General features: G+C 69.0%; 52 protein-coding genes, 4 tRNA genes and 2 pseudogenes (2 of these 58 running past the window's edge). 32 read left to right on the top strand and 26 right to left on the bottom strand.

Going from position 1 to position 56,063, the window contains the following annotated elements:
* Both Ssi02_RS04830 and Ssi02_RS04825 read right to left on the bottom strand, forming a co-directional pair.
* Positions 1 to 401, bottom strand: the 5' portion of a protein-coding gene (locus tag Ssi02_RS04830) for a SigE family RNA polymerase sigma factor (protein WP_204021346.1). The gene continues 148 nt to the left of window position 1, outside the view; 401 of the gene's 549 nt are visible here — the first part of the coding sequence; its start codon is at positions 399 to 401; its stop codon lies beyond the left edge, outside the window.
* Between the two features lie 82 nt (positions 402 to 483).
* Positions 484 to 1,065 (bottom strand): TetR/AcrR family transcriptional regulator, encoded by a 582-nt coding sequence (locus Ssi02_RS04825; RefSeq protein WP_204021344.1) that lies wholly within the window; start codon positions 1,063 to 1,065, stop codon positions 484 to 486.
* A gap of 152 nt (positions 1,066 to 1,217) precedes the next feature.
* On the opposite strand from Ssi02_RS04825, the gene Ssi02_RS04820 reads away from it, so the two are divergent.
* Positions 1,218 to 2,744 carry an MFS transporter gene (locus tag Ssi02_RS04820; protein WP_204021341.1) on the top strand — a complete coding sequence of 509 codons (1,527 nt, stop codon included), beginning with the start codon at positions 1,218 to 1,220 and terminating at the stop codon, positions 2,742 to 2,744.
* Positions 2,741 to 3,553 carry an alpha/beta fold hydrolase gene (locus tag Ssi02_RS04815; RefSeq protein ID WP_204021339.1) on the top strand — a complete coding sequence of 271 codons (813 nt, stop codon included), beginning with the start codon at positions 2,741 to 2,743 and terminating at the stop codon, positions 3,551 to 3,553. The genes Ssi02_RS04820 and Ssi02_RS04815 overlap by 4 nt, the downstream gene beginning before the upstream one ends.
* A gap of 33 nt (positions 3,554 to 3,586) precedes the next feature.
* On the opposite strand, the gene Ssi02_RS04810 is transcribed toward Ssi02_RS04815, so the two are convergent.
* Together Ssi02_RS04810 and Ssi02_RS04805 are read right to left on the bottom strand one after the other, a co-directional pair.
* Complete coding sequence (locus Ssi02_RS04810; RefSeq protein ID WP_204021337.1) at positions 3,587 to 4,783, bottom strand: globin domain-containing protein; 1,197 nt, start codon at positions 4,781 to 4,783, stop codon at positions 3,587 to 3,589.
* Between the two features lie 259 nt (positions 4,784 to 5,042).
* Positions 5,043 to 7,379 (bottom strand): transketolase-like TK C-terminal-containing protein, encoded by a 2,337-nt coding sequence (locus Ssi02_RS04805; RefSeq protein WP_204021486.1) that lies wholly within the window; start codon positions 7,377 to 7,379, stop codon positions 5,043 to 5,045.
* A gap of 164 nt (positions 7,380 to 7,543) precedes the next feature.
* Here Ssi02_RS04805 and Ssi02_RS04800 point away from each other — a divergent pair, with 164 nt between their 5' ends.
* The gene (locus tag Ssi02_RS04800) at positions 7,544 to 8,059 is read left to right on the top strand and encodes an Lrp/AsnC family transcriptional regulator (protein ID WP_204021484.1); all 516 of its coding nucleotides are present in this window, start codon (positions 7,544 to 7,546) and stop codon (positions 8,057 to 8,059) included.
* A 54-nt stretch (positions 8,060 to 8,113) separates the two neighbouring features.
* On the opposite strand, the gene Ssi02_RS04795 is transcribed toward Ssi02_RS04800, so the two are convergent.
* Positions 8,114 to 8,896, bottom strand: coding sequence for an IclR family transcriptional regulator (locus Ssi02_RS04795; protein ID WP_204021335.1), 783 nt, complete (start codon positions 8,894 to 8,896; stop codon positions 8,114 to 8,116).
* Positions 8,897 to 9,162: 266 nt separating this feature from the next.
* Here Ssi02_RS04795 and Ssi02_RS04790 point away from each other — a divergent pair, with 266 nt between their 5' ends.
* From Ssi02_RS04790 to Ssi02_RS04730, 13 genes and pseudogenes are all read left to right on the top strand, one after another.
* Positions 9,163 to 10,563 carry an amidohydrolase family protein gene (locus tag Ssi02_RS04790; RefSeq protein ID WP_275410587.1) on the top strand — a complete coding sequence of 467 codons (1,401 nt, stop codon included), beginning with the start codon at positions 9,163 to 9,165 and terminating at the stop codon, positions 10,561 to 10,563.
* Between the two features lie 86 nt (positions 10,564 to 10,649).
* Complete coding sequence (locus Ssi02_RS04785) at positions 10,650 to 11,525, top strand: fumarylacetoacetate hydrolase family protein (RefSeq protein ID WP_204021331.1); 876 nt, start codon at positions 10,650 to 10,652, stop codon at positions 11,523 to 11,525.
* Between the two features lie 56 nt (positions 11,526 to 11,581).
* The gene (locus Ssi02_RS04780; RefSeq protein WP_204021329.1) at positions 11,582 to 12,667 is read left to right on the top strand and encodes a cupin domain-containing protein; all 1,086 of its coding nucleotides are present in this window, start codon (positions 11,582 to 11,584) and stop codon (positions 12,665 to 12,667) included.
* 31 nt (positions 12,668 to 12,698) lie between these two features.
* Positions 12,699 to 13,184 carry a nuclear transport factor 2 family protein gene (locus Ssi02_RS04775; RefSeq protein WP_204021327.1) on the top strand — a complete coding sequence of 162 codons (486 nt, stop codon included), beginning with the start codon at positions 12,699 to 12,701 and terminating at the stop codon, positions 13,182 to 13,184.
* On the top strand, positions 13,181 to 13,564 hold the full coding sequence (locus Ssi02_RS04770) for a YciI family protein (RefSeq protein WP_204021325.1): 384 nt from the start codon (positions 13,181 to 13,183) through the stop codon (positions 13,562 to 13,564). The genes Ssi02_RS04775 and Ssi02_RS04770 overlap by 4 nt, the downstream gene beginning before the upstream one ends.
* 52 nt (positions 13,565 to 13,616) lie before the next feature.
* Complete coding sequence (locus Ssi02_RS04765) at positions 13,617 to 14,543, top strand: NAD(P)-dependent oxidoreductase (protein WP_204021323.1); 927 nt, start codon at positions 13,617 to 13,619, stop codon at positions 14,541 to 14,543.
* 74 nt (positions 14,544 to 14,617) lie between these two features.
* A complete protein-coding gene (locus tag Ssi02_RS04760) occupies positions 14,618 to 15,574 on the top strand; it encodes a VOC family protein (RefSeq protein WP_204021321.1) in 957 nt (318 codons plus the stop codon).
* A 209-nt stretch (positions 15,575 to 15,783) separates the two neighbouring features.
* Complete coding sequence (locus Ssi02_RS04755; protein ID WP_204021319.1) at positions 15,784 to 16,725, top strand: fumarylacetoacetate hydrolase family protein; 942 nt, start codon at positions 15,784 to 15,786, stop codon at positions 16,723 to 16,725.
* Positions 16,726 to 16,792: 67 nt separating this feature from the next.
* Positions 16,793 to 17,461: pseudogene (locus Ssi02_RS04750) on the top strand (sulfotransferase family protein).
* Between the two features lie 397 nt (positions 17,462 to 17,858).
* On the top strand, positions 17,859 to 18,128 hold the full coding sequence (locus tag Ssi02_RS04745) for a hypothetical protein (protein WP_204021317.1): 270 nt from the start codon (positions 17,859 to 17,861) through the stop codon (positions 18,126 to 18,128).
* The gene (locus Ssi02_RS04740; RefSeq protein WP_204021315.1) at positions 18,121 to 18,741 is read left to right on the top strand and encodes a DUF6879 family protein; all 621 of its coding nucleotides are present in this window, start codon (positions 18,121 to 18,123) and stop codon (positions 18,739 to 18,741) included. Before Ssi02_RS04745 ends, Ssi02_RS04740 begins: the two co-directional genes overlap by 8 nt.
* Entirely contained in the window at positions 18,741 to 21,149 is a 2,409-nt protein-coding gene (locus tag Ssi02_RS04735; RefSeq protein WP_204021313.1) for an ATP-binding protein, read from the top strand. Before Ssi02_RS04740 ends, Ssi02_RS04735 begins: the two co-directional genes overlap by 1 nt.
* Before the next feature lie 432 nt (positions 21,150 to 21,581).
* Complete coding sequence (locus Ssi02_RS04730) at positions 21,582 to 22,148, top strand: DUF4291 domain-containing protein (protein WP_204021311.1); 567 nt, start codon at positions 21,582 to 21,584, stop codon at positions 22,146 to 22,148.
* 201 nt (positions 22,149 to 22,349) lie between these two features.
* Here the strand turns inward: Ssi02_RS04730 and Ssi02_RS04725 are convergent, their stop codons facing one another.
* Complete coding sequence (locus tag Ssi02_RS04725) at positions 22,350 to 22,517, bottom strand: GNAT family N-acetyltransferase (RefSeq protein WP_239128590.1); 168 nt, start codon at positions 22,515 to 22,517, stop codon at positions 22,350 to 22,352.
* Positions 22,518 to 22,716: 199 nt separating this feature from the next.
* Between Ssi02_RS04725 and Ssi02_RS04720 the strand changes: the two genes are divergently transcribed.
* A complete protein-coding gene (locus Ssi02_RS04720; RefSeq protein WP_204021309.1) occupies positions 22,717 to 24,201 on the top strand; it encodes a hypothetical protein in 1,485 nt (494 codons plus the stop codon).
* Complete coding sequence (locus tag Ssi02_RS04715; protein WP_204021307.1) at positions 24,192 to 24,839, top strand: hypothetical protein; 648 nt, start codon at positions 24,192 to 24,194, stop codon at positions 24,837 to 24,839. The genes Ssi02_RS04720 and Ssi02_RS04715 overlap by 10 nt, the downstream gene beginning before the upstream one ends.
* 2 nt (positions 24,840 to 24,841) lie before the next feature.
* Here Ssi02_RS04715 and Ssi02_RS04710 read toward each other — a convergent pair whose 3' ends face one another.
* Positions 24,842 to 25,732 carry an NAD(P)-dependent oxidoreductase gene (locus Ssi02_RS04710; protein WP_204021305.1) on the bottom strand — a complete coding sequence of 297 codons (891 nt, stop codon included), beginning with the start codon at positions 25,730 to 25,732 and terminating at the stop codon, positions 24,842 to 24,844.
* Between the two features lie 134 nt (positions 25,733 to 25,866).
* Between Ssi02_RS04710 and Ssi02_RS04705 the strand changes: the two genes are divergently transcribed.
* A complete protein-coding gene (locus Ssi02_RS04705) occupies positions 25,867 to 26,220 on the top strand; it encodes a winged helix-turn-helix transcriptional regulator (RefSeq protein WP_275410586.1) in 354 nt (117 codons plus the stop codon).
* Positions 26,221 to 26,607: 387 nt separating this feature from the next.
* On the opposite strand, the gene Ssi02_RS04700 is transcribed toward Ssi02_RS04705, so the two are convergent.
* Positions 26,608 to 26,679, bottom strand: a tRNA-Val gene (locus tag Ssi02_RS04700).
* A gap of 475 nt (positions 26,680 to 27,154) precedes the next feature.
* Here Ssi02_RS04700 and Ssi02_RS04695 point away from each other — a divergent pair.
* Positions 27,155 to 27,571, top strand: a complete 417-nt coding sequence (locus tag Ssi02_RS04695; protein ID WP_203895185.1) for an SsgA family sporulation/cell division regulator — start codon at positions 27,155 to 27,157, stop codon at positions 27,569 to 27,571.
* A 25-nt stretch (positions 27,572 to 27,596) separates the two neighbouring features.
* Here Ssi02_RS04695 and Ssi02_RS04690 read toward each other — a convergent pair whose 3' ends face one another.
* Positions 27,597 to 28,199 carry a DUF305 domain-containing protein gene (locus tag Ssi02_RS04690; protein WP_204021303.1) on the bottom strand — a complete coding sequence of 201 codons (603 nt, stop codon included), beginning with the start codon at positions 28,197 to 28,199 and terminating at the stop codon, positions 27,597 to 27,599.
* Positions 28,200 to 28,292: 93 nt separating this feature from the next.
* Here Ssi02_RS04690 and Ssi02_RS04685 point away from each other — a divergent pair, with 93 nt between their 5' ends.
* On the top strand, positions 28,293 to 29,711 hold the full coding sequence (locus tag Ssi02_RS04685; protein ID WP_239128589.1) for an LVIVD repeat-containing protein: 1,419 nt from the start codon (positions 28,293 to 28,295) through the stop codon (positions 29,709 to 29,711).
* On the opposite strand, the gene Ssi02_RS04680 is transcribed toward Ssi02_RS04685, so the two are convergent.
* From Ssi02_RS04680 to hutH, 3 genes are read right to left on the bottom strand one after another with little or no spacing between them, the layout of a single operon-like run.
* On the bottom strand, positions 29,705 to 30,532 hold the full coding sequence (locus tag Ssi02_RS04680; RefSeq protein WP_204021477.1) for an aminotransferase class IV: 828 nt from the start codon (positions 30,530 to 30,532) through the stop codon (positions 29,705 to 29,707). The genes Ssi02_RS04685 and Ssi02_RS04680 overlap by 7 nt on opposite strands.
* A 5-nt stretch (positions 30,533 to 30,537) precedes the next feature.
* Complete coding sequence (locus tag Ssi02_RS04675; protein ID WP_204021301.1) at positions 30,538 to 31,554, bottom strand: chorismate-binding protein; 1,017 nt, start codon at positions 31,552 to 31,554, stop codon at positions 30,538 to 30,540.
* A 38-nt stretch (positions 31,555 to 31,592) separates the two neighbouring features.
* Positions 31,593 to 33,146, bottom strand: a complete 1,554-nt coding sequence (hutH, locus tag Ssi02_RS04670) for a histidine ammonia-lyase (protein WP_204021300.1) — start codon at positions 33,144 to 33,146, stop codon at positions 31,593 to 31,595.
* A 146-nt stretch (positions 33,147 to 33,292) separates the two neighbouring features.
* Between hutH and Ssi02_RS04665 the strand changes: the two genes are divergently transcribed.
* The 3 genes from Ssi02_RS04665 (at position 33,293) to Ssi02_RS04655 (ending at position 33,578) form a co-directional block, all read left to right on the top strand.
* Positions 33,293 to 33,365, top strand: a tRNA-Gly gene (locus Ssi02_RS04665).
* A 32-nt stretch (positions 33,366 to 33,397) separates the two neighbouring features.
* Positions 33,398 to 33,468, top strand: a tRNA-Cys gene (locus tag Ssi02_RS04660).
* A 38-nt stretch (positions 33,469 to 33,506) separates the two neighbouring features.
* Positions 33,507 to 33,578 (top strand) — tRNA-Val (locus Ssi02_RS04655).
* Positions 33,579 to 34,246: 668 nt separating this feature from the next.
* Here Ssi02_RS04655 and Ssi02_RS04650 read toward each other — a convergent pair.
* The 4 genes from Ssi02_RS04650 to Ssi02_RS04635 all read right to left on the bottom strand — a co-directional run bounded on the left by Ssi02_RS04650 (position 34,247) and on the right by Ssi02_RS04635 (position 39,176).
* On the bottom strand, positions 34,247 to 36,451 hold the full coding sequence (locus Ssi02_RS04650) for a xanthine dehydrogenase family protein molybdopterin-binding subunit (RefSeq protein ID WP_204021299.1): 2,205 nt from the start codon (positions 36,449 to 36,451) through the stop codon (positions 34,247 to 34,249).
* The gene (locus Ssi02_RS04645) at positions 36,448 to 37,437 is read right to left on the bottom strand and encodes an FAD binding domain-containing protein (RefSeq protein ID WP_204021298.1); all 990 of its coding nucleotides are present in this window, start codon (positions 37,435 to 37,437) and stop codon (positions 36,448 to 36,450) included. The genes Ssi02_RS04650 and Ssi02_RS04645 overlap by 4 nt, the downstream gene beginning before the upstream one ends.
* Positions 37,430 to 37,957: a (2Fe-2S)-binding protein gene (locus Ssi02_RS04640; RefSeq protein ID WP_204021297.1), complete on the bottom strand. Its 528-nt coding sequence runs from the start codon at positions 37,955 to 37,957 to the stop codon at positions 37,430 to 37,432. The genes Ssi02_RS04645 and Ssi02_RS04640 overlap by 8 nt, the downstream gene beginning before the upstream one ends.
* A gap of 226 nt (positions 37,958 to 38,183) precedes the next feature.
* Entirely contained in the window at positions 38,184 to 39,176 is a 993-nt protein-coding gene (locus Ssi02_RS04635) for an MBL fold metallo-hydrolase (protein WP_204021296.1), read from the bottom strand.
* Between the two features lie 504 nt (positions 39,177 to 39,680).
* Between Ssi02_RS04635 and Ssi02_RS04630 the strand changes: the two genes are divergently transcribed.
* The 3 genes from Ssi02_RS04630 to Ssi02_RS04620 all read left to right on the top strand — a co-directional run bounded on the left by Ssi02_RS04630 (position 39,681) and on the right by Ssi02_RS04620 (position 42,038).
* On the top strand, positions 39,681 to 41,261 hold the full coding sequence (locus Ssi02_RS04630; protein ID WP_204021295.1) for an acyl-CoA carboxylase subunit beta: 1,581 nt from the start codon (positions 39,681 to 39,683) through the stop codon (positions 41,259 to 41,261).
* Complete coding sequence (locus Ssi02_RS04625; protein WP_204021293.1) at positions 41,258 to 41,473, top strand: acyl-CoA carboxylase epsilon subunit; 216 nt, start codon at positions 41,258 to 41,260, stop codon at positions 41,471 to 41,473. The genes Ssi02_RS04630 and Ssi02_RS04625 overlap by 4 nt, the downstream gene beginning before the upstream one ends.
* Positions 41,474 to 41,735: 262 nt before the next feature.
* Complete coding sequence (locus tag Ssi02_RS04620; RefSeq protein WP_204021291.1) at positions 41,736 to 42,038, top strand: hypothetical protein; 303 nt, start codon at positions 41,736 to 41,738, stop codon at positions 42,036 to 42,038.
* 162 nt (positions 42,039 to 42,200) lie between these two features.
* Here Ssi02_RS04620 and Ssi02_RS04615 read toward each other — a convergent pair whose 3' ends face one another.
* Entirely contained in the window at positions 42,201 to 43,190 is a 990-nt protein-coding gene (locus tag Ssi02_RS04615; RefSeq protein WP_239128588.1) for a polysaccharide deacetylase family protein, read from the bottom strand.
* A 233-nt stretch (positions 43,191 to 43,423) separates the two neighbouring features.
* On the opposite strand from Ssi02_RS04615, the gene Ssi02_RS04610 reads away from it, so the two are divergent.
* Positions 43,424 to 44,209 carry a nucleotidyltransferase domain-containing protein gene (locus Ssi02_RS04610; RefSeq protein WP_204021472.1) on the top strand — a complete coding sequence of 262 codons (786 nt, stop codon included), beginning with the start codon at positions 43,424 to 43,426 and terminating at the stop codon, positions 44,207 to 44,209.
* On the opposite strand, the gene Ssi02_RS04605 is transcribed toward Ssi02_RS04610, so the two are convergent.
* Positions 44,173 to 45,105 (bottom strand): universal stress protein, encoded by a 933-nt coding sequence (locus Ssi02_RS04605; protein WP_204021289.1) that lies wholly within the window; start codon positions 45,103 to 45,105, stop codon positions 44,173 to 44,175. The two genes, Ssi02_RS04610 and Ssi02_RS04605, sit on opposite strands and share 37 nt — an antisense overlap.
* Before the next feature lie 150 nt (positions 45,106 to 45,255).
* Here Ssi02_RS04605 and Ssi02_RS04600 point away from each other — a divergent pair, with 150 nt between their 5' ends.
* Positions 45,256 to 45,399 (top strand): hypothetical protein, encoded by a 144-nt coding sequence (locus Ssi02_RS04600; protein ID WP_204021287.1) that lies wholly within the window; start codon positions 45,256 to 45,258, stop codon positions 45,397 to 45,399.
* A gap of 180 nt (positions 45,400 to 45,579) precedes the next feature.
* Here Ssi02_RS04600 and Ssi02_RS04595 read toward each other — a convergent pair whose 3' ends face one another.
* The gene (locus Ssi02_RS04595; RefSeq protein ID WP_204021285.1) at positions 45,580 to 45,717 is read right to left on the bottom strand and encodes a hypothetical protein; all 138 of its coding nucleotides are present in this window, start codon (positions 45,715 to 45,717) and stop codon (positions 45,580 to 45,582) included.
* Between the two features lie 262 nt (positions 45,718 to 45,979).
* Between Ssi02_RS04595 and Ssi02_RS04590 the strand changes: the two genes are divergently transcribed.
* Positions 45,980 to 47,113 (top strand): LysR family transcriptional regulator, encoded by a 1,134-nt coding sequence (locus Ssi02_RS04590; protein ID WP_239128587.1) that lies wholly within the window; start codon positions 45,980 to 45,982, stop codon positions 47,111 to 47,113.
* A gap of 95 nt (positions 47,114 to 47,208) precedes the next feature.
* On the opposite strand, the gene Ssi02_RS04585 is transcribed toward Ssi02_RS04590, so the two are convergent.
* A complete protein-coding gene (locus Ssi02_RS04585; RefSeq protein ID WP_204021283.1) occupies positions 47,209 to 47,805 on the bottom strand; it encodes a TetR/AcrR family transcriptional regulator in 597 nt (198 codons plus the stop codon).
* Between the two features lie 95 nt (positions 47,806 to 47,900).
* Here Ssi02_RS04585 and Ssi02_RS04580 point away from each other — a divergent pair, with 95 nt between their 5' ends.
* On the top strand, positions 47,901 to 48,776 hold the full coding sequence (locus Ssi02_RS04580; protein ID WP_307825579.1) for an NAD(P)-dependent oxidoreductase: 876 nt from the start codon (positions 47,901 to 47,903) through the stop codon (positions 48,774 to 48,776).
* A gap of 262 nt (positions 48,777 to 49,038) precedes the next feature.
* Here Ssi02_RS04580 and Ssi02_RS04575 read toward each other — a convergent pair whose 3' ends face one another.
* From Ssi02_RS04575 to Ssi02_RS04555, 5 genes and pseudogenes are all read right to left on the bottom strand, one after another.
* Complete coding sequence (locus Ssi02_RS04575; RefSeq protein ID WP_239128586.1) at positions 49,039 to 49,812, bottom strand: serine hydrolase; 774 nt, start codon at positions 49,810 to 49,812, stop codon at positions 49,039 to 49,041.
* A gap of 135 nt (positions 49,813 to 49,947) precedes the next feature.
* On the bottom strand, positions 49,948 to 51,561 hold the full coding sequence (locus Ssi02_RS04570; protein ID WP_204021277.1) for an N-acyl-D-amino-acid deacylase family protein: 1,614 nt from the start codon (positions 51,559 to 51,561) through the stop codon (positions 49,948 to 49,950).
* Positions 51,561 to 52,320: pseudogene (locus Ssi02_RS04565) on the bottom strand (amino acid ABC transporter ATP-binding protein). The gene Ssi02_RS04570 and the pseudogene Ssi02_RS04565 overlap by 1 nt, the downstream one beginning before the upstream one ends.
* On the bottom strand, positions 52,317 to 53,270 hold the full coding sequence (locus Ssi02_RS04560; RefSeq protein ID WP_204021275.1) for an amino acid ABC transporter permease: 954 nt from the start codon (positions 53,268 to 53,270) through the stop codon (positions 52,317 to 52,319). The pseudogene Ssi02_RS04565 and the gene Ssi02_RS04560 overlap by 4 nt, the downstream one beginning before the upstream one ends.
* Positions 53,264 to 54,130 carry an ABC transporter substrate-binding protein gene (locus Ssi02_RS04555; RefSeq protein ID WP_204021273.1) on the bottom strand — a complete coding sequence of 289 codons (867 nt, stop codon included), beginning with the start codon at positions 54,128 to 54,130 and terminating at the stop codon, positions 53,264 to 53,266. The genes Ssi02_RS04560 and Ssi02_RS04555 overlap by 7 nt, the downstream gene beginning before the upstream one ends.
* Positions 54,131 to 54,272: 142 nt before the next feature.
* Here Ssi02_RS04555 and lysA point away from each other — a divergent pair, with 142 nt between their 5' ends.
* Complete coding sequence (gene lysA, locus Ssi02_RS04550; protein ID WP_239128585.1) at positions 54,273 to 55,565, top strand: diaminopimelate decarboxylase; 1,293 nt, start codon at positions 54,273 to 54,275, stop codon at positions 55,563 to 55,565.
* Positions 55,566 to 55,883: 318 nt separating this feature from the next.
* Here the strand turns inward: lysA and Ssi02_RS04545 are convergent, their stop codons facing one another.
* Positions 55,884 to 56,063, bottom strand: the 3' portion of a protein-coding gene (locus Ssi02_RS04545; protein WP_204021269.1) for a nitroreductase/quinone reductase family protein. It continues 390 nt past the right edge of the window; only the last 180 of its 570 coding nucleotides appear in the window; its start codon lies beyond the right edge, outside the window; it ends in the stop codon at positions 55,884 to 55,886.

The following is a 56,063-nucleotide window of genomic DNA, read 5'->3' as shown; positions in this document are numbered from 1 at the left end:
GCGATCTGGGCGTCGCTGAGCTGATCCACGTACCGCAGCGCCAGGACCGCCCGCATCCGGTACGGCAGGCCCGCCAGGAGCGAGGCCACACCCGCGTCCTGAACCACCCGCTCGACCCCGTGGTCGGTCCCGGCCCGGTCGGGCACCTCGGCGACCGGCAACTCCCGCCGCGGACGCCGCCATCTGTTCGTCGCGATGCGCACCATCGCGGCCCGCACGTACCCCTCGGGGTCGTCCTTGCGCCGCACCCGCCACCAAGCCGCACCGGTGCGGGTCAACGCCTCCTGCACCAACTCCTCGGCATCGTGGGGGCTGTCGGTCAGCACCAGCGCGAACCGATAAAGGGCAGGAAGCCGCTTTTCGAGGAACTCCTCGAACCCGCCAAGATCACCCCGTGTCATCGGCGCCTCCTCGCCCACCAAGGACACCTCAGGCCCCCGAAACGCTGCATCCCCCCACAAAGAAGCGCTGGGCGGGTTTGGACTAGCCGCGGTTGGAGGTCCAGGTGTCGGCGAGCTCGGCGAGCTCGGCGAGGGCGGCCTCGACCCGCTCCTTGTCCCCGGTGGTCAGGTAGTCGATCTGCAGGCCCGAGTAGGCGGCGTTGAGCAGGGTGGCGTTGCGGAGGGCCACGCCGGAGGGCACACCGCGGGCGCGCAGGACATCGGCGACGAACTCGGCCCGGCCGCCGAGCATGCGCGGGACGTAAGGCCCCCGGAGGCGGCCCGCCGCCGACAGGCCCTCGATCTCGACGAGCAGCCGGACCATCGGCAGGTCCTCCCCCATGTGCCACGCCCAGGAGGCGCGCACGATGTCGCCGAGGCCGCGCCCCTCCTCCCCGCCGGGCAGCGCCCGCAGCCGACCCTTCTGCCGCTGGTCGAGGTGGGCCAGGATCGCGCTGATGAGCTCGTCCTTGTCGGTGAAGTGGTGGGTGAGCACGTAGGTGCTGTGGCCGAGCGCCTTGGCGAGCGGACGCAGGGAGAGCTGCGCGATGCCGTGCTCGGCGAGGTAGCCGACGATCTGGTCGAGCAGCTCGATGCGGCGCTGCGGGTCGCGGGGTCTGGGCACGCCGCCATCGTATTCACATAACAACTGTTTTGCCTAATGGGCATAACACCCGTTATGTTAACGACCCTGCCCAGGAAGACGGCCGCTCGTGGTCGCGATGAGCGCGGCATCGCCGATGGCGGCGTCCCTGGGGCTCACCTGGAGGTTCGTTCATGCCACAAACCGAGCCGGCGGCGGGGCATCCTCACCGCCGGCGGATCCTGGCCGCCCTCTGCGCCGCCCTGCTCGTCATGAGCGTCAGCGTCATGGCGGTCACCATCGCCCTGCCGCCCATAGCCCTGGAGTTGCGGGCCACCACCACGCAACTCCAGTGGATCACCGAGGCCATGGTCTTGGCCCTGGCCGCGCTGCTGATCCCCATGGGCGCCGCCGCCGACCGTTATGGACGGCGGCGGGTCCTGCTGGCCGGCCTGGCGGTGTTCGCGACCGCCTCGCTCCTCGCCGCGATCACGCGCACACCCGGCGAGCTCATCGCCGCCCGCGCGCTGATGGGCGTGGGCAACGCGATGATCACACCGTCGACCCTGTCGATCGTGCGCGGCGTCTTCCCCCGCTCCGGCCTGCCCAAGGCACTGGCCGTGTGGGGAGCGGTCGCGAGTCTCGGCGTGGTGCTCGGGCCGCTGACCGGCGGGCTGCTGGTGGAGCATTTCGGCTGGCGTTCCATCTTCCTGGTCAACGCGGCGGCCCTGCTCCCCGCGGCGGTCGGCGTCTCGCTCGTCGTGCCCGCCTCCCGCGGGCGCGGGCGCACCACGCCGGACCTGCTGGGGATCGTCCTGATCTCACTCGGTTTCGTGGCTCTGATCCACACGATCGTCGAAGCCCCCCGCCGGAGCGGGCTCACCACCCTGGGCACGGCCATCGTGGCACTCGCCCTGCTCGCGGGCTTCGCCGTACACCAGCGCCGGGCCGCGCACCCGCTCCTCGACCTGCGCATGGTGGCCGCCCGCACCTTCTGGCCCGCCGCAGTGGCCGCGGCGACCGGGTTCTTCACCCTGATGGGCGTGCTGTTCCTGATCACGCAGCATTACCAGGACGTCCGCGGCCACTCCCCCGCCGCGGCGGCGCTGCTGATGCTGCCCGTCGCCGCCGGCCAGCTCGGCGTGGCGCCGCTGATCCCGAGGCTGATCGCCCGGTACGGAGTACGGACGACGGCCGCGGCCGGGCTCCTCGGCCTCACCCTCGGGCTCGCGGTGATCCACGCCGGCCTGCCCGCCGAGGGGGACTGGCCGCCGGTGATCGGCCTCGCCCTGGTGGCCGCGGGCAATGGCGCCACGGTCAACGCGGCGAGCACCGCGATGATGGCGTCGGCCGCGCCGGACCGGGCGGGCTCGGCCGCCGCGGTCAACGAGACCGCGTTCAAACTGGGCGGGAGCATTGGCGTCGCCGTACTCGGCAGCGTCGTCACCGCCCACCTCATCGCGGGCCTCGCCCCGCACCGCGACCTCATCCCGCCCGGCGTGCGGGCCTTCGCCGCCGAATCCGTCACCGGCGCCCTGCACACCGCCCACCGCCTGGGAGAAGCCGACGGCGCCCGGCTCGCCGGTGCGGCCCGAGACGCCTTCGCCGGCGGGTTCGCCCAGGCCACCCTCCTCGCCGCGGGTCTGGCGGTCGCCACCGCGGCACTGATCACGCTCGCCTTGCGCGAGCCGTACCCCATCACGGGAAAGGACAAATCATGACAACAGCCCTCGAAACCCGGACACGGGTGCGCGGCCTCGATCTTGCCTGGATCGACTTCGGCGGCGACGGCACGCCGGTGCTGGCACTTCACGGACACTTCGGCCGCGCCAGGCAGTTCGCCCGGCTGGCCGCCGACCTGGCCCCCGAGTATCGGCTGATCGCACTCGACCAGCGCGGCCACGGCCACAGCGACAGGGGCGACGGCGACTTCGGCCAGGACGCGTCTGTGGCCGACGCCGCCGCCTTCGTGCGCACGCTGGGGCTCGGACCGTCGATCGTCTACGGCCACTCGATGGGCGGCGTCACCGCCTTCCACCTGGCCGCCCGCCACCCCGACCTGGTGCGGGCCCTGATCGTGGAGGAGGGCGGCGCCCTCAACCGCCGGCCGGAGATCCCCCACCCGGTCCTCGACGTGCGCGACTGGCCGCACCGCACACCCACCCTGGCGGAGCTGCGGCGGCAGATCGAGGCCCGCGGCATCCCCGACGCGAGCTACTTCCTGGAGAGCGCCGTGGAACATGCGGACGGCTGGGGCCTGCTGTTCGACTACACCGACATGATGAGGTCGCAGGAGGTCCTGATCGGCGACTGGTGGCCCCAGTGGCTGGGCTCCACCTGCCCCGCCCTCCTCGTGCACGGCCTGGCCAGTGCCATCCTGCCCACCTCGATGGCCAGGGACATGGCCAACCGGCGCCCGAACACCGTCCTGCGCGAACTCCCCGGCTGCGGCCACTGGGTCCACAGCGACGACCCCGCAGGGTTCACTCAGGTAGTGCGGGAATTTCTCGCGGAGGCCGGAATCCCGTAGGGATCGTCACGTCCACAGAGGAAGGGACGGAGGTCAGTCGTCGGCGCCCAGCCACAGGTCGGGGCCGAACACCTCGTAGTGGATGTCGCGTGCCGCCACGCCCGCGCGGATGAGCTGGCCGCGCACGTCGCGCATGAACGGCAGCGGACCGCACAGGTAGGTCACGGCCCCCTCTGGGATCGCCACGCCGGTGAGAACCATCCGGCCCGTGCGGTCCTCCTCGCCCGCGCCGTCCTCGTACCAGAAGAGCCGCTCGGCGCCCGGAAGCGCGTCGGCGAACCGCCTCATCTCCTCCCAGTGCGCGTGCTCACCGGGAGAGCGGTCGGCGTGCAGCACCAGGAGGCGGCGGGTGGAACCGGTGGCGGCCAGGTGCTCCAGCATCGCGACAATAGGCGTGCAGCCGATACCGGCGCTGACGAGCACGAGCGGCGCGTCACCGTCCTCCAGGGCCACGTCGCCGAACGGCGCCGACAGGGTCAAATCGTCGCCCGGCCTGATGGTGGCGTGCAGCAGGCTGGACACCTCTCCGTCGGGGGCGCCGCCCTCGCCGAGCACCCGCTTCACGGTGATCCGGCGAAGCCCCTCCACATCTGCACCGGACAGCGAGTATTGCCGGACCTGGTGCACGCCGTCGGGCGTGAGCATCTTGACGCTGACGAACTGCCCCGGGCGTGCGGGCGGAGGCGGCCCGCCGTCGGCTGGGGACAGCAGGAAGGAGGCCACGTCGGGCGTCTCGTCGTAGCGGACTTCGACACGCCACTGTCGCCAGGTGTCCCCGTTCCGGGCCCCCGCGTCCGCGTAAATGCGGGACTCCAGGGCGATCAGCGCACCGGCCATCAGCCAGTACACCTCGTCCCAGGCCGCGGCGATCTGCGGAGTGAGCGCGTCGCCCAGCACCTCGGCGATGGCACCGAAGAGGTACTTGTGCACGATGACGTATTGGTCGTTGGTGACCCCCACGGCGGTGTGCTTGTGCGCGATGCGCGCGAGCAGCCGGTCGGGGCGCTCATCGGGCCGCTCCAGCAGCGCGGTGGCGAAGGCGGCGATGGAGCCCGCCAAGGCCCTGCGCTGGTCGCCGCTGGCCTGGTTCCCGCGGTTGAACAGGCCGTCGAGCAACTCCGGGTGCTCGGTGAACATCCGGTCGTAGAACTTCGCGGTGATGGTGTCGAGCGACGCACCGACGACGGGCAGCGTAGCCCGGATGAGCCCGGCGGATTCCGCGGACAGCATGAGGTCTCCTGACACAAGATGGATCGCGGCCCGTCGGGCGGATACGGGCCTGCAACGCAGGTTAGGGTGCGCGATCCGGCCGTCCACGGGGTCGAACGTCAGTCTCCGCAGGGTCGAAAGTCCTTGATCGGAAGTTCGCCCCAGCTAGGGGCCCGGCGCAAGATTCCGGCGGTGTGACATCGGCGGAGGAGCGCGCACCTCCGGTGCGCTCCGCATCGGGAAACCGGCCACGGCGTCTCAGACGCCGGGCGGTGGGCGGTCAGTCGGTGAGGTCGAGGGTGGCCGCGACGATGCTGTCGGTGTCGATGCCGTGGTAGCGGTAGACGTCTTGGATCGTTCCCGACTGGCCGAAGCGGGTGACGCCGAGTGTGGTGACGGGCACGTTGTTGATCGTGGCCAGGAAGGCCAGGGTGTGGGGATGGCCGTCAAGGACGGTGACCAGGGGGGCGGCCCGCTCGGCTGGGAAGACCTGGTCGAGGATCCAGTGCGCGTCCTCCGAAAGGCCGCGGCGGGCTTGGAGGGCACGGAAGAGCAGGTCGGGGCTGGTGACGCAGACGACGTCCACGCCGATGCCGAGCGCGGCCAACCGGTCGGCGGCGGCCAGGGCCTCGGTGACGAGGGCGCCCATGGCGGCGATGGTCGCCGCCGGCGCCTCGTGCCGCCGCAGCGTATACGCGCCGGCCACCACCTGGCGGCGGCGGCGCTCGCGAGCGGCCGGGTCGGCGGGCACGGCGGCCAGGGACTGGTCCACCGGGCGGGTGGACAAGCGTAGGTAGGCCGAACCGCCGTCCGGCCGGCCAAGCCGGCCAAGGGCCGCGAGCAGGCACCACTCGGTGTCGAGGACGAATGCCGGCTCGTAGCTCGTGCATCCCGGCTGTTCGATGCCCAGCGAGGGGGTGGTGATCGACTGGTGGGCCCCGCCCTCAGGGGCGAGGGTGACGCCTGACGGTGTGCCGACCAGGATGGACTGGCCCCCGGCGTAGATGCCGAACGACCAGGGCTCCAGGGCACGGTTGACGAAGGGGTCGTACACGACGCCGATGGGCAGCAGCGGTTGTCCCCAGCGGCTCCAGGTGGCGCCGAGTTCGCCGAGGAGTCCCACCAGGTTGGTCTCGGCGATGCCCAGTTCGACGTGCCGGCCGGTGGGGCGCTCCCGCCAGTGCAGGATCGTCTCGGCGTCGTCGGCGAACCAGTCGACGCGCTCGGCCGCCGACCAGATTCCGGCCTTGTTGATCCAGCCGCCCAGGTTAGTCGAGGAGCTGACGTCCGGGCTGACGGTCACGATGCGGGCGGCAGCCTCGGGGGCCTGCCGGTTGAGGTCGAGCAGTGCCCGGCCGAGGGCCTGCTGGGTGCTGCCGGTGCCGGACGGGGTGCGCCCGATGTCGGCGGGCACGGCAGGCGGCTCCTGCGCGGGCGGTTCCGTACGGCGAAGCCGTTCGGCGGCGCGGGCGCACAGCGTGGCCTCGGCGCTGCCGTCGGGGAAGCGGCCCCAGGGAGCGTCCAGACTGGCCCCCGTGCGAGCGGCCAGTTCCCGCATCTGGCCCTCCGTCAGCAGGGAGGAGTGGTTCTGCGGGTGGCCCTCGCTGGCGAGCCCGTAGCCCTTGACCGTGTAGGCGAAGATGACGGTGGGGCGGGAGTCGTCGATGTCCGCGTAGGCGTCCAGCAGGGTGCCGAGGTCGTGCCCGCCGAGGTTGCGCAGCGCGTCGCACAGTGCGTCGTCGTCCAGGCCGGCGATCAACCGGGCGATCGGCTCGCGGGCCGGGCCGCTGCCGGGCAGGCGGTCGCGCAGTTCCCCGGGGCTGCAGCGCAGCAGCCGCTGATACTCGGGGTTGCCCATGGCGTCCAGACGCGCCCGCAGCGCGTCGCCGCCGGGACGGGTGAACAACTCCTGGAGCAACCGCCCGTACTTGAGGGTGAGCACCTGCCAGCCGGCGGCGCCGAACATGCCCTGCAGCCGGTCGGCGGCGATACCCGGGACCACGCGGTCCAGGGACTGCCGGTTGAGGTCGACGATCCACACGATCTCGCCGAGATCGGCGACCATGGGGTCCTGGACCGCCTCCCAGATCGCGCCTTCGTCGAGTTCGGCGTCGCCGAGCAGTGAGAACTGGCGTCCCTGGCCTATCCGGCCGAAGCGGCCGTCCACGTAGCGGCGGGCTATCGCACCCCAGATCGGGGCCGTGGCGCCGATCCCCACCGACCCGGTGGAGTAGTCCACTGGATCGGGGTCCTTGGACCGGCTGGGATAGCTCTGCAGGCCGCCGAAGGAGCGCAGTGTGCTCAGGTAGGACTCGTCCAGCTCGCCGAGTAGGTAGTTGATCGCGTGCAGCACGGGCGAGGCGTGCGGCTTGACGGAGACCCGGTCATCGGCGCCGAGGTGGTGGAACCACAGCGTCGTCATGATGGACACGATGGAGGCGCTGGACGCCTGGTGGCCGCCGACCTTGAGTCCGCCGGGGTTGGGGCGCCCCCGGTTCGCCTGGTCGGTGATCGCCGTCGAGAGCCACAGCACCCGGCGCTCGACCGCCCGAAGCGTCTCCAGCGCGTCCCGCTGAGTGCTGCCTGTGTCCCTTGGACCAGCCGCCGCGACACTCATGACCACGACCGACCACCTCCGATGCCGTATCTGGGCGCGAGTTGCGCGATGTCATCTTTATGCTCTGGAAGTAGACAGAGGATGGAGCAACTAGACAAGATGTCCCTAAATTCTTAAGCATTCTGCTTAATCGCAGATGGGACAGAGGTACTCGCTTGAACATTGTGAACAGCGACCCGGCCGTGGACGCGACAGATGCCCGGATCCTGCTGGCCCTGGCCGATGAGCCCCGCGCCACCGTCCTCGCCCTGGCCCAGCGCCTGGAGCTGTCCCGCAATACCGTCCAGGCGCGACTGGCCAAGCTGGACCACGGCGGCTCCCGGGAGCGCTGGATCGAGCCTCGCGCACTGGGCTACCCGCTCACCGCGTTCGTGACGATACGGGTGGACCAGCACCGCTTGACCGAGGTATCCGACGCCCTGGCGGCGATTCCCGAGGTGGTCGAGGTGTTCGGCCTCAGCGGCGAACCCGACCTGCTCGCTCGTGTGGTCGCCGTGGACGCCGAGGACCTCTACCGGGTCGCCGGGCAGATCCTCGCCGGCCCCGGCGTCGAACGCACCAGCACCGCGCTGGCGATGCGTGAGCTCGTACCGCACCGGCTCACGCCACTGCTGCAGCGGATCGCCGGGGCCGGCCAGTCCCGCCGCTCCGCGGCAAGGAGCCGGCCCTCGTCACGGTGACCACCCGTCGCGCCTGCGCCGGCGAGCCGCCGATCGACCGCACGCGCTCGCTCTTCACGCCCCCTCCGCGCAGCGGCGCGCGGCCAGCACCGCCGCCTGTCCCAGCCGGGCGAGCTCGTCGTCGGAGGCGCGGAAGCGGGGCATCGAGATGGTGATCGCCGCCGGGGTGAGACGGTCGCCGTTCGGGATGACCGCGGCCACGGTGGCCACATCGGGTTCCACTCCGGCCACACATACGGCGAAGCCGCACTCGCGCACCCTCCCCAGCGTGCGGATCAGTTCGCCGCGGCTCGTCAGAGTCTCCGGCGTGATCGCCTCCAGTTCCTCCGAAGGGAACAACGCCATCACCCGGTCGTCGGGCATCTCCGCCAGCAGCGCCCAGCCGCCCGCGCCGGCGTAGGCCGGCGCCCTGCCCCCGACTCGGGAGCCGACGCGCAGCGCTCGCGTGCTCTCGACCGCGTCGATGATCAGCATCTCGGCGCCGGAGAGGATCACCAGGTGGGCCGATTCCTGGACTTCGTCCACCAGCTCCTCCATCACGGGCCGGGTGACCTCCCGGATGTCGAGGTTGCGCAGTGCGGCCAACCCGATCTCCAGTAACGCGGGACCGGGCGCGTAGGCACGGGTCAGCGGATCCTGCTGGGCGAACCCGTGCAGCTGCAACATCTCAAGCAGACGGTGCGCCGTCGAGCGTGCGACCCCGATCTCACGGCCGGCTTCGCTGACCCGTATCTCTCGGTCCTTGGCGAGGACGCGTAGCAGCCGGAGCGCTTTGTCCACCGAGCCGATTGGGTAGTTGGGGGTGAGAGTGTCCGTTTTCTTGGCCGCGACGGTCATTCAGCGCTCCTCGTCGGTGCGTGTCGGTGATCGAGGCATTGTGCCCGGGTCTGGAGGTGGACATGCGCCGCTCAAGGCGAAGTAGTCACGTGACGCGGCGTCTGGACCACGGTATTTAACCGCCCCGAAACCTTGACAGCCCAAAAGTGCACACATAGTGTTCCGCATCACAGGCACTTGTTCTGCAATACAGAACACTATCAGACCGACCTCCAGAGGAGGCTTTTCGGGATGAACTTCGCTCAGCACTGCACGGCCGCAGCGATATGACGACGGCGCGCACACTCCTCCTAGGTGGCCGGATCGTGTCGATGGACCCGGCCGTGGGCGACCTGACCGGCGACGTCCTCATCGAAGACGGCACGATCGTCGCGATCGGCCCCGACCTGAAGGTCGCCGACGGCAGCGCCGACATCGTCGACGCCTCGCGGCATATCGTGATCCCCGGTTTCGTCGACTCCCACCGCCACCTGTTCCAGGCGCTCATGCGCGGACTGGCCGCGGATTGGTCGCTGTTTCAATACTTCACGACGATGTTCGGCGTTCTCGGCCCGCACCTGTCGCCGGAGCACATGTCACTGGGCACGGCTCTCGGCGCCTACGACGCCCTCGACTCCGGGGTCACCGCCGTCTTCGACTACTCGCACAACCAGTCCACTCCCGACCACACCGACGAGGCCGTACACGCGTTGCGGGGCAGCGGCATCCGCGCGATGTTCGGCTACGGCGGGTCGATGGCCGAGCAGCTGGAAATTCTGTCGCCGCCGTTCAAGAGCACCACCCCCAGCAACGAGGCCGAGATCCGCAGGGTTCGCAGCCAATACTTCTCCGCCGGCTCAGGACTTCTCACCATGGGCCTCGCCGTGCGCGGGCCGGATTCCTCGACGATGGACGTCGTACGGGCCGACTTCAAGCTCGCCCGCGAACTCGGTCTGCGGATCAACACCCACATCGGCATGGGCGCGCTCGATCTGAACGGCCGGCCCAACGTGACCAGGCTGCACAAGGAGGGCCTGCTCGGCGACGACCTGATCTTCGGGCACTGCAACCTGCTCACAGACGAGGAGTTCCGGATGATGGCCGACGCCGGCGTGTCGGCGTCGGTGACCCCCGAGGACGAGGCCGCGATGGGGCACGGCTGGCCGCCGATCGCCGAACTGCTCAAGGCAGGCATCAGACCGAACATCGGCATCGACACGTGCATGGCCGTCGGCGGCGACCCGTTCACCGCGATGCGCTTCGCACTGGCGGTGCCGCGCGGCCTCGCCAACCAGCGTTCGCTGGCGGACTCGGTCAACCCGTGGACACTCGACCTCTCCGCCCGCGACGTACTCGAATTCGCGACCATCGAAGGCGCGCGCGCCCTGGGTTTGGAACGTGCCATTGGCAGCCTGACACTGGGCAAACAGGCCGACATCATCATGATCCGCACCGATCACATCTCGATGTCCCCGGTGCTCGACCCGGTCGCCTCGATCGTGCACCACGCGAGCCGGCAGACCGTCGACACCGTCTTCGTCGGCGGTGAAGCCGTCAAACGCGACGGCGAACTGGTCGGGGTGAACGTGGCGGAGCTCAGCCGGCGGGCCTCCGCCGCGGCCGCCGAGCTACTCGACGCGGCCGGCGTCTTACCCGGCTGGGCGCCACCGCCGCCCGGCGGCCACTGATCGCCCGGCAGGTCCCCCCTCGCCGGTCCCGGCGCCCGCCGCCGCACTCGACGCCTCGACTTCGCGACAAAGGACTCACCTACTTCATGCGCATCGCACTCTTCGATCACTACCGCATCGGCGTCGTCGACGGCGCGTCGATCCGCGACGTCACCGATGTCGTCGACAGCCGATGGCACGGCACTCCGTACGTGATCAACGAACTGATAGAGCACTTCGACGAGCTGAGGGCGCCGCTGCGGGTGGCGCTGGCCTCGGCGGAGGAGCGCCCGCTGGCCGGCGTCGCGCTGCTACCGCCGATCCCGCGCCCGGGGCAGGTGCTCGCGGCACCGGCGAACTACCACGCGCACGTCGCCGAGATGAGCGACTCCAAGTATCTGCCGGCCAACCGGCAGACGCTGCACTCCGCGCGCCGGGCAGGCTTCTTCATCAAGAGCTCCGGGTCGATCTGCGGGCCGGCCGACGCCGTCGAACTGCCCCCCATGCCCGACCGGGCCTTTCACCACGAGGTGGAGCTGGGCGTCGTCATCGGCAAGTCCGCCCGCGGCGTGCCGGCCGATCGGGCGGCCGACCACATCTTCGGCTATCTCATTCTGCTCGACCTCACCCTGCGCACCGAGGGTGAGCATCAGGAGGAGCGGACGATGCGCAAGTCGTTCGAGACCTTCACTCCTATCGGTCCGTTCATCGTCACCGCCGACGAGGTGGCCGACCCGGGCGACCTCGGCCTGAGGCTGTGGGTCAACGGCGAACTGCGCCAGCAGGCCAACACCCGCGACTTGATCGTCGGCGTCGGCGAGCTGATCGAGCAGGCGAGCGGCGTCGTGACGCTGCGCCCCGGCGATATCTACGCGACGGGAACTCCGGAGGGCGTCGGCCCGATCGAGGTCGGCGACGTCGTGCGAGCCGAGATCGACGGGCTGGGCGAGATGAGCCTGCCCGTCGTGAAGCGCGATTGGTGAACTCACCCGGCCGTGGCATCAAACAGGACATAGCAAGCAGTCGGCAGGAGAAACGCGTGACCCAGTCCATCGAAGCAACGAGCGCACCCGGCGGCGCGGCAGAAGGCGGCGAAGAGCAGTACTACCGCGGCCTCGGCTCGCTCAACGTCGAGCCGCTGTGGCGCAACACCGACCCGCGACTGCTGCCGACCGAGCCTAGGAGCCAGGCTGTGCCGTACGTCTGGCGCTACGCCGACGTCCGCCGGGAGTTGATGACCGCGGGCCGGCTGATCAGCGCGGAGGAGGCGGAGCGGCGCGTCCTGATGCTGATCAATCCGGGCCTGGCGCCCGAAGTGGAAACCGCGAACAACCTCTACGCCGGGATCCAACTGGTGCTGCCGGGCGAGATCGCGCCGATGCACAAGCACGCCGCCGCCGCCTTCCGGTTCGTCATCGAAGGGACGGGCGCCTACACCGCGGTGAACGGCGAGCGAGCGCACATGCACCCCGGCGACATCGTGCTCACCCCGTCCTGGGCCTGGCACGACCACGGCAACTTCACCGACGAGCCGGTGGTGTGGATGGACGGGCTCGACCTGCCGCTGATCAACAAGCTGGAGTCGAACTTCTTCGTCGACGGACCTGAACAGGCCCAGGAGCAACTGCGCTCCGCCGACTCGACCGAGCGTCTGTACGCCGCGAGCCGGCTGAACCCGGCCTGGAAGACGTGGGACAAGCCGTACTCGCCTCTTATCAACTACCCGTGGAGCGTGACGGAGCAATTGCTCAAGTCCGCACTCGACGAGTGGGTGGGCTCGCCGACAGACGGCGTCATCTTCGAGTTCACCAACCCGGAAAGCGGCGGCCCCATCATGCCGACCATGGGTGCCTACATCCAGGCGCTGCCGGCCAAGATGCACACCGAGGCGCACCAGCACACCAGCAGCGCGATCTACCACGTGGTGCGCGGCCGGGGGCAGACGATCGTCGACGGGGAGGTGCTCGACTGGTCTCAGCACGACACCTTCACGGTGCCGGGATGGTCGGTGCACGAGCACATCAACACCGAGAACGAGCCGGCCGTCCTCTTCTCACACACCGACATCCCCGTTCTCAAGGCACTCGGGTTCTACCAGGAGCGGGCATGCGTGCGCCAGGCGTGATCACTGTGGACGGACACGTGCGGAGGACGGAGTGACGGAACTCGAATCGCTGGCCGGCTATGCGCTGGACCGTGCCAAAATCGAGGACACGGTCGCGGCCTTCGTCCTCGCGCTGGACGCCCGGGACATCCAAGGCGCCGTCGGCCGCCTGGCCGAGCGGGTCACCTGGAACTACGAGTCGGTCACCGGCCGCCCCTCCGCCGAGGTCAGCCCCGGCGAGCTCGCCGCCCGGTGGCACGCCACCATCGTGCACACCGACGCCTCCCAGCATTTCCTGTCACTGCCGCACATCCGCGTCGACGGTGACCGTGCGAGGTGCGTCGTGCACGCCCGGGTCGAGGTGCGGCTGTCCAACCCCGGAGGAAGCCCGTCCACGTCGACCAACGGGACCTACACCTTCGGCCTCGTCCGCGCCGGGCACGGCTGGCGGATCGACTCCGTGACCATGGTGCTGCTGTGGAACGACGGCAACTCGCGCATCATGGAGCTGGCCGCCGAGAAGGGCGCTCGGGAATGACCGCGCGGGGCGCCACACCGGAACCGGCCCCGACCGCGGGTTCGCTGAACAAACAGCTCTTCGTGATCTTCTCCGAGCCCGGCCCCCGGCAGGATGCGCTCGCCGCTCAGATCCCGGCGCATCTGCACTACCTCATCGGGCTGGAGAAGCGGGGAACGCTGTTCATGTCCGGGCCGTTCCTCGACGCCTCGGGCAACCCCGGCCCCAGCGGCATGCTGATCGTCCGGGCGGGGAGCACGGACGAGGCCACCGCCATCGCCGCCGCCGATCCGTTCCACATCAGCGGCGCCCGGTCGTTCCGAGTCCAGGAGTGGCAGGTGCACCAAGGACGGATCGACATCGCCGTCGACCTCTCAGACCGCACCTACCACCTGCGCTGATGGCAAACCCACCCCATCGTGCGAACGGCACGCACCGCAAGGAGGCACTACCGTGACGACACCAGGCTCCGCGCTCACCGTCGGTCTCATCGCACCCGGCAAGATCGGCCTGCCGTTCGCAGCGAATCTCATCGCCGACGGCTACACCGTGTTGGGTTACCGGCGCGGCTCGATGGCGGACTTCGAGGCGATCGGCGGCAAGCCGGCCGCCTCGGCGCGAGAGGTGGCCGAACGCGTCGATGTGATCTACACGTGTGTCACCTCCGCGGACGCGCTCGACGTGGTGATCGGCGGCGATCGGGGAATTCTCGCCGCCGGCCGATCCGATCTGCTCGTGGTAGACGTCGGGGCGATGGCCCTCAGCCGCAAGGAAGCCGCCCGCGAAGCCCTCCTGACCGGCGGCATCACCATGCTCGACGCCCCGGTCAGCGGCACCCCGCCGATGGTGGCCGAGCGCCGCGCGGTGGTGTTCGCCAGCGGCGACGAGACCGCGTTCGAACGCGTCCGCCCGGCGCTGGGCGCCATGGGCTCGATCGTCTACACCGGCGAGTTCGGCTCGGGGTCGAAGATGAAGTTCGTCGCCAACACCCTGGTCGCCGTGCACACGGCGGTTGCCGCCGAGGCGATCACCCTGGCCAAGGCCATGGGCCTGGACCTGCGGTCGGTCATCGAAAGGATCAATCCGTCGGCCGCGGCGTCGACGATGTTCAAAGTACGCGCCCCCATGATGGCCGAAGGCCTGTCCCGTCCGGTCAAGGGAACCGTCGCCGGCATGGTCGACGTGATGGACGCCATCAAGGCCACGGCGATCGAAGCGGGCGCGACGATGCCGCTGCTGAGCGTGACCCAGAAGATCTGCGAAGAGGCCTGCGCGCAGGGTTACGGCGAGGAGGACATCGCCGTCATCGCCTCGGTCCTCGGATCCGAGTCGATCAAGGCCGTCACCAAAGGCATAGAAACCGTGGGAGCGGCGGGCTGAGCCGGGCCGTACCCTCATCGACCTCACACAACCACATGCCAGACATCGCAGCCGTCACCGATTGGAGCACCACGATGTCCGTCCACGCCCAATCCACATTCCTGCAGATCCCGCAGACGAGCGAGCCGGTCAAGAAGCCGAAGGGGCTGGGCATCCACCGCACCGGCCACGTCACACTGTTCAGCCCCGACCCGGCGGCCTCCGCCGACTTCGCGGTCCGGCATCTGGGCTTTGTTCACGCCGGCCACGACGACGACGGCCGCCACTACCTGGCCGGGCACGGACCGGACGCCTACTCGCTCGTCTACGCGCCGGGTGAGAAGGGCCTGCAGGCCATTTCCTACATCGTCACCGACGCGGAGGCGCTTGAGGAGGCCGCGGCGGCACTCGCCAAGGCCGGCGTCGCCGTCACCCGCGACGACAGAACCTCGCGGTTCCGCCAGGGACCGTCCATCAGGTTCCAGACCCCGGCCGGTCACCCGATCGAACTCATCACCGGTCTCGCCCCGGACGTACCGGTGGCCGCCTCCACTCGGCGCCCCACCGCGGTGCCGGCACCGATCGCGTCGGACCACGTGGTGATGCGCACCGTCGACATGGACGCGGAAATCGCGTACGCGTCGACGACGCTGGGCCTGATGGAGAGCTCGCGGATCCAGTTGCCCGACAACTCCCCGCTGATGGCGTTCTTCCGGGCCAACAAGCTCTACCACTGCCTCGCGCTGGCTCGCGCCGACGTCAACGGGTTGCATCACGTGCAGTTCACGGTCAAGGACGGCCCCGCCGTACTTGAGGCCCACGAGGCGATGACCAGGAATGACGAAGTGGAGATCCTCTGGGGGCCGGTGCGCCACGGTCCCGGCCACAACGTCGCGATCTACTTCCGTGACCACGTCGGGCACATCATGGAGTTCTCCTCGGAGGAGGAGACCATCCTCGACGACGAGAACTACTCGCCGCAGCGCTGGTCGGGCGGCGACCACCGATCGATGGACGAGTGGGGCACCTTCCCGCCCGAGAGCTTCATGTAGCGGCCGGCGCGGCCCCGCCGTACCGCTCGCGCCGGCCCCGCACCGATGCGGGTGGGGCTCGCAGCGGTACGGCGGAGCCTCGCGCCTCGGCCTTCGGCCTTCGGCCGAGATCGCGTCCAACCGCCACCGGAGAGGCCGGCCCGCACTGCTGCGGCCGGCTGTTCGTTCACGACGGCTGCCCACGCCGCGCAATCGTTTGGAGAAACCTCATGCGACTCGTCAGCTATGCGGACCCGTTCGGGCGTTCAACTCCCGGCGCCGACCTGCCCGACGTCGGCGTGGTCGACCTGCCCCGCGTCCTGGACGCGCACGGCGTCGCGGTCCCCTCCAGCGTCGCCGACATCTTCCGGCGCGGGCAGGACTATCAGGGCGCCGTCCGGGACGTGACGGCGAAGATCAACGCCGACCCCCGGCACGCCGAGGAGCAGGGCTGGCTGCTTCCCCGCCCCGCCACGCTCCTGGCACCGCTGGGCGAACGCGTTCTGATCGTGGCCGCCGGGACGAACTACCGTTCACACGTGGAGGAGATGGGCGAGGAGCCGCCGAAGAAGCCCGCATGGTTCGTGAAATCTCCGAACTCGGTGATCGGTTCCGGAGCATCGGTGAGGATTCCCGGCGCGGCCCCGGACATGGTGGACTTCGAGGGCGAGTTCTGCGTGGTGTTCGGCCGCGCCTGCCACGCCGTCGGCGCCGCGGAGGCGGTGGACTACATCGGCGGCTACACGATCATCAACGACGTCTCGGCCCGCGACGCCTTCCCGGCGATCGCAAGCGCCACCACCCCGGAGGAGGGACGGTGGGCCTGGGGCGACATGCTACTGGGCAAGCAGTTTCCCACCTTCTGCCCGATGGGACCGGCGGTGGTCACCGCTGACGAGATCACCGACCCGGCGAACCTGACCATCACGACGACCTTGAACGGTCAGCTTATGCAGAAGGGGCACACCTCGGACCTGCTGACCGGCGTCGCCGAACTCATCGAGCAGATGTCGCACTACTTCAGCTTCGAACCCGGCGACGTGCTGAGCACCGGCACACCGGCCGGAGTCGGCATGGGCCGCAAACCTCCGGTGTTCATGCGCGCCGGCGACGAGGTCCGCGTCGGTATCGAGGGCATCGGCGAACTCGTGAACTACATCACCGGCCCCTGACCCCGATGTTTCCCCATATCCCTTGATCCGCATACGTGACCACATAGTTGAATAGTGGAAGGAGCTCTTGAAGTCCGACGTCGAGGGAGTTGGAACGCTGGAGATCATCGGGGCGGGCTTCGGCCGGACAGGCACGTTGTCGATGAAGGCGGCCCTGGAAAGGCTCGGCTTCGGCCCCTGCTATCACGCGATCGAGTTCATGACCCACCCCGACCACCCCGCCAAATGGGAATCCGCGTTCGCCGGAAAGCCCGACTGGGAATCGGTGTTCGAAGGTTACCGATCCACCGTCGACTTTCCCGGCGCCGCCTTCTGGCGTGAACTGGCCGACGCCTACCCCCAGGCCAAGGTGATCCTCACCACCCGCGACCCCGAGTCGTGGTACGCGAGCGTGCAGGCCACCATCCTCACGACGATGGAGAGCCGTGACGGGGCACCGGCGAACGACGCGCTCGACTGGTTCAGGAAACTGTCCGAGAAGATCAGCGACAAGCAGACCGCCATCGAGTGGTTCAACGAGCACAACGAAGCGGTGCGCGCCTACATCCCCGCCGACCGCCTCCTCGACTTCGAGGTCAACCAAGGCTAGGGCCCGCTATGCGACTTCCTCCAGGTAGACGTGCCCAAGGATGAGGCGTTCCCCAGGCTCAACGAGAGGGGGAACTTCAAGGAACTCGTGGCACAGCTATCGGCCCCGGACGACCCCAGCTCAAGTAGGCGGTCCGCCTCACGGTAATCCCTAGACGGGCGACACCGGAGGGGCAGCACGGGGTCACCGCCGGCCTTGGCCAGCTGTGGTCGTCGAGGCGATCGAACCGAGCGCCGCGATCGCCTCACGACCGGCCCCGCACGGAGGCAAGGCCGTATCACACATCCTTTGCAGCCGGTCGGCCAAACCCCACGTGGCGACAAGCACGAAGCCAAACAGAAGAGCAAGTTCTCCTTCAACCTCGCCCCATCCAGCGCGGGAGGTATGGCACAAATCAAAGGTAGAACAGGGAGGCCACCCGCTAAACAGTCAGATCCACAGATTCGCCACTTAATAGGACTGGAAGGCTAACTTAAAAGTCTCGCACCCCCGTGTTAGGTTAGGGTAACCGTAGCGGAGTGGAATCGCGAGAGAGGTGAAGTTTATGGCACGCCTCTGGGAAGCCGACCCCTCAGTCCCATTGAAACGGCGGCTTGGACTCTCATCACAAGAGCTCGGCTTCTCCGAAGACGACGAAGACTGCCCAGACGTCTGGGAGCTCGAAAACGGCGACGTCGCGGTGATCGGCCGGGATCTCACCCATGCATACCTCCCACAACTCCCGTCCGGAGTGCGAATCTCCGCAGATGAGAAGCTGGTCGTCATCCCAGGCTCCATGCTTCGAGCCGCAAAATCGGACATAGCCGATGCGTAATGCAACGGTTCCCCCTCTGATCGCCGCCCGCGGGAAGCGGCTCCTTCGAGACGCCTACCTGCGAGACTTCCGCAGCCGCCGCGCGGCGATCCACAACGCGTCCTCCTGGAAGCTCGAACGACGCCAGCATTTCGAGGAGCAGGAGTCCCCCAGCCGAGAGGCGTTCCGCCGAGGCGACTGGGGCCTGGCTTTGCGGCTGCTCGACGCAAAGAGAGATTCGATTCTTCGAACACTGCGCCAGGACCGTGACAACAACAGCGTCTTGCACCGTGTCAGGGTGGTGGAGAGCCCGCTCACCCCCTATCTTCAGTGGGAATTGCATTCTCTGCGTTTGCAGGCCGAGCTCGGCAAACCCATCCGCGTCGTCACCGCCGAGGCCGTAAATCCTTTTGAGACATCCGGAATGCTGCCGGAAGTCGTTGTCCTGGGAAGCCAGGTCCTTTACGAGGTCATATATACAGAGATGGGTGTCCCTAACGGCGCGATTCGGTTCACCGACCCGGATCTCGTGCGATGCTGGGAGGCATTCATCCAAGACCTCTACCACGACGGCGAGGACGTCGTCGCCTATGTCGACCGCCGTATAGCCCCCCTCCCTCCACCGCAGATGTGATGCCACCCTCTGAGAACGACAATCAAAGCCGCGAGCCCGGCAGCACCCATTCGGATCTGTCCGGCATTTCCCGCGATGTAGTCCAGGCCGGCAGCGTCAGTGGCGGCGTGCACTTTCATGCCCACTCCGCTCAGGACAATCCGGGCGGCCGAGTGCCGCGGCAGTTGCCGGCCGGCGTCAGCGGCTTCGTCAACCGCACCGACGAGCTTCGCGACCTCGACGAGGTGCTGGCCGGCGAGCGGCCAGAACGTCCCGTCGTCTACGTCATCGCGGGCACCGCCGGTGCGGGCAAGACCTCCCTGACCCTGCGCTGGGCCAATCAGGCGCAAGGGCACTTCCCCGACGGACAGCTCTACATCAACCTGCGCGGATACGACCCCGGGAAGCCGATCACGGCGCTGGAGGCGCTCCACCGCTTCCTGACCGCCCTGGGAGTGCCCGCCGCCGCGCTCCCGCCGGACACCGAGGCCGCCGCCGCGATGTACCGCTCGGCGCCGGCCGACCGGAGCATGCTGATCGTGCTCGACAACGCCGCGACCATCTCGCAGGTCCGCCCGCTTCTACCGGGAAACTCCAGATGTCTCGCAGTGGTGACGAGCCGAAGCAGACTGTCCGGGCTCACGGTTCACGCGGCGGCCCGCCGCCTCACCATTGGCACGCTGAAAGAGCCGGAGTGTGTGCTCCTGCTCCGCACGGTGACAGCCGGCTACAGACCGGAGGACGAGGCAGAGCAGCTGATCGAACTCGCCCGTTTGTGCGCCCGCCTGCCGCTGGCGCTGCGGGTCGCTGCCGAACGCGCCGCCAGTCAGCCCCATCTGCGCATCGAAGAACTGATCGCCGACCTCCGCGACGAGTCCGCGCTGTGGGACACCTTGAGCACAGGGGACGAGGACGAGAGCGGAGCCGTCCGCACGGTGTTCGCCTGGTCCTATCGAGCCCTCCCGGCGGACTCCGCGCGGCTGTTCCGGCTGCTGGGGCTGCACCCGGGGCCCGATTTCGGGGTCGGCGCCGTGTGCGCGCTCGCCGAGATCGACACTCGGCGGGCACGTCAACTGCTGGACGGCCTGGTGGCGGCGCACATGCTGGAGCAGACGGGCCCAGGGCGCTTCGAGTTCCATGACCTGCTACGTGCCTACGCCATCGACCAGGCCCGGGTGGAGGAGAGTGACGAGAGCCGCGCCGCGGCGCTCCGGCGGCTGCTCGAGTGGTATCTCCACACCGCCGGCGCGGCACAGACGTGGATCAGGCCCTCCCGAGAGCATGTCCCCTTCGACGAACCCGCAGGCGGTGTGAAGCCGCTCAGCTTCACGGACTACGACCAGGCGGTCGACTGGGCCGAACAGGAGCAGTTCAACTTCCTGCCCGCCATACGCGCGGCGGTGAAAGCGGGGTTAGACCGCCACGCGTGGCGTTTCGCGCTCGTGTTGTGGAGCGCGAAGGCGCCCTCCACACCGGCCGCCGAATGGCTGACCATTGGGCAGATCGGCCTGGAAGCCGCGCGCCGGGCCGGCGAACCGCTGGGCGAGGCCGAGCTTTTCCGCAGCCTGGGCTTCACCCACGTCAAAATCAACAACATGGCCGGGGCCCTGGAGTCCCACGGCGGAGCATTGGCGATCCAGCGCGACCTGGGCCACCGGCAGGGCGAGGCGACGGCACTGAACGCCCTCGGCCTGGCCTGTCTCCGCTGGCGCAGACTGCCCGAAGCCGAAGCGCATTTTCGCGAGGCCGCAGCAGTGTTCGAGAGTCTGAACTCGCCCCACTGGAACGCGGTGGTGCTGGCCAACCTCGCGGCGGCCCACTGCCAGGCAGGCCGCCTGCCCGAGGCGACCGACGCGATCCACCGCGTCCTCGCCTACCAACGCGAAAAGAACAACAAGCGCAGCATCGGCAATGCCCTCCACCTCAAGAGCGGCGTCCACCTCGACCGCGGCGAACTCGACGAGGCCCTGCAGACCGCCCAGGAAGCAGTGGAACTGGCCCTGGATCTCCGCAGCCACGTGCTGGAAGGCTACTGGCTGCTCGCACTCGGCCATGCCCAACTGGCGGCGGGCAAATCCGCCGACGCCCTGGTCTCCTTCCACCGCTCCGCGACCCTGCACAGGCGCCTGGGGGACCGCAGCCGCGAAGCCCTGGCCTGGAACGGAGCAGGCGCCGTCCACCAGCACGAGGACCGCCCCGAGGAAGCGGCCGACTTCCACCGCCGCGCCGCCGCCACCCAGCACGAACTCGGCTTCCACTGGCACGAGGCCATGGCCTTGGACGGACTCGCAATCGCACTGACCGGCGTGGACGCGGCCCAGAGCCGGCGACGGTGGACAGACGCACTGGAACTCATCTCCTACTACGACGACCCCAGAGCCCAGGCCGTCAGACAACGAATGGAGCACCACCTCACCCAAACGGGATAAGCCCACACGGCTCCGCCGTACCCCACCGGTGGTCGAAGCCCGGAGGGGATCCGTCAATCGGCTAGGTACCTGTGGTGAGAGAGCATCGCGCGTGTGTCATGGCTTTTCCGGGCGGCGGCACTGCGGCTGCTGAGGGCGAGTAGCACGACAATCGCGACATAGAGCACGATCGCGAACCAGGGAGCGAGAGAGCCGCTCGGGCAGTAGGGGAAGAACCGACCAGTCGACAAGACGTAGCAGACGCCCGTGGCCGCCGCTGCCGCCCCCGCGGCCACGGTCGCGAGGCGCCGGCCCGGAGGGATCTCCGGCGGGTCGCCAGAGCCAGCACCTGCGAGCGCATCAGCCGTCACCACGGCGCCTGGCGCGGCTCACGTACGGCGCCGGCCGGAAAAGGTTTTGCGTGGAAATCTGGCCGGGTGGCAATGTGCCCAGGTGGCATCCCAATACCAAGTGCGCGCCGACTATGACGCCGAGACAGTAGTGATCTACCAGGCATACTCCGCGGCTGTGGCCGATGCGGCGCTGCGCGCGGGACGGTTCGTGCAGCCCTTCTCGTTCAACCGCATGACCTGGATCAAGCCCTCGTTCCTGTGGCTCATGCACCGCAGCAATTGGGCGCAGAAGCCCGGGCAGGAACGCGTTCTGGCCGTACGGATCACCCGCGAGGGATGGCACGAGGCTCTCGGCCGGGCGGTGCTGACGACCGCCGATCCCCGAGCCGTCGATCAGGCGGCGGTCCATGTCCAGTGGGATCCTGAACGCTCGTTACGCGGCGCGGCGCTCAATCACTACAGCATTCAAGTCGGCGTCGGCCGCGGACTGATCCGCGAGTTCGCCGACGAGTGGATCGTCGCCCTGACCGACATCACCCCTCAGGTCAGGAAAATCGCGAATCTGGTACGGGCCGGACAATCGCCAAAAGCCCAGCGACTATTGCCTCCGGAACGCATTTACCCGGTTCCTCAGGAGATCGGACGACGTCTCCTCATCGATTCCTGAGCACGACCGGCCGCCGCACCGAGGATCGACTCCGCGCGGGTGCCGCCGTACACGACGGCCGTGTCGAACGTGGTGCTATCCGCATGGACCGCGGCCCTGGCCACGTCCGTCACTCCCTCGGTGCGACTGATCCAGCCGCGTATGAGATCTCGCTGACGCGTAATCCGCTGCGGCCGAGTGGTCGGAATGACCTCTCCGCCCTCAGTCCTCGGCGAGCAGGTGAAACAGGATGTGGTCCTGCCATGACCCGGCGATTTTCAGGTAAGACGGTGCCATGCCGTATTGCGAGGCCGTGTTGTGCAACAGTGTTTCGGCCTGGAGGCGATGCAGGTCAAGCTCGCCGAAGGCGGGGTCGATCTTGTCTGACACGGCCGCCGTGGCCAGTCCCCGGCCCGACCAGGTGCTGACTACAGCCGCGCTACAAAGATCGCTGGAGAGAACTGGATCCTGTGGATGCCGCGATAGATGAGGTGTGCACCGATTCCTAGCCCGACGGCGTCCTCCCCCCTCGGACCGCCCTGGCCAAGACGACACGACCGGCGGTCACCACTGGGTCCCCGGCGACGGTGTGAGGCAGCCGGGATGCGCATGGGCCCTGTTCGCCTTCGAGACCCGCAGGTTGTTGTGCGATCGCCTCCTGTGGGGTGCGGCCGGGCTCTGTCTGGCGCTCCGGTTGCTGGCCGCATGGCGGTGGTTGCCGGATTTCAACACCGATCCCATCGGCATGTCGGGCAGCATGCTGCTCCTGGCCGCCGCGGCGGTGCTGGTGGCGCATCTCGCCGCCGGGCGGGACCGGCGTGACGGTGTGCCCGAGGTGCTGGCCGCTCTGCCCGGCGGAGGCGCTACGCGCACCGCGGCGGCGGTCGCCGCGGCGGTGACGGTCGGCACGGGGATCGCGGCTTTTGTGATGGCTCTCTACCTCGCCGTCCGCGCGGCCACGGGGCCTGTGGCCGGGACACTCGACCCTTATGAGGCGCTGGCCGGCGTGCTGGCTGTGCCGTACTCCGCGGCGCTTGGCGTGCTTCTGGCGCGGTGGGTGCGCCAGGCGATCGCGGCGCCGGTGACGGTGTTTCTGGTGGGAGCTCTCACCTGGCTGAACGGCAACTTGAGCGGATATGGCGACTGGTTCCTGCCGGTGGTCCTGTTCCACGGCATGGACTGGCCCGGCAGGCCCTCGGGGCTGCACGTCGTCTATCTGGTGGCCGCGACGGTGCTCATGGTGGCGCTCGCGCTGCTGCGGCACGGGATCAGGGCGGGGCGGTTGGTCGCTGCCGTGACCGCCGGGGTGATCGCGGTGCCGGCCGGGGCGGTCGCCTCCGCGCGGGCGCCCGGCGCGGAGGTCGTCGATCTCCGTTTCGCCACGGGGCAGGTACGGCAGGAGCACCTGCCCGCCGAGATCCGCGACCGATACCTGGCGCCGGACGTCCAACGGTGCCGCCGCCACGGCCCGGTCACCTTTTGCGCCTTCCCCGACTATGTGCCGTGGATCCCGCTATGGGCGGGGGCCGTCGGCCCGGTCGCCGAGGCGCTGCCGCCGCAGCTGCGGGCCCGGCTGCCCGTCGTGCGGCAGGCCACCGACAGCTGGCGCTCGTATGAGACCGACACCGAGCCTGTCATCAGGGCGTACACCGTGTGGAGCCGCGGCGGCGACCACCGCGCGCTGCTCGCCGCCGAACTGATCCACCACGTGACAGGTCTGCGACGGGCGAACCTCACCGTGCGGGACGGATGCGACGCCCGCGGCCAGGCACGCACGATCGTGGCGCTCTGGCTGCTCGGCCAGGTCGTGCCCCCTGCCCTCCCACGTGACGAGGAGATCCAGATCGCGTCCTCCACCTACACCGCGAAACCCTTCCCCCTCAGCGTCCGGTACGGCACCGCCGAGTTGACCTACGCCCGCAGACTCCTGGCCACCCCCGGAGCCCGGGAACGTATCTGGGCACACTGGGAGACGCTGACCCACCCCGGCACCACTATCGAGCAGGCGCTGCCGCTGCTCGGGTTGCGCGCGGAGGCCGCCGCCGAACCCGCCAAGGGGAAGCCATGCTGGTGATCCGCCTGATCGGACCGGTGATGCGGGCGATCGACTGGATCCCCCTGCTGGTGACCGGCCCCCTGTCCCTCGCACTGATCGGCGTGATCGACGCGGGCGCGCCCCTGGACTCGGGCATGGCCCTCACGCTGCTGAGGATGCTCGGGCTGCTGCTGGCCGCGGCAGCCGGCTTCGCCGTACTCGACGAGATGGCCCCGAGCACCGCCGCGACCCCCGCGCCCCGCCGGCTTCGGCACCGGATCCGCTATGCGGCGGGCGGCCTCACCGCTGCCGCCTTCTGGGCGGCGGCGTGCACGATCGCGACGGCCCGCCTCGCCGAGGGCGGCACCCTGAGAATCCCCGGGCTGGCCGTGGAAGCCGCGACCTGCATAGCGGCCGGACTCCTGACCACCACAATCGCGGCCCGCCGTCACCACGGCAGATCCGCGGCCTTGAGGGGGATGGGCGGCCTCTTGGCGGTGTTCGCCGTGACGCTGGTTCTCCGGGGACCGTATTGGCCGTGGCTTAATCCCACAGAGCCCACCTGGGAAGTCGTCCACTACGGCTGGTCGGCCACCCTGGTGCTCGTGGTGATCGCCTTGGACTCCATGGCCAGGGAACCACACCGAACGCGGCATATCCACACGGCAGACAGGTGAGCCTACGGCTGTCGCACCGGGCCCCTGAGCACCTCGGTGAGGGCCGAGATGCTGTGCTCGCCATGGCCTGCCTCAACCGCCCGCCTGACCAGGTCGTTGAGCGGGGCGACCCAGGACGTGTCGACGTTCGTCTCCTTGACCAGGTCCTCGTCGTGGGCCGCCCCTGCCAGGAAGAGGTTCACGGAGGAGGCGGCGTCGGTGTAGTCGCCGGCGTCGATCTCCCTGGCGTAGATCGGCAGCAGGGACTTGATCATGTCCAGCCACTTGCCGGCGAAGCGCACCATCGTGCTCGCCTCCAGCCCGCGCGCCTGAATCGCGGCGGCGCCCTGGAAGAAGCCGACGAGTGCCGGCAGCAGCATGGCGCCCACCGCCATCTCGTACAGCGCTGCCAGGTCGACCTCGTCGCCGAGGTGGACCGTGTCGCCGCCCAGCACCTTCAGTGTCGTCTCGTACTCCTCGAAGACCGCCTTGTCGCCGCTGTAGTAGAGCAGGGTGTCCGGTGCCCCCACGGCCGAGGGCACGTTCTTGACCGCCCCGGCCAGGAACCTGACGCCGTGGCCGGCGGCCCAGGCCGCCGTCTCACGGGCGCCGGCCGGGGAGCCGCTGTTGAGGGTGACAAGCGCCCGTCCCCGCAGCGACGCGCCGGCCGGCCCCAGCGCCGCCTGGGTGTCGTCGAAGGTGGTCAGGCAGGCGATGACAAGAGGACTCGCCGCCACGGCGTCCCCGACGGCCTCCGCGTGCGTGGCTCCCAGCGCGACGAGGGGCGCGGCCTTGGCGGCGGTCCTGTTCCAGACGGTGGTCGGGTGTCCGGCCTTGACGAAGGCCTCGGCCAGTGCTGTGCCCATCGCGCCCAGTCCGATGACGGTCACCGGTGTCGCGTTTTTTGCAGTCATATGCGTACTCCAGCGCTAGAGATGCCCATCGCCTTGGTCTTGGCGCGGGCCTCGTTCATGCTGGCTGGAGCACCTACATTCCCTCAAGTACCTACTTTTTTGCCGGGTACTCACATAAATGTCAGTATGGACGGGTGAAGGAGACGAAGAAGCGGACGTTCACCTGCGGTCTCGACGCTGCCATCGCCATCATGGGAGGCAAGTGGAAGGGGCTGATCCTGTTCGCGCTCCAGGACGGCCCCCTGCGCTTCGGGGAGGTGCGGCGGGCCGTGCCCGGCATCAGCGAGAGGGTGCTGATCCTGCAATTGCGGGAGATGGAGACCACCGGACTGCTGCATCGCGAGGTCTATCACCAGGTCCCGCCGAAGGTGGAGTACTCGCTCACCGAGTTCGGGCATTCACTCAACACCGCGATGGGGCCGCTCGGGGAGTGGGGCGAGGAGAACATCGAGCGCATCGAGGCCGTCCCATGGGACAAGGTGGGGTGAACCGGCCCGGTCGGCATACGAACGTCGCGGTACGGCTCCCGCCGGCTGGTCCGGGTGAACGCTGCGGCCGGTTCGTCAAACGCCTTCCCGTGGCCGGCGAAGGGCCTGCTAGATCGGCAAAGCTAAGCAAACCGCCGGAAACGGGGAGGATCATGTCTTAATGGGGAAAGACGCTAGTGGGGTCGAATGCAGGAGCTTCTACACCTCAGATGAGGAAGAAGGGCGAAACGGGTAGCGGGCAGCGGCAGGGGCACGCCACGTCTCAGCCGCAGTGTTAGGGGCGCAGTGTTTCAGCCGGGGGCGGCATTTCAGGGAGCACGGAGAGATCAAGAAAAAACTCCGGAGGACCTGTCATCCCCCGGAGTTACCGGTGCGTCTATACCTGGGTGGGCGATACTGGGATCGAACCAGTGACCTCTTCGGTGTGAACGAAGCGCTCTCCCGCTGAGCTAATCGCCCAGGCTGACTGTGCCGGTCGGCGGTGCAGGTGGTCTGGGTGACTTCCTTGCGGTGCCGACGGGGAAAACCATACCGCACTTCGGGGATCGCCGCGAAGCGACAGACGGGGGTGAGGAGCCTTGAGGGTTTCGTGGGCGGATGCCCTCGATGTAGGGGCTGGGTGTCATAGCATCGTCTACACCCGTACTGGGAGCATGAGATCTGATCTATGAGCATTCACCCGGACACGCCCTCTTCGCGGCCCCCGCCAGGGGGGCGAACGACACGCAAAACCCTTGCAAACCCGAGCCTCTTGGCAACGTTTGACCAGGTAAGAGGCTAAATGTCGCGCTGTGATGTGCGTTACAGAAGGCCTGAGGAGCGGAATCTTTCCTACAGGTTTCTTCGTTCCCGCGTCATAGCTCCGGACGAAGTCCGTCTCAGAGCAGTGCAAGCCCCGATAAGGGGACCGTACGACGAAAAGGTTTGGCTGACGATGAACAGCACCACCGTCTCTGCCGAGCTGGGCCTTCGGCTCGTGGTCCCCGACCGTACCACCGTCCCCCTGCTCGCCGGACTGAGCTACACGGCTGACGATCCGTATGCGATCCGGATGGCCTTCCATGTGGGGAACGACGAGCCGGTCGAGTGGATCTTCGCCCGCGAGTTGCTAACCGTGGGGATCGTGAGACGCGTCGGCGACGGCGACGTGCAGGTGTGGCCCGCGCGCGCCGACGGCGAGCGCACGCTTCACATCAGCTTGACGTCCCCGTTCGGCCAGGCGTTGTTCGAGGTGCCGCTGGCTCCGCTTACGGAGTTCCTGCATCGCACATATGAGCTGGTTCCGGCAGGAAGGGAGACCGACTTCATGGATCTGGACGCCGAACTGAGCAACATGCTCTGGAGTTCCTGATCTTCAGGACGGCCGGCGGTGATCTTTACCGTGCGGCCAGGTCCTGCATGCGGGCGATCTCAATGCTCTGCCCGGTGTGTACATCCTTAGCGATGAGCAGCATCCCCCGATCTGTCCCCTTCGCGAGTTCATCAGCGGCCATGGTCAGCGCCCCCTTGTGGTGCGTGATCATGAGCTGGAGGAAGTAGCGGTCGAACTCCGCGCCACGGAGCCCCCGCAACCGGTTCATCTGCTCAAGTGTCGCCATGCCCGGCATGTCTCCGGCATGGCCGTGTCCGGGTACGGCACGGCCGAGCCGGGTCAGCCAGTCCGACATGACGGTGATCTCGGGTCCCTGCGCCGCGCTGATACGCCCGGCCAGGGCCGTGATCGCGGGGGTGGTCGTGCGGTCGCGCACCAGGCCGGCCATCTCAAGGGCCTGGCGGTGGTGGGGGATCATGGCCTCGGCGAAGCGGACGTCGGCGGCGGAGGGCCCGGCCACGGTGGGAGAGGCCGTCGCGCCGGGCGGTGCCGTACGGCTGTCGCCGCCGGGGGCGCCCGGGTGGACCACGGGTGCGGTGGCGCGTGCCTGCGTGTGGGCAGGGGGCTCGGCTGTGCATCCGGCGAGGACGGCAACCGAGATCGCCACCAAGGCCGCACCCCAAATTCCACTCACTTTGGACCGAATCCGCATAGCTTCCATACTGGGGCACGGTTGTGGTGAAAGGTCCGAGGGGGCAATGTGATCAAAAGGAAGCTCATGGGCGGCATGGGAGCCGCGGCGCTGCTGCTGGTGGCGGCCTGTTCCCAGCAGCCGTCCGAGGCGCCCAGACCCGCCGCGGCGGGCTCGTCGGCGCCGTCCACCTCCGGCCCCGGCGACGCGCTGAAGGGGCCGGAGAAGGTCGACGAGGTGGCGACCAGCCCCAATGTGAAGCTAGTCGTGAACGTGCCGCCATCGGGGTTGCTCAACGGCCCTGAGGCATGGGGCACGGATCTCGCTTTCCAGGGCAATTACGCCTTCGTCGGCAACTACGAGGGCTTCACGATCTACGACATCTCCCAGCCCACCAAGCCGTCCGTGGTCAGCCAGGTGGTCTGCCCCGGCGGCCAGAACGACGTCTCGATCAGCGGCGACCTGCTGTTCGTCTCGGTGGACGACCGCCGCTCGGACGAGACCTGCGAGGCCGACCGCGGCGACCCCACGAGCCCGAAGGCGTGGGAGGGGGTGCGCATCTTCGACGTGAGCGACAAGACCCGCCCGAAGTACATCACCTCGATCGCCACCTCGTGCGGCTCCCACACCCACTCCCTCGTGCCCGGTAAGTCGGCGGACACGCTGTATGTCTACGTGTCCTCGCCCGGCCCCGAGCCCGGCACGACGACCTGCAAGCCCCCGCACACCGATATCTCGATCATCGAGGTGCCGACCAAGGACCCGGCCAAGGCCAAGGTCATCGCCCAGCCCGATATCTTCCCCCAGGGCGCGGGTGACCAGCAGGTCGCCGGATGTCACGACATCACCGCCTACCCCGAGAAGAAGCTCGCGGCGGCGGCCTGCTTCGGCGACGGGGTGCTGCTCGACATCGCCGACCCGGCCAAGCCGAAGGTCCTCCAGCAGATCAGGGACACCGAGAACTTCGCGGTCTGGCACTCGGCGACGTTCAACAACGACGCCACCAAGGTCGTCTTCACCGACGAACTGGGCGGCGGGGCCACGGCCACCTGCACCGCGGAGACGCCGAACACCAAGGGCGCGAACGCGATTTATGACCTTAAAGACGGCAAGCTGACCAAGCGGACCTACTTCAAGATGCCCCGCGCGCAGACCGGCGACGAGAACTGCGTGGCCCACAACGGCTCACTGCTGCCGATCCCCGGCAAAGACATCATGGTGCAGGCGTGGTATCAGGGCGGCGTGTCCATCTGGGACTTCACCGACTCCGACAATCCCAAGGAGATCGGCTACTTCGAGCGCGGCCCCATCGGCGGCGGCGAGGGCATGCTCGGCGGCTCCTGGTCGGCGTATTACTACAACGGCTACATCTACTCCAGCGACATCACCAAGGGCCTGGACGTCCTCGACATCAGCGACCCGCTGACCGACCCGGCGAAGAAGGCGCGGATCGACGAGTTCAACGTCCAGACCCAGGTGGGCTACTGAGGATCGGGGTCGGCCGCGGCACGCTCGGCGAAGATCTGCATCGCCTTCGCCGTGACCGGCCCCGGGACGGCGGGCAGCGCCACGCCGTCGATCAGCCGCACCGGCTGCACGTCGCGGGTCGTGGAGGTCAGGAAGACCTCCTCGGCCTCCCGCAGCGCCTCAAGTGGCAGCGCGGCCTCCTCGCCGTCGCACCACTCCAGCACCAGCCCGCGGGTCACACCCGCAAGGCAGCCCGACGACAGGGGCGGCGTCAGGAGCCGGCCCTGCCGTACGAGGAAGACGTTGCTGCCGGTGCCCTCGCACAACTCGCCCACGGTGTTGCCGAACAGCGCCTCATCGGCGCCCCTCGCGTGGGCGTAGGCCAGCGCGCGGACGTTTTCGCCATATGAGGTGGTCTTGACCCCGGCCATCGCGCCGCGCTCGTTGCGCGGCCACGGCACCACCGTGACACTGGAGGTCTCGGGCAGCGGGGGCTGCTCGGCCGCGATCACTACGGAGGCCGTGGGCCCCTTGCCCCGGGCGGAGCCGAGCGGGCCGGGCCCGCTCGTATAGGTCACCCGCACCCGGCCGAGCGGCCACGGCGGCGCGGCCGCCACGCAGGCCCGCACCCCCTCGGCGATCGCGTCGAGGTCGGGCTCGGGCAGCCCCATGGCCTCCGCGGAGACCCGCAGCCTGCGCAGGTGCCGGGTCAGCGCGAAGGTGCCCCCGCGAATGCATTTGATCGTCTCGAACACGCCGTCCCCGACCAGCAGCCCGTGATCGAACACCGAGATCTCGGCGTTGCCCGGGTCCACCAGTCTGCCGTCCATCCAGACGGTCATTTCACTCAAGTTCTGTCCTCTCCCGACGGAGCCGACGAAGCCAGCGCGATGAGCCGGGCGGCCTTCAACTCCGTTTCCAACCACTCCCGCCGGGGATCGCTGCCCCACGTGATGCCCGCTCCGGTGCCGAACCGTATGACGTCACCGGCGATCCAGAAGGTGCGGATCCCCACAGCCAGGGACGCACGCCGCCGATCACCGTCAACCCAACCCACCGCCCCACAGTAGGGCCCCCGGGGCGCCGTTTCGAGCTCATCGATGATGCGCAACGCGGATGATTTGGGCGCACCCGTCACCGATCCTGGCGGGAATGTCGCCGCGAACAGATCACCCCACCCGTGCCCGGGCGCGAGGCGGGCACGGACGGCCGAGACCAGGTGCACAAGCCCCGGATGCTCCTCGACCTCGCACAACATCGGAACCGACACGGTGCCGACCTCGGCGACCCGGCCCAGATCGTTGCGGACCAGGTCGACGATCATGACGTTCTCGGCGTAGTCCTTGTCCAGAAGGTCGTCCTTCGTGACCCCGGTCCCCTTGATCGGCCGGGACTCGACGGCGTCGCCCTCCCGTGACAGATAGAGCTCCGGCGACGCCGACACCACGGTCAGCCCCGGCACCCGCACCGTCGCCGCGTGCGGCGCGGGGTTGCCCTCGGCCAGGCGTACGGCGAGAGCCGTCGCGTCCGGCCGCCCCGGCAGAGTGGCCGAGAGCACCCGGCAGAGGTTGGCCTGGTAGACCTCGCCCTGCTCGATGTAGCGCCGGATGGTCTCGACCCCGCGCTCGTAGGCGGCCTGGTCGAGCGAGCTGTGCCACGCCGCAGGATCCGGGCCGCGCCAGGATGTGGCCGGGGCCGGGAGCGGCGCACGCCGTACCTCGTCGAAACGGGCGCAGAGCACCTTGCCCTCGTAGTCGACCACGACCGCCCACCAGCCCGGGCCATCCAAAGCGGACAGATCCGTGGTGAGATCCCGGAGCCGGGTGGCCAGAACTCCTCCTACATGGGCAAAGTTCTCGTACACCCCTCTATTTTCCAGCACCTATCTCAGGTTTCGGGCACCTAGGCCAGCGGTCCCGTCACCGACTCCGCCGCGGACACCGCGCCGCCTGAGGCGACCAGGCGCACCGCCGCCTCGATCTCCGGCGCGAGGAACCGGTCGGGTCCCGGCCCCTTGACGGTCTCCCGCAGCGCCGTCACCACCGCCGCCGTCGCCGGCGCGGCCTTCAGCGGCGCCCGCAGGTCGAGCCCCCGCGCCGCCGTGAGCAGCTCGATCGCGAGCACCCGGGTCAGCCCGTCGACCGCCTTGCGCAACTTGCGCGCGGCCGACCAGCCCATGGACACGTGGTCCTCCTGCATGGCCGAACTCGGGATCGAGTCCACACTCGCCGGCACGGCCAGGCGCTTCAATTCCGACACGATCGCGGCCTGCGTGTATTGCGCGATCATGTGCCCGGAATCCACCCCCGGATCGTCGGCGAGGAACGCCGGCAGGCCGTGACTGCGGGCCACGTCGAGGAAACGGTCGGTACGGCGCTCCGCCATCGAGGCCACGTCGGCGGCGGCGATGGCGAGGAAGTCGAGCACGTAGCCGACCGGGGCGCCGTGGAAGTTGCCGTTCGACTCGACCCGGCCGTCCGGCAGCACCACCGGATTGTCCACCGCGCTCGCCAGCTCCCGCCCGGCCACCGTGGCCGCGTGCGTGAGCGTGTCCCTGGCGGCCCCCGCGACCTGCGGGGCGCAGCGCAGCGAGTAGGCGTCCTGGACACGCGTACAGGAGCCGTCCCGGTGGCTCGCCATGATCGCCGAGTCGCGCAGCAGCGCACGCATGTTGGCCGCACTGGCCGCCTGGCCGGGGTGCGGTCTCAAAAGCTGAAGCGCCGGATCGAACACCGCGTCGGTGCCGAGCAGCGCCTCCACGCTCATCGCCGCGGTCACATCGGCGGTCTTGAGCAGCCCGGTGAGGTCGGTGAGCGCCAGCACCAGCATGCCGAGCATGCCGTCGGTGCCGTTGATCAGCGCCAGCCCCTCCTTGGCCGACAGCTCGACCGGCTCGATGCCCGCCCTCTTGAGCGCCTCGGCCGTGTCCCACAGCTCGCCGCCGGCGTCCCGGACGACGCCCTCACCCATGAGTGTCAGCGCCACATGCGACAACGGCGCCAGATCGCCCGAACAGCCGAGGCTCCCGTATTCGTGCACGACCGGCGTCAACCCGGCGTTCAGCAGCCCGGCCAGCACCTTCGCCGTCGCCGGGCGGATCCCCGTGTGCCCCGTCGCCAACGTGCGCAACCGCAGCAACATCAGCGCCCTGACCACCTCGGTCTCCACCTCGGGCCCCGACCCCGCCGCGTGCGAACGCACCAGCGACCGCTGCAGCTTGCCACGCAACTCCGGATCGATGTGCCGCGTGGCCAGCGCCCCGAACCCGGTCGAGATCCCATAGGCCGGCGTCGGACTCTCCGCCAGCTCCTCCACCCGGCCCCGCGCGGCCGCCATGGCCGCGATCGCGTCCTCGGTCAACCGTACGGCGGAGCCGTACCTGGCGACCTTGACCACCTCGTCGAAGCTGAGCGGTTCGGGGCCGATGTCCACGACGGCGTTGTCGGTATCGGGCATTTGTGTCACTTTCCTCCCGGGTCACTGCCGTACCGCATGTTAGCTCCTTACCTCCCCTTGGCTCCAGGCGGCTCCCCCTCCGGTTTGGGGAGTTGCCGGGAAATTCGCTAGAGTTCTCTTCGTGAGGCCGGGAAACCGGCGATCACGCGGACGTGGCTCAGCTGGTAGAGCATCACCTTGCCAAGGTGAGGGTCGCGGGTTCGAATCCCGTCGTCCGCTCGGAGAGGCCTTGCAGAGGTGAGGCCTCGCCCGGTGGAGTGGCCGAGAGGCGAGGCAACGGCCTGCAAAGCCGTCTACACGGGTTCAAATCCCGTCTCCACCTCTGGTGCTGCGGGCCCTTGCGGCTCGCGGTTCTCGTGAGGGCGATTAGCTCAGTGGGAGAGCGCTACCTTGACACGGTAGAGGTCACTGGTTCAATCCCAGTATCGCCCACGTTCCTTTGCGGGGGACGTGTGCCCGCGGAGAGCGCGGGCCGTTCGCGGCGTCACCCGCGTAGTGCTCGCTTCGCATCGCGGGTGGGGGCTTCGCCACCCACACCCCCATCGCTTGCGCCTTGTTGGCCGGTTCATACATGGTTGACCTGGCTCGAGTTGTCGTATTGAGGGCACGTGTGCCCGCGGAGAGCGCGGGCCGGTTGCGGGGTCACCCCTATCGCTTGCGCCCGCCTGGCCGGTTGATACATGGGTGGCCTGAGGTCGTGTCGTCGTTTTGAGGACATGGGTGCCCGCGTTCTCTGGACCGGTGCTGACTTTGGGCTGACCCCTCGCAGGCCAACCAAGCCCTTGGAAAGAAGAGGCCACCGAAGCGCCAGGGTCTGCTGAGCGCTCACGGTGCTGGTCGAATTCTCCCGGCCCGCCCTCGATTCCCCCTTCATTACCTCGGTCGTGTCGAGTTGGGCAACGATCTCCCGCAGACACTCGCCTTGATGTTGAACGCCTGGTGAGCTCGGTCGCCGGGCAACCCGGATCGCCGGATTCGGCGATGGAGCTCTCCACGCTCACCGAATGCGCCGCGGGACCGACCCGCGCCGACCTCCATGAGTGTGTGAAGCGGCCCGGACGGCGGGGGATCGTGAGCGGGCCCGTGCCGGCTTCCCGCCGCTATAGCAGCATGTCGATCGTGAGGGGCAGTGAGCGGAGGCGGCGGCCTGTGGCGTGGTGGATCGCGTTGGCGATGGCAGCGGACATGCCGACCAGGCCGATCTCCCCGACGCCCTTGACGCCGACGGGGTTGAACCTGTCCGGCCGGCCGACGAAGATCACTTGCATGTCGGGAATGTCGGCGTTCACGGGAATCAGATAGTCGCCGAAGGTGCCGTTGGCGATGCGCCCGGTGTCCCGATCGGTGACGGTCTCCTCGAACAGGGCCATGCCGATGCCGCCGACCGTGCCGCCGAGGATCTGGCTGGTGGCCGTCTTCTCGTTCAGGATCCGGCCGGCGTCGATCGCCGACACCACCCTTTCCAGATGGAGCGTCCCGAGCTCCGGGTCGACGCGGATCTCGACGAACTTCGCGCCGAAGGCGCCCGCGGGCGCGATCCCGAGTTCCTCGGAGGTGCCGGGAGTGGCGGCGCCATCGGCGGTCAGCTCGTGCAGACCATGGGCGGCGAGGAGGTCGGTGTAGGACTCGCCGCGTCCCGGCGACCCCATCCTGAAGATCCGGCCGTCGGCGACGGCGACCTCGTCGACCTCGCAGCCCCGGAGGGGCGAGGTGTGGTCGTGGCGCACGATGTCCAGGAACGCCCGCACCAGGTTGTGGCAGGCGGACTGGACGGCGCTGCCGAGGCCGGCCGTCAGACCCGAGCCACCGGCGGGCGCCCCCTCCGGCATGTCGCTGTCGCCGAGTTCGAAGGCGACGCGCGACAGGGGAAGGCCGAGCAACTCGGCCGAGAGCTGGGTCATCACCGTGTACGTGCCGGTGCCGATGTCGGTCACGGCGCTGCGGACCAGGGCCGTGCCGTCCTCGCGCAAGGTCGCGCTCGCCTGGCACGGCTGCTGGAACCAGAAGAAGGACACGCCGGCCATGCCGTACCCGATCAGCTGGTCGCCGTCGCGCATGGAGCCGGGCTCGGGGTCGCGGCGCGACCAGCCGAACCGCTCGGCGCCGACCTCGTAGCACTCGCGCAGGGCCTTGCTCGACCATGGCAGGCCGAGCCCCGGGTGCTCCTCGGCGTAGTTGCGCAGTCGCAGTTCGAGCGGGTCGATGCCGAGGGCGTAGGCCAGTTCGTCCATGGCCGACTCCAGCGCGAAGTTGCCCTGCGCCTCGCCGGGCGCGCGCATCGAGTTGCACCAGGTGATGTTCAGCCGGACCTGCGTGTCGCGCGTGCGGAGGTTGGGGCAGGCGTAGGCGTACGACGTGCCGCTAGCACACGGTTCGAAGTTGTCTCCCTCCATCTGCAGCGTCGTCGTGGACTCGTGGTGGAGCGCGACGAGGTGCCCGTCGCGTGTGGCGCCGATCCTGACGCGCTGCTCAGAGGCCGTACGGTGACCGGTGCCGGTGAACATCTCCGGCCGGGACAGCACAAGCTTGACCGGCCTGCCCACCGTGCGCGCGGCCAGCGCCGCCAGCACGACGTGCGGCCACGGGCGAAGGCCCGCGCCGAACCCGCCGCCGACGAACGGAGCCAGCACCCGCACGGCGTTCTCCGGAAGGCCGAAAACGCGGGCGAGAGCCGTACGGACGTTGCCGGGCCACTGGGTGGAGTCGTGGACCGTGAGGGTGTCGCCGTCCCAGGCCGCCACGGTGGTGAAGAGGCCGAGCGGGCTGTTGGTGTTCTCGGACGTGGTGTAGGCCGCCTCGAACTGCACCTCGGCCGCAGCCAGGGCGGACTCCGCGTCGCCGCGGTCGGAGTCGGTCTTGAACGGGTCGACGAGCACTTCCGCCCTCGGGTCGTGCATGTCGAGGAGTGCCTCCGCCTCGTCGTAGTCGACCTTGATCCGGCGGGCGGCGGCCGTAGCCTCCTCGGCAGTGTCCGCCACCACCACGGCGAGATACTGCCCGTAGTGCAGGATGCGGTCGTGCTGCAAGGGCGGCGGCGGGGTCGAGAGGATCGTGTCGGGCCCGTGTCCGAGCGAGGGCGCGTTCCTGTGGGTGATGACCGCCAGCACGCCGGGCGAGGACTCGGCCGCGGCGGTGTCGAGGCCCCTGACGCGCCCGGCGGCCACGGTGCTGCGCACGAGCGCGGCGTGCGCCATGTCGGGGAGGTTGAAGTCGTTGGGGTAGCGCGCGGCCCCGGTCGCCTTCAGCGGGCCGTCGACCCGGTCGACCCCCTCACCGACCAGGCGGACGCGCTCGACGGTCGTCACGGCGCACCCGCGGTGACAGTGCGCAGGGCGCGAACGAGGGTGCGTTTGGCCAGCTCGACCTTGAACGCGGTGCCCTCCACCGTGAACGGATCGACGACGGCGGCCTCGGCCGCGGCGGTGAAGGCCTCCTCGCCCGCGGGCGCTCCCCGCAGGACGGCCTCGGCGGCGGGTGCGCGCCAGGGGACCGTCCCCACGCCGCCCAGGGCGACCCGCGCCTCGCCGATCACGCCGCCGTCGAGCCGCAGCGCCACCGCGGCGGAGGTGAGCGCGAACTCGTAGGAGGCGCGGTCGCGCACCTTGAGATAGGTGGAGCGCGTCTCCGGCGCGAGGAGCGGGATCTCCACGGCGGTGATCAGCTCGCCGCGCGAGAGCACGTTCTCCACGTCCGGTGTGTCGCCCGGCAGGAGGTAGAACTCCGTCAGCGGGACCGAACGCTCCCCGTGGCGGCCGAGCAGGCGCACGACAGCGTCCAGCGCCACGAGCGGCACCGCCATGTCGGAGGCGTGCACGGCGATGCAGTGCTGGCTCGCGCCCAGGATCGCGTGCATCCTGGCCGCCCCGTGCACCGCGGCGCACCCGGAGCCGCGGAGCCGCTTGTTGCACGCGGACACCGCAGGGTCGCGGAAGTAGCGACAGCGGGTGCGCTGGAGCAGGTTTCCGCCGATCGTCGCCATGTTCCGGAGCTGTACGGAGGCTCCGAGCAGCAGCGCCTGCCGCAGGAACGGCAGGCGTTCGGCCACCGTGCGATCGGCCGCCAGCTCCTCCATCGTGGTCACCGCGCCCACATGCAGCATGTCGCCGTCGCACGCGATGCCGCCGAGTGGCAGGCGGGTAATGTCGACAAGCCGATCGGGGGCGAGGACTCCGTCCTTCATCAGATCGAGTTGGGTCGTGCCGCCGGCGAGATAGGACGCGCCGGGATCGCCGGCCACGGTCGCCACGGCGCGGCCCACCTCGTCGGCCCTGAGGTATTCGAACTCATGCATCGCGGCCGTCCACCCCCATCCGGTCGCGGACGTCGCGGATGGCCGCGACGATGTTGGAGTAGGCCCCGCACCGGCACAGGTTGCCGCTCATGAACTCGCGGATGTCCGCGTCGGACCCTGCGCGCCCCTCGGCCAGCAGGCACACCGCCGACACGATCTGCCCCGAAGTGCAGTAGCCGCACTGGAAGGCGTCGTGGCGGATGAACGCCTCCTGCATCGGTTGGAGCACGGCACCGTCGGAGAGCCCTTCGACGGTGGTGACGGCCCGGTCCTCGCACTGCGCGGCCAGCGTCAGGCAGGACAAGATGCGTCTGCCGTCGGCCATCACGGTGCACGCGCCGCAGGCGCCCTGGTCACACCCCTTCTTGGTGCCGGTCAGCCCGAGGACGTCGCGCAGCGCGTCAAGCAGGGTCACGCGGGAGTCAAGCTCGAGCCGGTGGTCGACGCCGTTGACCGTCAAGGTCACCTCGACCCGCTTGACCGTGGCCACGGGGGCCCGGTGAGTCGTGTGGCGAGCCATCACCCTCCGTTCCGGCGCACGGCGCACGCCGCGGCCTTCCGGGGGGAGGTCTCCGCCAACCCAATATACGCCGCCGCAGGTCGACGCCTCGTCGATCAAGAGCGGTCCGCCGCCCGACCGCCGACACCACAGGCGTTCGTCACCGAACGCAACCATTCGGCCACCCAAAGGCCAGGCATGCGGCATTGCCGTACTCCCCGCCTCGGCCGCGTGCGATCACGTGCGGTCAGGTAGCCCAGAGGACGCTGGGCTGGGCGCGCTCCGGCAGGTGGCTCTCGCGGTGGGCCCAGAGCACCACGTTGTCCGGCCGCGCGTCCCCGGCCCGCTCCCACTCGCGTTCGAAGAAGTCGAGCACCTCGCGGTCCGTGTGCCGCAGGCTGAAGTGGATCAGCACGAAGAGGGTCTCCGGACGCGCCTCGACCACCGGTTTGAGCCCGCTCCACACGGTGTGCCCGACCCGCTCGGCGCGCTCCGCCTCGGTGTCGTGGAGGAAGGTGCACTCGGTGACGACCACCGGATAGTCGAAGAGCCACGGGTTGCGCTCGAAGACCCGCACGTGCGTGTCGCCGAGGTAGGCGAAGATCGGGCGCCGCGCCTCGACCTCGACCTCGACTCCCTCTGCGCGCTTCCGCGCCATGAGCCGGCCGAACTCGCCGCCTCTCCCCTGCTCCACGAGGGACCTTCGGAGCTCCTCGAACTCGGGCCTGAGTGACTTACGCATCTCCGAGAGGGCGTATCCCACGCACGGCACCTTGTGCTCGCACTCGACCACCCGCACGTGGTGCCTCCGCCGCCCGAACACGAACTCGTCGCCCTGCCGTACCCCGTGCAGCCTGTGCCGCGCGAACGCGGGATCGAACCCAGGGCCGTGGTTCAGCTCACCCGAGGCGCGGATGTAGGCATCGGCGTACGGCACGGCCTCGGCGGGCAGGTAGACGTCCACGCCCGAGGGGTTGCCGGCGAGGAAGTCGAGGTCCTTGGCGTGGTCGTGGTGGGCGTGAGTGAGGAGGACGGTGTCCACCTGCCGCCCCTCGCAGAGTCCCGCGTCGAGGGAGCAGCGCAGCTCGGGGATGTGGAAGAAGGTCTTGTCGTTGGCCCGCGAGTAGCCCGTGAGGGTCAAATCGGTGCCGGGGACGCGCCAGGTCTTCCACTGCCGGAAGGGGTGCCCCGGCCCGAGCGGCTCGGGTGGACCGGCCGTTCGCGCGGTATGCCGTGTCATCGGAGAACGCCTCTCAGAGCCCGAGCGCGGAGCCCACGACGGTTGATCGTGAATCGACGGCGCCACGCTAGCGATCGGCGTTCCCCGGACGCCACTTATTTGACGCCGGGCCAGCGCTGTGGAAAACGGTGGTTTTGCGCCTCTCACTACAGCGGACGACGGCCCGGTCATCCGGCAGCGGCGCGACCTCGATGCGGTCTCCGCCGGCAGATGTCGAACGGTTGGCTTACGCCAGGCCGCAGACATCAGCCTGGCAGTGACCTCAGGGCGGCAGGCACTCGGCAGGCCGGCATGTACGGCGGGAGCCTGGGTGGGCTTCTGCCGTACTCCGGGGTTTAGGGGGATCTGCGTTCCTCTCCCCCGACCATGGTCGGTTGGCGGGTCGAGATCAGGGTGTCGAGTTGTGCTCCAGAGTGCCTTTAGCGAGGAGTTATAGCTTCCACGCCGACAACCGAATCGGTCTGCCAGGACATGTCCCGGCATTTCGTGATCAATGAGGTTACTGTGACACTCCTTCATGAGCGCCCCCAGGAGCCGACCAACGAGGAACGCCTAGCCGAGCTTCACCTCCTGCGGGAGAAGGTCCAGCAAGGACCGGATCCCGCGGCCACCGAGCGTCAGCACGCCAAGGGCAAGCTGACCGCGCGTGAGCGTATCGAGCTTCTTCTCGACCCCGATTCGTTTCAGGAGATCGAGCCGCTCCGGCGGCATCGGGCCACGGGGTTCGGTCTGGAGGAGCGCAAGCCGTATTCGGACGGGGTGATCACCGGCTGGGGCACGGTCTTCGGCCGGACGGTCTTTGTCTACGCGCATGATTTTCGCATCTTCGGCGGGGCCCTCGGCGAGGCACACGCCGCGAAGATCCATAAGGTGATGGATCTCGCCATCCAGGCGGGTGCGCCCCTGGTGTCGCTCAACGACGGGGCGGGAGCACGCATCCAGGAGGGCGTGACGGCACTCGCGGGATATGGCGGGATCTTCCGCCGCAACACCGCGGCCTCGGGGGTGATTCCCCAGATCAGCGTCATGCTGGGGCCTTGTGCCGGAGGAGCGGCATACTCCCCCGCGCTGACCGACTTCGTGTTCATGGTCCGGGACATCTCCCAGATGTTCATCACCGGGCCGGATGTCGTGCAGGCGGTCACCGGCGAGGAGATCACGCACCTCGGGCTCGGCGGCGGCGACGTGCACGCCATGATGTCGGGGGTCGCGACGGGCGTCTACGACGACGAGGAGAGCTGCCTCGACGACGTCCGCTACCTACTGTCCCTTTTGCCGGCCAACAATCGCGAGATGCCTCCGCCGATCGAGCCCGCGGACTCGCCGGCCCGCCGTACGGACGCGCTGCTCACGCTGGTCCCCGCCGACCCCGGCCACCCCTACGACATCAGGAAGGTGATCGAGGAGATCGCCGACGACGGCGAGCTGTTCGAGATCCAGGCGGCGTGGGCGGCCAACATCGTGTGCGCGCTGGTGCGGATGGGCGGCCAGGTGGCGGGGATCGTGGCGAACCAGCCGATCTCCATGGCGGGCGTGCTCGACATTCATGCCAGTGAGAAGGCCGCGCGTTTTGTGCAGTTCTGCGATGCGTTCAACATCCCGATCGTCACGCTGGTCGACGTGCCGGGCTTCCTGCCGGGCGTCAGCCAGGAGCACGGCGGAATCATCAGGCACGGCGCCAAACTGCTCTACGCCTATTGCAACGCCACGGTGCCCAGGGTCTCGCTGGTGCTCCGCAAGGCGTACGGCGGAGCCTACATCGTCATGGACTCCCGCTCGATCGGCGCCGACCTCTGCTTCGCCTGGCCCACGAACGAGATCGCGGTGATGGGGGCCGAGGCGGCGGCGAACGTGATCTTCCGTAAGCAGATCGCGGGGGCGGCCGATCCGGAGGCCACCCGGGACCGGCTGGTGAAGGAGTACAGGTCCGAGCTGATGCACCCGTACTACGCGGCCGAGCGCGGCCTGGTCGACGACATCATCGACCCTTCGGAGACGCGGATCGTCCTCATCCGGGCGTTGTCGATGCTGCGTACCAAGCAGGCTCCGCTTCCGAGCCGCAAGCACGGGAACCAGCCGCAGTGAGCGGGGAGCCGGAGATCGTGATCGTGCGGGGCGCGCCGACGGCGGCGGAGGTGGCCGCCGTCACCGCCGTACTCATGGCCGCCGCGCAGGCCCGCCGTCTTTCGCCGCCGCGTGTCTCGCCGGAGCCGGAGCCGGCGACGTGGACGCGGGCCGGCGGCTTCCCCGGCCTAGGACGTTGGGAGTTGTCTCACCGCACAAGACCTCATTGGTGAAACGCAATTTTTACTCTCATACCGCCCCAGCCACTTCGGGCTATCGTAGCTGAAGTCAGCCGCCGGGTTCCTCTGGCCTGAGCCGGCGAGCTCGACGAATGCCTGCGGAACGACCCGGCATTTACTGCGGGATATGGTGGCCCGGGACGCCTGGTCACCGGGGAAACGCAGCCGTGTCCACACAGACCCGGGGTCCCCATGCCCCGGAGCCTGCTCGCCTGGTGAGCCGCTCACCCGAGACACGAGTTAGAGGGGACCGATCTTGAGCGCTGACCTGCGCGTGCCCGCCCTCAAGACGCTGGCCGAGTCCGACATGCCGCGTCATCACTGGCGCGGCGACGACGAGGACGGCGGGATCTGGCTGTTCGAGACCGTCGAAGGCGACGGTGAGCACTGGGCGGTCCGGCAGATCGAGATCGGCGCCGACCGCACCGTGTGGCGCTATTGGTGGGGCCATCTGGAAGACGAGCACGGTTTCCTCACCAACCAGGCGGTGGAGATCTGGACACTCACCCAGATCTCCACCGAGGCATTCGAAGCCGTGTGGGAGGCCGGCCGTTCCTGACGGCGCCAACAACCGGCCGTGACAGGCCGGCCGCTCCGCCCATGCCGGAAGACACCGGCCGTGCCAGGCCAGCCGTTCCCCGCACGCCGGAAGACACCGGCCGTGATGGGCCTGCCGTTCCCCGCACGCCGGAAGACACCGGCCGTGATGGGCAACGCGACGTCAGTACGCCAAAGCCTGCCCGGTGAACTGCTTCGCCATGAAAGGCGCCTTGAACTTCGGATAGGCGACCGTCTTCGCGTCGCCGTCTGAGGTGAACCTCTTGTCGGGGTTGGCCTTCAACCAGTCCAGCCACGCCGCCGAGCAGAACTTCGAGCAGTCGCCCTTCTTGACCCCCGAGCGGATGCGCGGGATGCCGAGGGCGTTGAAATCCTTCCCGTAGGGCGAGGGCGCCGGGTTGTAACCCGCGAGGAAAACCCCGCCGTAGTCATAGGCCACCTTCCCTGAGTTGCCCTTGCGCGCCCACTCGGCTTTCGTGGGCTGATTGCCGTACGGCAGGGCCAGCGTGACCGGCGACGCCTCCTTCACCAGGTCGGTGATGAGTTTATGGCCGGCCGCGACCTCGTCGAACACGGCCTTCTTCTCGCGGCCGCGCAGATTAAGGTGGTCGCGGGTGTGGTTGCCGATGTCGAACCCGTTGTTGCGCAGCCACGTGACCATCTGCGCCTGCTCTTCCGGGGTCGTCACCCCGAACATGTCCTTCGTCACGTAGAAGGTGGCGACGGGACGGAACGAGGGGTGTTTGCGGGCGACGTCCTGCAGAATGGCGACGGCGGTGCCGGCTTTGGGTGCGCCCATGCCGTCCAAACTGAGCTGGGACGGCGACGAGTCGTCGAAGGTGAGCACCACGGCGTGCTTCCCCGCGGGAATGCCGATCCGCCCCGTCGCATATTCCGCCGCGGTGATCGGCACATATCCCTCGGCCACCAGGCGTTCCATCTCGGCGCGGAACACCTTCGGGTCGAGGTCGTCGACGGACGTCGGCTTTTCAATGATCCGGTGATACATGAGCACCGGAATCTGGCCGAGCTCGTTGGCCTTGGCCTTGGCCGCCGCCGCGAGGCTCGCCGCGTGCGCCGCGACCTTCGCCTGCGCCGCCTTCGCCGCGTTCACCTGAGCGGACGGCGCGGCTTTGTCCCCCTGATTGCTCATCCACGGCATGCAACCCGCCAGGGCCACGATGCTCGCCGACACGATTACCACACGGCCAATTGTGCAGTGCACCATGGCTCCCCCCGGCCAATGCATGAAGATAGTCCCCTTCATGCCCGCTGACCTGCGCTTTCATCCTCGCACTCAAGGCAAGAGGTTCCCTTGCGAAGGAAATCCAGCGGCATTTAACGGGATAGGAGAGGATCATGGCCGATGTGAAAACGATCGGGTGGATGAAGCATGGGACGGCGGAGTACGCGGAGATCGCGGAACGCCACACGATCCTCCGGTGCCAGGTGGGCTCCGGTGTGCACGGCACTGCGATCGCGGGCACCGACGACCGGGACGAGATGGGCATCTGCGTGGAGCCGGCGCGGTATGTCGTCGGGCTGCGGAAGTTCGAGCAGTATGTCTTTCGCACCCAGCCCGAGGGGGTGCGTTCCGGGCCCGGCGATCTGGACCTCACGGTCTACGGCTTGCGTAAGTGGATGGCGCTGGCCTTAGGCGGCAACCCGACGGTCCTCCTGCCGCTGTTCGTGCCGGACGACGAGATCGTGGTCACGACCGGCCTGGGCCAGGCATTACGTGAAGAGGTGCCCGAGTTCGTGCTCTCCCGTCTGACCGGTCACCATTTCCTGGGTTATCTCCGGTCGCAGCGGGACCGCCTGGTCTACCCAGAGCGGGGAAAAGCCACAAATCGCCCCGAACTCATTGATGTATACGGATTCGATGTGAAATTCGCCGGACATATGGTTCGGCTTGGGCTCCAAGGCGTGGAGCTCCTGGAAACCGGAAAAATCACGCTTCCGATGCCCGAACCGTGGCGCACGTGGATCGTCGACCTCCGGCAGGGCCGTCACAGCAAGGACGAGGCTCTCGCCGTAGCCGACGACATGGAAGCCCGCCTGACCCGGCTCATCGAGACCTCCCACCTGCCGCCCCGGCCCGACGCCGAGCGTGCAGACCGGTGGCTCGTCGACGCCTATTCTGCGGTCTGGGCCGGCGACTCGGCCTCCTGATCCGTCGTCGTGGGCACGATCACCAGCGGACAACGCACATGGTGCAGCAGGGCGTGAGTGACCGAGCCGAGCAGCAGGCCCGAGAACCCGCCCCTGCCACGCGACCCCACCACCAGCAACTGGGCTGAGGCCGACACCTCCGACAAAACCTCTGCCGGATGCCCCTCGGCCTCACGCTCCGTCAACGGCACCTCCGGATAACGCGCACTCAACATGGCCAAGTGCTCGGCGACCGCCGTACGCGCCGCCCGCTCCGCCATCGCACGCCGCTCCCGCCGTCCCCGGAGCACGACCACGCCACCCTCCTCCTCCTGGGCGGCGGCCAGATCCTCAATCGTGCGCGGCAACCGCGGCACCACATGCACCGCCCGCACCCCGGCCCCCCGCAACGCCGCCTCCGCGAACGCGAACGCGGCGGCCCCCAGGCTCCCCTGCGACCCGTCCATCCCGACCAGCAGCTCCCCGCGTGCCGTCGAAGCCCCCGACCGCACCACCCCCACCGGGCAATGTGTCCTTCCCGCCACGCCGATCGCCACCGACCCGACTAGCAGCCCGCGGAAGCCTCCTATGCCGTGATTGCCGACGACGAGGAGGTCCGCGACATGCGACTCGTCGATCAACGCACGCCGCGAATCACCGAACACCGTCTCAACGGTCAGCTCAACCGCCGGCCACTCCTCCCGTACGAACTCCACCGCATCCCGCAACACCGACTCGGCCCCGGCCCGCATCCACCGCCCCACCTCCCCGAACGGCGCATCATTGTGCATGGCGGACACCCAGTGCGGAATGACATGCACGAGCCGGAGCGGCGACTCCCGCAGCACGGCCTCCCGCGCGGCCCACCCCGCCGCCTCCAACCCAGCGGCCGACCCGTCCACCCCGACAACGATCATGATTCCCCCCACCCTTGTCTTCCCCAGGTCACACGGTTTTCACCGCGGCTTCGCGCATGGTGGGACCGGTCGGACCGGCGTCCTCGACCCGAGCCTGGCGTGCTTGGCTCAGCCGCACTTGGCTCGGGCGGCCAAGTGCGGATGGAAGTGGTGAACTTCGGCCCAGATCACCCAGGCGCCTCCGCGAGCGGCGCTCGCACCTTCTACGAACAGCTCGGGTTCACCCCCGCCGAGGCCGCAGCCCCCGGACCGGAAGGCGGTTCCCGCCAGGTCTACCGGCGTCCCGTTCTTTGACCGGAGAAAGACAAAACGCCCTCTAGGACCACCGCTCAGAGGCATCCGCGTGCAAACCGTCGTCCCCGCACCGAGAGGCGCACTCCGGGCAGGGACGACGCCGACGACTCGCGGCGGGGGCCAAGCAGGCTCGATCCGTACGGCGGAGCCCGGCTTCGCGGAGTTCCGCACGGGGAGCGGCTAGCTGGGTGGCGTGTCGGACTTCGCCTTCGCCCGGTAGCGCAGCACACCGGTGGCGGTGCCGAGGAGGGTGACGAGGCCGACGGTGGCGAGAAGCGCCACGCGGACGCGGCGGGTGAGGGCGGAGAATTTACTCATCTGTGGCTGCTCCCGGGAGGAGGGGACTTGATCAACGAGTTCGTTGCCCTGCGTATCCCCTGCCACACAGACCTCATGCACCTGTCACTACGATTCACATTCAAGTGATTACATTCTGTAGCCGACCGTGGTCCGGGCTGTTGCACAACGTCTCCCGCCCCCCTGGACCGATGGCGATATTTCGGGCAGTTGAGAGCATCGATGTTGTGGACTCGAATGCTCACGTCCGAAGCCACTACCGCTACCGAGCGAGCAGGCCGGCATGCCTCCGACCTCCTTCCCCCGCTATCCCGTCCTCCTCGGCCCCCGCCCCTCCCCGTGCATCCGCTGGAGCGGCTACACCTCGGCGGCGCACAGATATGGGCGAAGCGTGAACAGGAAGGGCCCCGGCGCGCTCGGCCCTGGCACGAGGGCACCCCGTCCAGTGGTGGGGATGACCGGGTTTGACCTGGTGAGAGACCATAATTGGTGGATGCTCAGTAGCAACCGGCTGAAGGTCTTGCTGGAGGTGTTCCGCACCGGCAGCATCGCCGGGGCGGCGCGCAACCTCAGGCTGTCGCCCTCGGCGGTGTCGCACCAGTTGTCGCGATTGGAGACCGAAGCGGGAGTCGGCCTGGTGGAGCGGGGGGCGCAAAGTCTTCGCCTCACCGCCGCCGGGCTGCGGCTCGCCAAGCACGCGCAAGAGGTGCTCGACATCATCGAGGCGGCGGAGAAGGACCTGCTCGCACAGGCCAGGGCGGATTCCGGGCAGCTTCGGATCGGTTTCTTCGCCTCGGCGGGATATCGGCTGGTCCCCCTGACGTTGTCGGGGTTCTCAGAGCGCTACCCAAGAGTCGAGCTCGACCTGGTGGAAGGGCAACCCCACGAGCTGCTGCCCGATCTTGAGCGTGGTTCGCTGGACGTGCTCGTGGTGTTCGAGCACGCTCTCGATCCCTGGCGGCCGCCCGACGGTGTCGAGGTGACCTACATGTTCGAAGAGCCGCAGTTGCTCGTGCTGCCGGAAGGGCATCCGGCGGCCTCCCGGCCAAGAGTGCGGCTGTCCGATCTCGCCGCGGAGCCGTGGATCACGACATTCGGCACCGGCACCCCTATGTCGGTCTTGGAACGTGCCGGCGCGCTTGAAGGCTTCAGCCCGACCATCCGCTGCCGCAGCGACCACTACGAGGTCACCCTCGGCCTGGTCCGCGCCGGACTCGGCGTCGCCCTCGTGCCAAGCCTCGGCGTGCAGGACGCCAAGGGCGTGCACGTCTGCCGCGTGGCCGACTCCAAACTGCACCGCCGCGTAGGCGTCGCCGTACGCCCCACCAACCCCAACCCGGCACTGCGGTCGTTCATCGCACATTTCCGCACCGCGTCGACGAGGCTGCGCGGCTCCCTGGCAGCCGACCTGCGCTGATAACGCCGACAAGTACCTAGCTAGGTGGTCCGCCAGACCGGCAGTGGCCGGCTCCCCCACCACGACCTGCGCTGAGGGGTACGGCGGAGCCCCGGTCAGCGATATGTGTCGATAAGTCGGGCCAGGTGGCGACCCGCGACTTGCAGGGGCTCAGGGCTTTTGGACACCTGGGCGGCCATCTCAGCCCCCTCCAGAGTGTTGATCACCGTATGAGCCAGCTCACGAGCGTCGGTCTCGGCGATGCCGGATCGCCGGAGGCTGTCGCACACGATCTCCCGCCACCGTGCGAACGCCTCCGCCGCGACGACCTGAATGCCGGGAGCGTGGACGGCGGTGCCTAGGGCGGCGGCGGTGACCGGGCAGCCGTCGATCCAGTCGGAGGCGCGCAGGCCGTCGGCGAGGTCGGCGGCGCAGGCGGCGATGGCTTCGGCGGGATCGTCGTGCTCGGCCAGTTTCTCGGTGAGGAACTCGGCGAACTCCCGGTCGCCGTGGCGGACGGCCTCGACGGCGAGCTCCAGTTTGCCTCCGGGGAAGAAGTGGTAGACGGAGCCGAGGGTGGCATCCGCCTCCTGGGAGATCTGCTTGAGCGTGGTGCCTTCGTAGCCGTGTCGCTGCATCAGGCGTGACGTCACCCGGACGACCCGCTCCCGGGTGCCGAGCCGGACATCCTCCTGGACTGGCTTGGTCTTCATGGCCACAGCCTACTGAATAGAGCGTTCGTTTTAGAGCCGTGCTACAGTCCCCCACTAAATAGAGCGCTCGTTTTAGCGACGACCGGCGTGAGGAGATCCCCGTGAGCAAGCAGGCAGTCACCATCATCGGACTGGGCCCGATGGGCAAGGCGATGGTCAACCGGTTCCTGGACGAAGGCCACCCGGTGACCGTGTGGAACCGCACCGCGCGCAAAGCCGACGATCTGGTGGCCAGAGGTGCCCACCGGGCCGCGACCGTCGAGGAGGCTCTCGCCGCCAACGAGGTGGTCGTGCTCTCACTGACCGACTTCGAGGCGATGTACGCCATCCTCAAACCCGCCGAAACCGCCCTAGCCGGCCGAGTGATCGTGAACCTCGGCTCCGACACCCCGGGCAGAGCACGTGAGGCGGCCAAGTGGGCGACGGCTCACGGAGCCGGCTACCTCACCGGCGGAGTCATGTCTGCCCCTTCCGGCATCGGCGCCCCCGAGTCCTTCACCTACTACAGCGGCCAGAAGGAGATCTTCGAGGCCCACAAGGAGACACTGGAGGTGCTGACCGGCACGGACTACCGAGGGAGCGATCCCGGCTCGGCGGCGCTCTACTACCAGCTCCACATCAACATGTTCTGGACGACCGTCATCAGCTTTGTGCACTCCCTGGCGATGGCCCGCGCGAACGGCATCTCCGCCCAGGAGTTCGTCGGCCCCGCCAGCAACTCAATGACCGACATGTCGGCCTTCCTGGAGTTCTACGCCAAGCGCATCGACAACGACGAACACCCCGGCGACGTCGACCGGCTGGCCATGGCCGAGGCCAGCGTCGACCACGTCGTCCACACCGCCAAGGAGGCGGGCGTCGACCACGCCCTGCCTGCGGCGGTCCTGGAGCTCATCCGCCGCGGCATGGCCGCAGGCCACGCCGACGACAGCTTCACCAGCCTGTTCGAGGTGTTCAGGAAGGCGGGCTAACCCACTCTGCCGGACACGCGCGGTCAGCAGGTCAGTGGAGGCGCGCCGAACGACAGGGGCAGGTCGAGGCCGCCGCGAACCGCGCTTGCACACCGCCGGCCATCCGGGTCAGTCACCGAACCGGACGCCTGGCACCAAGATTCGCCGGAAAGGGAAGATGAAGAAACGTGCCCGCGACCACGGTCCGCCCCTCCCCGGGCGGAGGGGCTCCGGCAACGCGATCATCGACGTGCCGGGGGTGGAGGTCGGCCGCACGGTGCCCTCAGTCCGTGGCGAGGGCGAGGGCGCCGATGTCCAGGCCGAGGTCGCGGACCTCGCCGACCAGGGCGTGCTCACTCCCGGCCGGACCGTGAGCGAGTACGGCGTAGCCGAGGCGGCGCCGGCCCACGATGACGCCCACGTCGGTGCGGGTGCCCGTGTCGGTGCCGGTCTTGTTGGCCACCCACACCACGCCTTCGGGGAGGGGCCCGTCCGGCTCCTCCGCCTCGGGGTCGTGGGGCAGGAGGGCGGGCACCAGGGCGCGGTCGGTGTTGGCCGACATCCAGCCGCGCAGAATGCGCGCCCAGGTCTCGTCGCCGCCCACGCGGGTGGCGAGCCGGGCGAGTTCACCCGCCGTGCCGAGGGCGAAGGCCGGCGGGTGTTCGGGGCCCCGGGGTTCGCGGATGCGGTCGAGCAGGCGTGTGTGCGACAGGCCGAGTTCGGCGGCCCCCTCGTTGACGCGGTCGAGGTCGACCGTCCTGATCAAGGCGTTGGTGGCGGTGTTGTCACTGACCGACGCGGTGAGCAGGGCGAGGTCGGCGACCGTCCACACGCGGGCGGACAGGCCGGTGAGCAGCCCGGACCCGCCGCAGTAGTCGTCGTCGCGCAGTTCGACGCGGGACGCCGGGTCGGCGACGCCGCCCGCCAGGTCGCGGGCGAGCCGGGCCAGCAGCAGCACCTTGCCGACGCTCGCCAGCGGCAGCGGCTCGTCCTCGTGCAGGGCGAGCAGACCGGGCACCGAGGCCGCAACCACATGCGGATAGGAAGAAGCGGTCACGGCCGCGATACCTCCGATGACATCGTGAATCCGTCCGTGCGGAGTCGGGCCGGTCGATCGGCTGTCCCCCGCACCATCCATTCATCGCCGATGTCGGCACCGCACCGCGCGCCGACTCACCGGTGATCACCCGGCTTACGCCGTCAGCACCTCGCCCGGCCGGGCCCCGGTGTCGGCGCCGCCGGCGACGACGATATGGCCGGCCGCCACCACCAGGTGGATCCCCGCCGGCGGGAGCAGCGGCTCGGCGTAGGTCGCGCCGTCGCCCACGGTGGCCGGGTCGAACACGACGAGGTCGGCGTGGGCGCCGCCGGCGATCACGCCCCGGCCGGCGAGGCCGAAGCGGGCCGCGGCCATGCCGGTCATCTTGTGCACAGCGGTCTCCAGCGGCATCAGCCCCAGGTCCCGGCTGTAGTGCCCGAGCACACGCGGGAACGTTCCCGCCCACCGCGGGTGGGGATGGCCGGGTTTGGGCACTCCGTCCGACCCGATCATGGCGAACGGACTCGCCAGCACCCGCCGCACGTCGTCCTCACGCATCGAATGGCTGATGATCGTGACCTCGCCGCGCTCGGCCACGAGCAGCTCGGCCGCCAGGTCCAGGGGGTCCACGGCCCGCGCGGCGGCGAGCTCGGCGATGGTGCGGCCCTCCACCTCGGGGTTGCGCACTGCGCCGGCCACCGAGATGCGGTCCCAGCCGCCGTTGCCGACGGTGTTCTCCCAGCCCGGCACCCCTTCGGCGATGGAGCGGCGCATCCGCTCGCGCTCGGCGGGGTCGGCGAGCCGCGCGGTCAGCGCCGTGACTCCCCCGTCGTTCGCCCACGGCGGGAACATGGCCGACAACATCGTGCTGCCCGCGGTGTAGGGGTAGACGTCGCACGTCACGTCCATCCCGGACTCGCGCAACGAGGCGATCCGGGGCAGGGTGACGAGCGTGCGGCCCCAGGCGTGCCGCCCGGCGGTCTTGTGGTGGGAGACGTGCAGCGCCGCGCCGCTCCGGCGGGCGATCTCGACGGCCTCCTCCAGCGCCTCCTCCACCCGGGACATCTCATCGCGCAGGTGGGTGACGTACGGCTTGCCGTGCCGGGCCGCCACCTTCGCCAGCGCGACGACCTCCTCGGTGCCGGCGTAGGTGCCGGGGGTGTAGATCAGGCCGGTTGACAGCCCGGCGGCGCCCTGGGTGAGGGCGGTGTCGAGCAGGTCGCACATCACCGCCAGCTCCTCGGGCGTGGCGGGCCGGTCGGCGTAGCCGAGCACCCCGGCACGCAGGGTGCCGTGGCCGACGAGGGAGGTGAGATGGTTGGCGCGGGGCACGGCGATATGCGCCTCGGCAAACCCCTTGTAGTCCGTAAATATCGGGACCGGTCCACCGAAGGAGGCGCGGGCACTCGGCACCATGCCCGCCACCCGCTCCGGCAGCGCGGGAAACAGGCTCGACCCGCAGTTGCCGCAGATCTCGGTGGTGACGCCCTGCATGACAGCGGCACGCGCCAGGGCGCCGGCCTGCTCCCCCGCCCCGGCGCCGATCAGCGTGATCGCGTCCGAGTGGGTGTGCACGTCGATGAACCCCGGTGCGACGACCAGCCCGGACGCGTCCACCGTCCGCCGCGCGGGGGGACGCGCCCCTTCGGGGAGTACGGCAAGCCTCCCTGACCGCACGGTGATCTCCGCCCGGCGCAGTCGCGCGCCTGTGCCGTCTGCCACCGTCCCGCCGCTGATCAGAAGCTCGGCCTCCACCGGGCCGGCCATCACAGCACCTGGCCGAGGAACGCGCGGAACCGCTCGTGCCGGGGAGCCGCGAGGATCTCCCTCGGATGCCCCCGCTCAACGATGACCCCGTCGTCCATGAAGACCAGGTGGTCGCCGACCTCGCGGGCGAAGCCCATCTCGTGCGTCACGACGATCATTGTCATGCCGCTGGCCGCGAGGTCCCGCATGACCGACAGGACCTCCTGCACGAGTTCGGGGTCCAGGGCACTGGTCGGCTCGTCGAACAGCATGAGGCCGGGCCGCATGGCCAGGCTGCGCGCGATGGCCACCCGCTGCTGCTGGCCGCCGGAGAGCTGGGCGGGGTAGTGGCCCGAGCGGTCGGCGAGGCCGACCCGGTCGAGGAGTTCGGCGGCGTCCTTGGCGGCAGCCGTACGCGACACGCCCTTGACCGTAAGCGGGCCCTCCATGACGTTTTCCAGCGCGGTGCGGTGTGGGAAGAGGTTCCAGCGCTGGAAGACCATGCCGATGCGTTCGCGCTGGCCGCAGAGCTGTTTCGGCTTCAGGTGGCAGAGCTTGCCGCCCTTCTCGCTGAAGCCGATGAGCTCGTCGTTCACCCAGATGCGGCCCGAGTCGATGGTCTCCAGCCGGTTGACGCAGCGCAGGAGGGGTCGACTTGCCGGAGCCGGACGGGCCGACCACGCAGACGACCCCGCCGTGCTCGACGTCCATGTCGATGCCTTTGAGCACCTCGATGTCCCCGAACCGTTTGCGCACGGATCGGATGCGGACCGTCGTCATGAGCCACCTCGTGTGAAGGGCAGGAGGTTCCTCCGCATGCGCGAGCCGGCCGACAGGCCGTCGTGGCCGCGGTTGAACCTCTTCTCGATGAAGTGTTGCCCGATGCTGGCGATGGTGGTGAGCACGATGTACCAGATCGAGGCGACCACGAGCAGCGCGATGACCTCGAAGTTGCCGAGGTAGATCCGCTGGGCCACGGTGAGCAGTTCGGCTCCGGCGATGACCGAGACCATGGAGGTGGTCTTGAGCATGGAGATGAACTGGTTGCCGGTCGGCGGGATGATCACGCGCATGGCCTGGGGCAGCACGACGCGGCGCAGCACCTGGCCGTTGGACATGCCGAGGGACTCGGCGGCCTCCCGCTGGCCGGGGTCGACCGAGCGGATGCCCGCGCGCACGATCTCCGCCATGTAGGCGCCCTCGTTGATGGACAGGCCGAGCAGCGCCGCGGTGAACGGCGTGATCAGCTCGTTGGCCTGCCATTCGAAGAGCTTGGGCCCGTCAAAGGGGATCCCGATGGAGATCTCAGGGAAGACCAGGCCGATGTTGAACCAGAAGATGAGCTGGACCAGCAGCGGCGTGCCCCGGAAGAACCACGTGTAGAGCCCGGCCGTGCCCCGCAGGACGGGGCTGTCCGACAGTTGCATGACGGCGGCGGTGATGCCGAGCGCCAGACCGATGATCATCGACAGCACGGTCAGCGCGATCGTGATCCAGAGGCCCGACAGGATGCGCCCGTCGAGCAGGTGCCCGGCGATGACGTCCCAGTGGAGGTTCTCGTTGACGATGATCGTGTAGGCCAGCCACACCAAGCCGAGCAGCGCGAGACCGGCGGCGGCCCAGCGGGCGGGGTGGGGCGAGCGCGTGGCGTCGATCGGCAGGTGGGGGGACTTCTCGGAGGGGGCGGCCGAGGTGCCCCGGCCGCCTCCCTCGTTTAGACCGGTCACCATTTGGCGGTGTTCACCGTGACCTCGGGGACGGCGTTGGCGCCGACGCCGTACTTGTCGAGGATCTTCTTGTACTCGCCGCCGGCCTGCAACTCGCGCACGGCGAGGGCGATGGCGTCGCGAAGCCCGGTGTTCTTCTTGTCGATCGCGATGCCCCACGGGCCGGCGTCGTACTGCTCGGCCAGCACGTCGTACTTGCCGGTCTCCTTGGCGTACATCGCGGCGGCGGGCGAGTCGACGATGGTCGCGACGGCGCGGCCGGAGTCGATGCTGAGCAGCCCGGTCGGGGCGTCCTCACTCTGCATGATCTGCATCTTGGTCGCGCACTTGTCGTTCTGGCGCTCGCCGATGGCCAGGTTGGAGCTGCCCTTGGCGAGCACCACCTTGCGCCCGCACAGGTCTTCGAGGTTCTTGACCCCTTCGGGGTTGCCCTTCTTCACCATGATGGCGCCGCCGGCGCTGAAGTAGTCGACGAAGTCGACCACGGCGCGGCGCTTCTCGGTGTCGCTGAGGGACGACATGGCGATGTCCCAGCGTCCCGCCTGCAGGCCGGGGATGAGCCCGTCGAAGGCGGCGTTCGTCATTTTGATCTTCAGGCCGAGCTGGTTGGCAATGGCGGTCGCCAGGTCGGGGTCGACGCCGGTGAGCTCTTGGGTGCCCGGCTTGTACATCTCCATCGGGGGGTAACCCTCCGAGGTCGCCATGCGCAGCTCGCCTGACTCGCGCACCTTATCCGGCACCATCTCCCGTGCGGTCTTGCCCGCCGTGGCGCCGGTGTTCTCGGTGGCTCCCGAGTTCGCGCGGCCGCATCCGGCGACCAGCGTGCAACCCAGCAGAACCCCGATCACCAGGTGTTTCCGCATACTTCCTCCTCGCCACGAACAATGAGGACATGTTGGCCAGACGTGGCGAAATCACCAAAAATCGTGATTGCTTGCGATTGTCAGCATCGAACTCTTCGATGCTCACGATGCGTTGCCAACGGCTCCCCTGTACCGTTCTCGCATGACCGTGGTGATCGACAGGGTTTGGCCGCATACGGCGGGCAGGACCGAGGGCGAACTGACCCTCGGCGGAGTGGGCGTCCGCGCCCTCGCCGCCGAGTACGGCACGCCTGCCTACGTCCTGGATGAGAAGGATTTCCGGGCCCGGGCCCGCGCGTGGCGCGACGCTCTCCCCGGCGGCGAGGTGCACTACGGAAGCAAAGCCTTCCTCTGCCCGGAGATCGCGTCCTGGCTCGCCGAGGACGGCCTGTCGCTCGACGTGTGCACCGGAGGCGAGCTCGCCGTCGCCCTCGCCGGGGGCATGCCCGCCGACCGCATCACCTTCCACGGCAACAACAAGTCGGTCGCCGAGTTGCGCCGCGCCGTCACCGCCGGCGTCAACGCGGTCGTGCTCGACTCCTTCACCGAGATCGAGCGCCTCGCCGAGGTCGCCCGCGACGCCGGTGCGCGCCAGCGCGTCATGATCCGGGTCACCCCGGGGGTCGACGCCCACACCCACGAGTTCATCGCCACCGGCGGGGAGCGCTCCAAGTTCGGCTTCTCCCTCGGCCTCGGCCTGGCCGCGCAGGCCGTCGCCCGCGTGCTGGCCGAGCCCCACCTGGAGCTCATCGGGCTGCACTCCCACATCGGGTCGCAACTCCTCGACCTTGAGGGGTTCAAGATGGCGGCGGGCAAGATGGCGGCATTCCTGGTCGAGTGCGAGCGCAGACACAACGTCCGCATCCCAGGTCTCGACCTCGGCGGCGGCCTCGGCATCGCCTACCGCGCCGACGACCCGGTGCCGCCCAGCCCCGCCGAGCTCACCGCCGTGCTACACGACGCCGTCTCCTGGCTCGACACCCCGCCCGTGCTCTCGGTCGAGCCCGGCCGTTCGATCGCCGGCCCCACCACCGTCGCGCTCTACGAGATCGGCACCGTCAAGGAGATCCCCGGCGTCGGCGTCTACGTCAGCGTCGACGGCGGCATGAGCGACAACCCCCGCCCCGCGATGTACGGCGCCGCCTACACGGCCGTCCTCGCGAACCGCGTGTCCGACGCCCCCGAGCGGCCCGTCAACCTGGTCGGCAAGCACTGCGAGAGCGGCGACGTGCTCGGCTGGGACATGCCCCTGCCCGCCGACGCCCAACCGGGCGACCTGCTGGCTATCCCCGCCTCCGGCGCCTACCAGCGCTCCATGGCCAACAACTACAACCACGTCCTGCGTCCCCCCGTGCTCGCCGTGCGCGACGGCCAGGTCAAGGTCGTGGTGCGCCGCGAGACCGAGGACGACCTGCTGCGCCTCTACCCCCGCTGACCACCCCACCGCCGGCGACCCCGCTCACCCGGCCGGGACGGCGCACGCCCCGGCCCGGCGAAGGTTCCACCTTCAGCAGCGACGGCCGCTTTGCGCAATGCGGCAAAGGTCCGGAGGGAACTCTTCCTCCGGACCTGCACCTCGGTGGGTGGTTCTCATCGTGCTTGGGGGAGGCGCACTCGCGCGGCTCCCTTCTGGCAATTTCCGTCGGGAGCCACAGCGGCCTTCCACGAATGGCCGTGAATGGCGCTTCACGCGCCACGGCCTTCCCCATTCAGGCCGAAGGGGTCCCGCACCCGGGATTAAGCGGCCGGATGCTCACAGCGGAGTCAGATAAATGACGGCCTGGTTGCGCCGTCGCGCCGCGTCGGCAAGCTCCTCATGCGTCGGCATGCGGTCGACGTTGATCACGATGCCGAGTTTGCGGGCCCCTTTGACGCCGACCCTGTTCAGGAGCTCGGCCGTGCCCTCGGCCATGGAGTCGGGGTCGTCGTCGAG

Source organism: Sinosporangium siamense, from assembly GCF_016863435.1.
In the GTDB taxonomy this organism is placed as follows: domain Bacteria; phylum Actinomycetota; class Actinomycetes; order Streptosporangiales; family Streptosporangiaceae; genus Sinosporangium; species Sinosporangium siamense.
This window is presented reverse-complemented; position numbering and strand designations above follow the sequence as displayed.

Bases quoted from the DNA above. Each gene is read 5' to 3' on its own strand.
- Ssi02_RS04785 (WP_204021331.1), top strand. From the start codon at position 10,650: ATGCGCATCGCACTCTTCGATCACTACCGCATCGGCGTCGTCGACGGC.
- Ssi02_RS04695 (WP_203895185.1), top strand. From the start codon at position 27,155: ATGAACAGCACCACCGTCTCTGCCGAGCTGGGCCTTCGGCTCGTGGTC.
- Ssi02_RS04740 (WP_204021315.1), top strand. From the start codon at position 18,121: ATGCGTAATGCAACGGTTCCCCCTCTGATCGCCGCCCGCGGGAAGCGG.
- Ssi02_RS04560 (WP_204021275.1), bottom strand. From the start codon at position 53,270: ATGGTGACCGGTCTAAACGAGGGAGGCGGCCGGGGCACCTCGGCCGCC.
- Ssi02_RS04585 (WP_204021283.1), bottom strand. From the start codon at position 47,805: ATGAAGACCAAGCCAGTCCAGGAGGATGTCCGGCTCGGCACCCGGGAG.
- Ssi02_RS04735 (WP_204021313.1), top strand. From the start codon at position 18,741: ATGCCACCCTCTGAGAACGACAATCAAAGCCGCGAGCCCGGCAGCACC.
- Ssi02_RS04810 (WP_204021337.1), bottom strand. From the start codon at position 4,783: ATGCTGTCCGCGGAATCCGCCGGGCTCATCCGGGCTACGCTGCCCGTC.
- Ssi02_RS04640 (WP_204021297.1), bottom strand. From the start codon at position 37,957: ATGGCTCGCCACACGACTCACCGGGCCCCCGTGGCCACGGTCAAGCGG.
- Ssi02_RS04645 (WP_204021298.1), bottom strand. From the start codon at position 37,437: ATGCATGAGTTCGAATACCTCAGGGCCGACGAGGTGGGCCGCGCCGTG.
- Ssi02_RS04745 (WP_204021317.1), top strand. From the start codon at position 17,859: ATGGCACGCCTCTGGGAAGCCGACCCCTCAGTCCCATTGAAACGGCGG.
- Ssi02_RS04760 (WP_204021321.1), top strand. From the start codon at position 14,618: ATGTCCGTCCACGCCCAATCCACATTCCTGCAGATCCCGCAGACGAGC.
- Ssi02_RS04595 (WP_204021285.1), bottom strand. From the start codon at position 45,717: ATGAGTAAATTCTCCGCCCTCACCCGCCGCGTCCGCGTGGCGCTTCTC.
- Ssi02_RS04590 (WP_239128587.1), top strand. From the start codon at position 45,980: ATGCCTCCGACCTCCTTCCCCCGCTATCCCGTCCTCCTCGGCCCCCGC.
- Ssi02_RS04635 (WP_204021296.1), bottom strand. From the start codon at position 39,176: ATGACACGGCATACCGCGCGAACGGCCGGTCCACCCGAGCCGCTCGGG.
- Ssi02_RS04605 (WP_204021289.1), bottom strand. From the start codon at position 45,105: ATGATCGTTGTCGGGGTGGACGGGTCGGCCGCTGGGTTGGAGGCGGCG.
- Ssi02_RS04755 (WP_204021319.1), top strand. From the start codon at position 15,784: ATGCGACTCGTCAGCTATGCGGACCCGTTCGGGCGTTCAACTCCCGGC.
- Ssi02_RS04610 (WP_204021472.1), top strand. From the start codon at position 43,424: ATGAAGCATGGGACGGCGGAGTACGCGGAGATCGCGGAACGCCACACG.
- Ssi02_RS04555 (WP_204021273.1), bottom strand. From the start codon at position 54,130: ATGCGGAAACACCTGGTGATCGGGGTTCTGCTGGGTTGCACGCTGGTC.
- Ssi02_RS04710 (WP_204021305.1), bottom strand. From the start codon at position 25,732: ATGACTGCAAAAAACGCGACACCGGTGACCGTCATCGGACTGGGCGCG.
- Ssi02_RS04680 (WP_204021477.1), bottom strand. From the start codon at position 30,532: ATGACCGTCTGGATGGACGGCAGACTGGTGGACCCGGGCAACGCCGAG.
- Ssi02_RS04795 (WP_204021335.1), bottom strand. From the start codon at position 8,896: ATGACCGTCGCGGCCAAGAAAACGGACACTCTCACCCCCAACTACCCA.
- Ssi02_RS04570 (WP_204021277.1), bottom strand. From the start codon at position 51,561: ATGGCCGGCCCGGTGGAGGCCGAGCTTCTGATCAGCGGCGGGACGGTG.
- lysA (WP_239128585.1), top strand. From the start codon at position 54,273: ATGACCGTGGTGATCGACAGGGTTTGGCCGCATACGGCGGGCAGGACC.
- Ssi02_RS04790 (WP_275410587.1), top strand. From the start codon at position 9,163: ATGACGACGGCGCGCACACTCCTCCTAGGTGGCCGGATCGTGTCGATG.
- Ssi02_RS04815 (WP_204021339.1), top strand. From the start codon at position 2,741: ATGACAACAGCCCTCGAAACCCGGACACGGGTGCGCGGCCTCGATCTT.
- hutH (WP_204021300.1), bottom strand. From the start codon at position 33,146: ATGCCCGATACCGACAACGCCGTCGTGGACATCGGCCCCGAACCGCTC.
- Ssi02_RS04770 (WP_204021325.1), top strand. From the start codon at position 13,181: ATGACCGCGCGGGGCGCCACACCGGAACCGGCCCCGACCGCGGGTTCG.
- Ssi02_RS04820 (WP_204021341.1), top strand. From the start codon at position 1,218: ATGCCACAAACCGAGCCGGCGGCGGGGCATCCTCACCGCCGGCGGATC.
- Ssi02_RS04715 (WP_204021307.1), top strand. From the start codon at position 24,192: ATGCTGGTGATCCGCCTGATCGGACCGGTGATGCGGGCGATCGACTGG.
- Ssi02_RS04615 (WP_239128588.1), bottom strand. From the start codon at position 43,190: ATGAGCAATCAGGGGGACAAAGCCGCGCCGTCCGCTCAGGTGAACGCG.
- Ssi02_RS04805 (WP_204021486.1), bottom strand. From the start codon at position 7,379: ATGAGTGTCGCGGCGGCTGGTCCAAGGGACACAGGCAGCACTCAGCGG.